General features: G+C 71.8%; 50 protein-coding genes. 25 read left to right on the top strand and 25 right to left on the bottom strand.

The window, feature by feature from the left end; translation table 11 throughout:
- Positions 1–128: 128 nt before the first annotated feature.
- From AB0B76_RS35200 to AB0B76_RS35180, 5 genes are all read right to left on the bottom strand, one after another.
- Positions 129–2,375: a transglutaminaseTgpA domain-containing protein gene (locus tag AB0B76_RS35200; protein WP_360383725.1), complete on the bottom strand. Its 2,247-nt coding sequence runs from the start codon at positions 2,373–2,375 to the stop codon at positions 129–131.
- A 280-nt stretch (positions 2,376–2,655) separates the two neighbouring features.
- A complete protein-coding gene (locus tag AB0B76_RS35195; RefSeq protein WP_360383532.1) occupies positions 2,656–3,765 on the bottom strand; it encodes a DUF58 domain-containing protein in 1,110 nt (369 codons plus the stop codon).
- A gap of 4 nt (positions 3,766–3,769) precedes the next feature.
- Positions 3,770–4,696, bottom strand: coding sequence for a MoxR family ATPase (locus AB0B76_RS35190; RefSeq protein ID WP_360383722.1), 927 nt, complete (start codon positions 4,694–4,696; stop codon positions 3,770–3,772).
- Positions 4,697–4,774: 78 nt separating this feature from the next.
- Positions 4,775–7,348 (bottom strand): fibronectin type III domain-containing protein, encoded by a 2,574-nt coding sequence (locus tag AB0B76_RS35185; RefSeq protein WP_360383529.1) that lies wholly within the window; start codon positions 7,346–7,348, stop codon positions 4,775–4,777.
- Between the two features lie 103 nt (positions 7,349–7,451).
- Positions 7,452–8,702 carry a tetratricopeptide repeat protein gene (locus tag AB0B76_RS35180; RefSeq protein WP_360383526.1) on the bottom strand — a complete coding sequence of 417 codons (1,251 nt, stop codon included), beginning with the start codon at positions 8,700–8,702 and terminating at the stop codon, positions 7,452–7,454.
- A 132-nt stretch (positions 8,703–8,834) separates the two neighbouring features.
- Here AB0B76_RS35180 and AB0B76_RS35175 point away from each other — a divergent pair, with 132 nt between their 5' ends.
- Positions 8,835–9,569: a TetR/AcrR family transcriptional regulator gene (locus AB0B76_RS35175; protein WP_360383523.1), complete on the top strand. Its 735-nt coding sequence runs from the start codon at positions 8,835–8,837 to the stop codon at positions 9,567–9,569.
- A 100-nt stretch (positions 9,570–9,669) separates the two neighbouring features.
- Here the strand turns inward: AB0B76_RS35175 and AB0B76_RS35170 are convergent, their stop codons facing one another.
- From AB0B76_RS35170 to AB0B76_RS35160, 3 genes are all read right to left on the bottom strand, one after another.
- Positions 9,670–10,236 (bottom strand): helix-turn-helix domain-containing protein, encoded by a 567-nt coding sequence (locus AB0B76_RS35170; protein ID WP_360383520.1) that lies wholly within the window; start codon positions 10,234–10,236, stop codon positions 9,670–9,672.
- Positions 10,237–10,468: 232 nt separating this feature from the next.
- On the bottom strand, positions 10,469–11,338 hold the full coding sequence (locus AB0B76_RS35165; protein ID WP_360383517.1) for an AraC family transcriptional regulator: 870 nt from the start codon (positions 11,336–11,338) through the stop codon (positions 10,469–10,471).
- Between the two features lie 55 nt (positions 11,339–11,393).
- Positions 11,394–11,855, bottom strand: coding sequence for a hemerythrin domain-containing protein (locus tag AB0B76_RS35160; protein ID WP_360383514.1), 462 nt, complete (start codon positions 11,853–11,855; stop codon positions 11,394–11,396).
- A gap of 75 nt (positions 11,856–11,930) precedes the next feature.
- On the opposite strand from AB0B76_RS35160, the gene AB0B76_RS35155 reads away from it, so the two are divergent.
- The 9 genes from AB0B76_RS35155 to AB0B76_RS35115 all read left to right on the top strand — a co-directional run bounded on the left by AB0B76_RS35155 (position 11,931) and on the right by AB0B76_RS35115 (position 21,361).
- Positions 11,931–12,530, top strand: coding sequence for an aldolase/citrate lyase family protein (locus AB0B76_RS35155; protein WP_360383511.1), 600 nt, complete (start codon positions 11,931–11,933; stop codon positions 12,528–12,530).
- Between the two features lie 468 nt (positions 12,531–12,998).
- On the top strand, positions 12,999–15,800 hold the full coding sequence (locus tag AB0B76_RS35150) for a nitrate- and nitrite sensing domain-containing protein (RefSeq protein WP_360383508.1): 2,802 nt from the start codon (positions 12,999–13,001) through the stop codon (positions 15,798–15,800).
- A 57-nt stretch (positions 15,801–15,857) separates the two neighbouring features.
- A complete protein-coding gene (locus AB0B76_RS35145; RefSeq protein WP_360383505.1) occupies positions 15,858–16,250 on the top strand; it encodes a roadblock/LC7 domain-containing protein in 393 nt (130 codons plus the stop codon).
- Complete coding sequence (locus AB0B76_RS35140; RefSeq protein ID WP_360383502.1) at positions 16,247–16,825, top strand: ATP/GTP-binding protein; 579 nt, start codon at positions 16,247–16,249, stop codon at positions 16,823–16,825. Before AB0B76_RS35145 ends, AB0B76_RS35140 begins: the two co-directional genes overlap by 4 nt.
- Before the next feature lie 20 nt (positions 16,826–16,845).
- A complete protein-coding gene (locus AB0B76_RS35135; protein ID WP_360383499.1) occupies positions 16,846–18,033 on the top strand; it encodes an ABC transporter substrate-binding protein in 1,188 nt (395 codons plus the stop codon).
- Positions 18,034–18,037: 4 nt separating this feature from the next.
- The gene (locus AB0B76_RS35130) at positions 18,038–18,904 is read left to right on the top strand and encodes a branched-chain amino acid ABC transporter permease (protein ID WP_360383496.1); all 867 of its coding nucleotides are present in this window, start codon (positions 18,038–18,040) and stop codon (positions 18,902–18,904) included.
- On the top strand, positions 18,901–19,965 hold the full coding sequence (locus AB0B76_RS35125) for a branched-chain amino acid ABC transporter permease (protein ID WP_360383493.1): 1,065 nt from the start codon (positions 18,901–18,903) through the stop codon (positions 19,963–19,965). The genes AB0B76_RS35130 and AB0B76_RS35125 overlap by 4 nt, the downstream gene beginning before the upstream one ends.
- Complete coding sequence (locus AB0B76_RS35120; RefSeq protein ID WP_360383490.1) at positions 19,962–20,663, top strand: ABC transporter ATP-binding protein; 702 nt, start codon at positions 19,962–19,964, stop codon at positions 20,661–20,663. Before AB0B76_RS35125 ends, AB0B76_RS35120 begins: the two co-directional genes overlap by 4 nt.
- Positions 20,660–21,361 (top strand): ABC transporter ATP-binding protein, encoded by a 702-nt coding sequence (locus AB0B76_RS35115; protein ID WP_360383487.1) that lies wholly within the window; start codon positions 20,660–20,662, stop codon positions 21,359–21,361. The genes AB0B76_RS35120 and AB0B76_RS35115 overlap by 4 nt, the downstream gene beginning before the upstream one ends.
- A gap of 103 nt (positions 21,362–21,464) precedes the next feature.
- Here the strand turns inward: AB0B76_RS35115 and AB0B76_RS35110 are convergent, their stop codons facing one another.
- Positions 21,465–22,394 carry an NADP-dependent oxidoreductase gene (locus AB0B76_RS35110; RefSeq protein WP_360383484.1) on the bottom strand — a complete coding sequence of 310 codons (930 nt, stop codon included), beginning with the start codon at positions 22,392–22,394 and terminating at the stop codon, positions 21,465–21,467.
- A gap of 131 nt (positions 22,395–22,525) precedes the next feature.
- On the opposite strand from AB0B76_RS35110, the gene AB0B76_RS35105 reads away from it, so the two are divergent.
- Together AB0B76_RS35105 and AB0B76_RS35100 are read left to right on the top strand one after the other, a co-directional pair.
- Positions 22,526–23,491, top strand: a complete 966-nt coding sequence (locus AB0B76_RS35105) for a helix-turn-helix domain-containing protein (protein ID WP_360383481.1) — start codon at positions 22,526–22,528, stop codon at positions 23,489–23,491.
- Positions 23,492–23,980: 489 nt separating this feature from the next.
- The gene (locus AB0B76_RS35100; protein ID WP_360383479.1) at positions 23,981–24,559 is read left to right on the top strand and encodes a PadR family transcriptional regulator; all 579 of its coding nucleotides are present in this window, start codon (positions 23,981–23,983) and stop codon (positions 24,557–24,559) included.
- Positions 24,560–24,713: 154 nt separating this feature from the next.
- Here AB0B76_RS35100 and AB0B76_RS35095 read toward each other — a convergent pair whose 3' ends face one another.
- Entirely contained in the window at positions 24,714–25,067 is a 354-nt protein-coding gene (locus AB0B76_RS35095) for a DUF2795 domain-containing protein (RefSeq protein WP_360383476.1), read from the bottom strand.
- 162 nt (positions 25,068–25,229) lie between these two features.
- On the opposite strand from AB0B76_RS35095, the gene AB0B76_RS35090 reads away from it, so the two are divergent.
- The 4 genes from AB0B76_RS35090 to AB0B76_RS35075 all read left to right on the top strand — a co-directional run bounded on the left by AB0B76_RS35090 (position 25,230) and on the right by AB0B76_RS35075 (position 28,324).
- Positions 25,230–25,958, top strand: coding sequence for a hypothetical protein (locus AB0B76_RS35090; protein WP_360383474.1), 729 nt, complete (start codon positions 25,230–25,232; stop codon positions 25,956–25,958).
- A 7-nt stretch (positions 25,959–25,965) separates the two neighbouring features.
- Positions 25,966–26,385, top strand: coding sequence for a ChaB family protein (locus AB0B76_RS35085; RefSeq protein ID WP_360383471.1), 420 nt, complete (start codon positions 25,966–25,968; stop codon positions 26,383–26,385).
- Positions 26,386–26,574: 189 nt separating this feature from the next.
- Complete coding sequence (locus AB0B76_RS35080) at positions 26,575–27,408, top strand: AraC family transcriptional regulator (RefSeq protein WP_360383468.1); 834 nt, start codon at positions 26,575–26,577, stop codon at positions 27,406–27,408.
- 10 nt (positions 27,409–27,418) lie between these two features.
- The gene (locus AB0B76_RS35075; protein ID WP_360383466.1) at positions 27,419–28,324 is read left to right on the top strand and encodes an EamA family transporter; all 906 of its coding nucleotides are present in this window, start codon (positions 27,419–27,421) and stop codon (positions 28,322–28,324) included.
- A gap of 398 nt (positions 28,325–28,722) precedes the next feature.
- On the opposite strand, the gene AB0B76_RS35070 is transcribed toward AB0B76_RS35075, so the two are convergent.
- The 3 genes from AB0B76_RS35070 to AB0B76_RS35060 all read right to left on the bottom strand — a co-directional run bounded on the left by AB0B76_RS35070 (position 28,723) and on the right by AB0B76_RS35060 (position 31,755).
- A complete protein-coding gene (locus tag AB0B76_RS35070; protein ID WP_360383463.1) occupies positions 28,723–29,283 on the bottom strand; it encodes a GtrA family protein in 561 nt (186 codons plus the stop codon).
- Between the two features lie 68 nt (positions 29,284–29,351).
- Positions 29,352–30,533 carry a tetratricopeptide repeat protein gene (locus AB0B76_RS35065; RefSeq protein ID WP_360383461.1) on the bottom strand — a complete coding sequence of 394 codons (1,182 nt, stop codon included), beginning with the start codon at positions 30,531–30,533 and terminating at the stop codon, positions 29,352–29,354.
- Positions 30,534–30,753: 220 nt separating this feature from the next.
- Entirely contained in the window at positions 30,754–31,755 is a 1,002-nt protein-coding gene (locus AB0B76_RS35060; protein ID WP_360383458.1) for a glycosyltransferase family 4 protein, read from the bottom strand.
- A gap of 126 nt (positions 31,756–31,881) precedes the next feature.
- On the opposite strand from AB0B76_RS35060, the gene AB0B76_RS35055 reads away from it, so the two are divergent.
- Positions 31,882–32,373 carry a hypothetical protein gene (locus AB0B76_RS35055; protein WP_360383456.1) on the top strand — a complete coding sequence of 164 codons (492 nt, stop codon included), beginning with the start codon at positions 31,882–31,884 and terminating at the stop codon, positions 32,371–32,373.
- Between the two features lie 131 nt (positions 32,374–32,504).
- On the opposite strand, the gene AB0B76_RS35050 is transcribed toward AB0B76_RS35055, so the two are convergent.
- Positions 32,505–34,136, bottom strand: a complete 1,632-nt coding sequence (locus tag AB0B76_RS35050) for an ATP-dependent DNA helicase RecQ (protein WP_360383454.1) — start codon at positions 34,134–34,136, stop codon at positions 32,505–32,507.
- Positions 34,137–34,160: 24 nt separating this feature from the next.
- Here AB0B76_RS35050 and AB0B76_RS35045 point away from each other — a divergent pair, with 24 nt between their 5' ends.
- Complete coding sequence (locus AB0B76_RS35045; protein WP_360383451.1) at positions 34,161–35,246, top strand: S-(hydroxymethyl)mycothiol dehydrogenase; 1,086 nt, start codon at positions 34,161–34,163, stop codon at positions 35,244–35,246.
- Between the two features lie 401 nt (positions 35,247–35,647).
- Here AB0B76_RS35045 and AB0B76_RS35040 read toward each other — a convergent pair whose 3' ends face one another.
- Positions 35,648–36,238, bottom strand: coding sequence for a TetR family transcriptional regulator (locus tag AB0B76_RS35040; RefSeq protein ID WP_360383448.1), 591 nt, complete (start codon positions 36,236–36,238; stop codon positions 35,648–35,650).
- 54 nt (positions 36,239–36,292) lie between these two features.
- Between AB0B76_RS35040 and AB0B76_RS35035 the strand changes: the two genes are divergently transcribed.
- Complete coding sequence (locus tag AB0B76_RS35035; protein ID WP_360383445.1) at positions 36,293–36,694, top strand: nuclear transport factor 2 family protein; 402 nt, start codon at positions 36,293–36,295, stop codon at positions 36,692–36,694.
- A gap of 584 nt (positions 36,695–37,278) precedes the next feature.
- On the opposite strand, the gene AB0B76_RS35030 is transcribed toward AB0B76_RS35035, so the two are convergent.
- The 4 genes from AB0B76_RS35030 to AB0B76_RS35015 form a co-directional block, all read right to left on the bottom strand.
- Complete coding sequence (locus tag AB0B76_RS35030) at positions 37,279–38,517, bottom strand: MFS transporter (protein WP_360383443.1); 1,239 nt, start codon at positions 38,515–38,517, stop codon at positions 37,279–37,281.
- A 43-nt stretch (positions 38,518–38,560) separates the two neighbouring features.
- Positions 38,561–39,388 (bottom strand): YhjD/YihY/BrkB family envelope integrity protein, encoded by an 828-nt coding sequence (locus AB0B76_RS35025; protein WP_360383440.1) that lies wholly within the window; start codon positions 39,386–39,388, stop codon positions 38,561–38,563.
- 542 nt (positions 39,389–39,930) lie between these two features.
- Positions 39,931–41,985 (bottom strand): anthranilate synthase family protein, encoded by a 2,055-nt coding sequence (locus AB0B76_RS35020; protein WP_360383720.1) that lies wholly within the window; start codon positions 41,983–41,985, stop codon positions 39,931–39,933.
- Between the two features lie 845 nt (positions 41,986–42,830).
- The gene (locus tag AB0B76_RS35015) at positions 42,831–43,799 is read right to left on the bottom strand and encodes an aldo/keto reductase (protein ID WP_360383437.1); all 969 of its coding nucleotides are present in this window, start codon (positions 43,797–43,799) and stop codon (positions 42,831–42,833) included.
- A 95-nt stretch (positions 43,800–43,894) separates the two neighbouring features.
- Here AB0B76_RS35015 and AB0B76_RS35010 point away from each other — a divergent pair, with 95 nt between their 5' ends.
- A complete protein-coding gene (locus tag AB0B76_RS35010) occupies positions 43,895–44,269 on the top strand; it encodes a MerR family transcriptional regulator (RefSeq protein ID WP_360383434.1) in 375 nt (124 codons plus the stop codon).
- Here the strand turns inward: AB0B76_RS35010 and AB0B76_RS35005 are convergent.
- Positions 44,230–45,072 (bottom strand): hypothetical protein, encoded by an 843-nt coding sequence (locus AB0B76_RS35005; protein ID WP_360383432.1) that lies wholly within the window; start codon positions 45,070–45,072, stop codon positions 44,230–44,232. The two genes, AB0B76_RS35010 and AB0B76_RS35005, sit on opposite strands and share 40 nt — an antisense overlap.
- A 43-nt stretch (positions 45,073–45,115) precedes the next feature.
- Between AB0B76_RS35005 and AB0B76_RS35000 the strand changes: the two genes are divergently transcribed.
- Positions 45,116–45,511, top strand: coding sequence for a response regulator (locus AB0B76_RS35000; RefSeq protein ID WP_360383429.1), 396 nt, complete (start codon positions 45,116–45,118; stop codon positions 45,509–45,511).
- A 44-nt stretch (positions 45,512–45,555) separates the two neighbouring features.
- A complete protein-coding gene (locus AB0B76_RS34995) occupies positions 45,556–46,566 on the top strand; it encodes a YihY/virulence factor BrkB family protein (protein ID WP_360383426.1) in 1,011 nt (336 codons plus the stop codon).
- A gap of 12 nt (positions 46,567–46,578) precedes the next feature.
- Here AB0B76_RS34995 and AB0B76_RS34990 read toward each other — a convergent pair whose 3' ends face one another.
- Complete coding sequence (locus tag AB0B76_RS34990; protein ID WP_360383423.1) at positions 46,579–46,923, bottom strand: STAS domain-containing protein; 345 nt, start codon at positions 46,921–46,923, stop codon at positions 46,579–46,581.
- A gap of 150 nt (positions 46,924–47,073) precedes the next feature.
- Positions 47,074–47,679 (bottom strand): MarR family winged helix-turn-helix transcriptional regulator, encoded by a 606-nt coding sequence (locus AB0B76_RS34985; RefSeq protein WP_360383420.1) that lies wholly within the window; start codon positions 47,677–47,679, stop codon positions 47,074–47,076.
- A gap of 152 nt (positions 47,680–47,831) precedes the next feature.
- Between AB0B76_RS34985 and AB0B76_RS34980 the strand changes: the two genes are divergently transcribed.
- Positions 47,832–48,182 (top strand): SSI family serine proteinase inhibitor, encoded by a 351-nt coding sequence (locus AB0B76_RS34980; RefSeq protein WP_360383417.1) that lies wholly within the window; start codon positions 47,832–47,834, stop codon positions 48,180–48,182.
- On the opposite strand, the gene AB0B76_RS34975 is transcribed toward AB0B76_RS34980, so the two are convergent.
- Complete coding sequence (locus AB0B76_RS34975) at positions 48,172–49,533, bottom strand: DUF1501 domain-containing protein (RefSeq protein ID WP_360383414.1); 1,362 nt, start codon at positions 49,531–49,533, stop codon at positions 48,172–48,174. The genes AB0B76_RS34980 and AB0B76_RS34975 overlap by 11 nt on opposite strands.
- 5 nt (positions 49,534–49,538) lie before the next feature.
- Positions 49,539–51,443 (bottom strand): DUF1800 domain-containing protein, encoded by a 1,905-nt coding sequence (locus tag AB0B76_RS34970; RefSeq protein WP_360383412.1) that lies wholly within the window; start codon positions 51,441–51,443, stop codon positions 49,539–49,541.
- Positions 51,444–51,642: 199 nt separating this feature from the next.
- Here AB0B76_RS34970 and AB0B76_RS34965 point away from each other — a divergent pair, with 199 nt between their 5' ends.
- The gene (locus AB0B76_RS34965) at positions 51,643–53,511 is read left to right on the top strand and encodes a sensor histidine kinase (protein ID WP_360383409.1); all 1,869 of its coding nucleotides are present in this window, start codon (positions 51,643–51,645) and stop codon (positions 53,509–53,511) included.
- A complete protein-coding gene (locus AB0B76_RS34960; RefSeq protein WP_360383407.1) occupies positions 53,508–53,900 on the top strand; it encodes a roadblock/LC7 domain-containing protein in 393 nt (130 codons plus the stop codon). The genes AB0B76_RS34965 and AB0B76_RS34960 overlap by 4 nt, the downstream gene beginning before the upstream one ends.
- A 528-nt stretch (positions 53,901–54,428) precedes the next feature.
- On the opposite strand, the gene AB0B76_RS34955 is transcribed toward AB0B76_RS34960, so the two are convergent.
- Positions 54,429–56,225: PfkB family carbohydrate kinase (locus AB0B76_RS34955; RefSeq protein WP_360383404.1), on the bottom strand; the 1,797-nt coding region annotated here is incomplete at its 5' end.

Genomic DNA, 56,225 nt, shown 5'->3' with positions numbered 1-56,225 from the left:
GCGCCGGGCGGGCTGTGGTTGCCGCGCCGGGCGGGCTGTGGTTGCCGCGCCGGGCGGGCTGTGGTTGCCGCGCCGGGCGGGCTGTGGTTGCCGCGCCGGGCGGGCTGTGGTTGCCGCGCCCGCCGGGCTCAGTCTTTGCGGCGGCGGTGCCAGCGCAGGGGGCGGGGGTCGAAGGTCCACAGCAGGCGGCGCCACCAGGGGCGGCGGGCCCGCAGATCCTCCACGTACGCGGTGGCCTGGGCCGTTGCCCGCGCGGCCTGCGGCTCGCCCGGGCCCGTCGCCGGCGTCGCGAAGGCCACGGCGTTGACCAGCGTCGCCAGCTCGTCCACCGGTGGCACGGCCGGGCGCAGGCCACGGCCCGGGGCGTGGGCGCGGGGCTCGGCGGCGTTGGCGGCGTACCGGGCGATCTCGCCCGCGGTCAGGTGCGTCGGCGCCGGCCGCCCCGCCTGGCGCAGGCCGATGAGCACCTCGTGCCAGGCGGCGTCGATGCGCACGCCCGGCGGCCCCTCGCTCAGGCGGCGCCGGCGGCGGCGGGCGAGCACCACCGGTACCGAAGCGAAATAAGCGACGACGAGGACCAGGGCGGCCGCGGCGGACGACACCGCGATGAGCGTTGTGTGGTCGCCGGCGACGGTCGCGGGCGCGGCCGATGCATGGGCGGACGCGGACGACTGCGCGCTCGGCGCGGCCGAGGGCGGCGGGACCGACGGGGGCGGCGGCTGCGACGGCGGCGCCTTGGGCTTGAAGTCGTCCTCGACCGGCCGCTGCACGGTGTCGGACTTCGGCAGCGGGTCGAACGCCACCCAGCCGAAGCCCTTGAACTCGACCTCCGGCCAGGCGATCGCGTCGGCGCCGTGGATCTCCTTCTGGCCCTCGTGGGTCTGGAAGCCCACGCCCACGCGCGTGGGCAGGCCGGCCAGCCGCGCCAGCACCGCGAACGCGGCGGTGAACTGCTCCGACGTGCCCTTCTGGCCGCCGAGCTGCTTGTTGCCGAACAGGAAGTGCTCGACGTTGGGGTACGAGTGCCCGCTGGGCGCGTCCGCGACGAGCTTGTAGTGCTCCTCCAGCCACTGCTGGATGGCGAAGGCGCGCTGGTACGGGTTGGAGACCCCCTCGCCGAGGTGGCTGGACAGCTGCGCGATCGAGTCCGGCACCTTACCCGGCAGCGCCACGAACCGGGCCGCCTCCTCCGGCGTCGGGACCTCGGCGACGAGGAGCGCCTGGTCGTCAGGCCGGGGCCGCTGGCGGGAGGTGACGGTGTACGTCAGGCCCTTGCGCAGGCTGTCGGCGAGCGCGACGGTGCCGGTCTCGGCGTCGTAGGCCACGCGCACGCCCTCGACCCGCTCCGGGGTGGCGATCCCGGGCAGCAGCCGGCCGTCGAGCTCGTCGATGGTGATGGCCTGGGTGACCTCGGGCCCGTCGCCGTCGGAGCGGCCCAGGACGCGGCCGGCGTTGCGGTACACCGAGCCGATCCGCCAGGTGACGCCGTCGTAGTCGTTGAGCACCGCGAGGCGGATGATCGGTTCCTGCTCCGCGCCCGGCCCGCGCGTGACGACCGCGTCGAAGAGGTGCTGGTCCTTGTTCAGGTTCCAGCCGGACAGGCGCACGAGCGGGTTCTCGTCGAGGGCGTCCAGCTGGGGCGGGGTCACGTAGTTGCGCGGGTCGACCGGGCTGTCGTTGCCCTGCTCGGCGACGGCCGGGCCGAGCAGCTGGGACAGCAGCACGATGACGGCGAGCCCGGCCGCCGCGCCCGCGCCCACCCGCAGCCCGAGCGTGCGGCGCTGGGCCCCGGTCAGCGTGTCGCCGCCCAGGTCCGGACGCGCGCTCGCGATCAGCCCGAGGATCGCCAGCGCCGCGTACGCCATCGGGATCCACGTCGTCGCCCGGGCGGCGGTCGTGTCCGGGCCGACCAGGTAGAGCGCGCCCCCGAACAGCGCGGTGGGCGCGCTGTAGGAGAGCAGGACGCGGCGGTACCGCACGCCGGCCTCGGCCGCCGCCAGCCCCGCCAGCCAGGTCGCGATCACCGGCAGCAGCACGGTGTCGGGCTGGGGCTCGATCGGGATCAGCGCGGTGAGCAGGCGCGGGATGCTGTTGCCGAGGGCCTCACGGGCCACGTCGGGCACCGCGCCCGGGATCTGCCCGGCCGTGGCCGTCACCCGCACCGTCACGTACACCATCACGGCCAGGCCGAGCACCGAGGCGGGCGCGGCCGTGAAGGCGGGCAGCCGGCGCACCGCGACGCTGATGAGCACCGAGCCGGCCGCGGCGACCGTGGTGAGCAGGGGCAGCAGCGTGCCGTTGTAGATCGGGGCCAGCGCGAGGCCGCTCAGGATCAGCATGCCGAGCAGCGCGAGCGGCACGAGGACGCGCCGCATCACGACGGCCGCCCGTCGGCCGCGCGCGGTCGCGCGAGCCGCATTGCGTCGGCCGCCCGTGGTCGCGCGAGCCGCATTACGACAGCCGCCCGTCGGCCGCGCGCCGTCGCAGGCGCCGTATCACGACGGCCGCGCGCCGTCGCACGCGCCGTATCACGATGGCCGCGCGCCGTATCACGATGGCCGCGCGCCGTATCACGACGGCCGCGCGCCGTATCACGACGGCCGCGCGCCGTCGCACGCGCCGATTCACCACGGCTGCGGCCGTTCCGCGCGCGGCTCACCACGTCTGCACCCCGTCCCAGGCCGCGGCGAACTCGGTGCCGTCGCGCACGGCCAGGACGACGACCCGCTCCAGGGCCGGGTGCTCGTCGCCGAAGACCCCCGCCACCAGCGTCGGGTAGGCGGTGCGCAGCGTGCTGACCCGGGACAGGTCGGGGTCGCCGGTGAGGTAGATGAGCGTGTCGCCGACCCGCTGGGTGCGGAGCTCCTCGATGGAATTTTCCGACATTTCCGAAATTTCCGTCTCGGCGAGCAGGTCCAGGTAGGCCCGGGTCGTCTTGCCGGACGCGGCCCGCCCCGACAGCAGTCGCAGCGCGATCGGCAGCTCTGCGTGGAAGGCGGCCATGACCAGCGAAGCCGCCGCCTCGCAGGCGGACTCGAAGAGCTCCGGGTCCGCGTACGACGAGCGGCGGTCGTCCAGCAGCACCGCCAGCCGGGGCAGCGACGTGTCCAGCTGCTCGCGCACCATGAGCTCGCCGACCTTGGCCGACGTGCGCCAGTGCACCCGCCGCAGCTCGTCGCCGACGACGTACTCCCGCAGCGTGTCGAAGGTGATCGTGCCGTGCGGGACCCGGTCGTCGCGCCCGTCGAGCGAGCGCGTGATGCCCGTCGGCACGGCGGTGAGACGGTGCACGCGCGGGTACACCCAGACCTGCGCCGTTCCCCCGTAGGCGCGGGCCAGCGCCATCAGCCCGAGGGGGTCGCGGCGCACCACGCGCAGCGGGCCGATCTCGACCACGCCGCGGCGGGCGGTGGGCACGGGATACTGCGCCGTCGTCTCGCCGCCGGCCTTGAGGCGGAGCAGCGGCACCGGCACCGAGATCGGCCCGCACCGGTCGTGCGCGACGAGCGTGGCGCCCCGCAGCCGGCTCGTGTTGCCGACCTTCAGCGTCACCGTGCTCGACTCGCCGCGCATCACCCGGTCCGGCTCCACGCCGCGTGCGACGGTCAGCCGCGGGCGCCACCAGACGTACCCGGCCGCGAAGACCAGCGACGCCACGCACGCGGTGCCCAGCACGACCAGGTGGCGGTACCCGAAGACCAGACCGACGGCGAGCAGCACCACGGCCGCCGCGCACAACCCGGCCCCGCGGGCGGTGAGGCGCATCGGCTCAGGCCGCGACGGGGGAGGGCACGGGCACCGCCTCGAGCACCTGCCGCACCACGTCGGCCGGGACCACGCCGCGCACCTGGGCGTCGGGCGCGAGCACCAGCCGGTGCGCGAACACCGGCTCGGCGAGAACCTTGAGGTCCTCCGGCACCACATACCCGCGGCCGTCGGTGAGCGCGTAGGCGCTCGCGGCCCGGGTCAGCGCGATGACGCCGCGCGGGCTCACCCCGATGCGGATCTGCGGGTGCGAGCGGGTCGCGTTGGCGAGCTTCACCGCGTAATGCAGCAGCGGATCGGCGATGTGCGCGCGCCGGGCCAGCCGCACGAGCTGGGCCACGACCGGGGTGTCGGTGACCGGGTCGAGGGCCTCGGGGGAGCGGTTCACGGAGCCGCGCAGCACCTCGATCTCGACGGCCTCGGCCGGGTACCCCACGGAGAGCTTCATGAGGAACCGGTCCAGCTGGGCCTCGGGGAGGCGGTAGGTGCCGTCCATCTCGATCGGGTTCTGGGTGGCCACGACGAGGAACGGGCGGGGCACGCCGTGGCGGACGCCGTCGACGGTGACGTACCGCTCCTCCATGACCTCCAGCAGCGCCGACTGGGTCTTCGGCGAGGCGCGGTTGATCTCGTCGGCGATGACGATGTTCGCGAAGATCGGGCCCGGGTGGAACTCGAAGCCGCGGGTCGCCTGGTTGAAGATCGTCACGCCGGTGACGTCGGAGGGCAGCAGGTCGGGCGTGAACTGGATGCGCCGCCATTGGCCCTGCACGCTGGCCGCGATCGCCCGCGCGAGGGTGGTCTTGCCGACGCCGGGCACGTCCTCGAGCAGGACGTGCCCCTCCGCCAGCAGCGCGGTCATGGTCAGCCGCACGACGTGCGGCTTGCCGAGCACGATCGACTCGATGTTGCGCGCGAGCCGGCCGACCAGCTCGGCCGCGGCGCCGACCTCCTCGCTGCTCGGTGGACCCTGATGCGTGGGCTGTTCAGGCGAGATCACGGTGCTCCATCAGCATTGCTTCAGCGGCCCCGTGCCGCTGGGCAGATTCAACCAGGCGTATGGGATGTAGTTCTCGCCCATGAAACTGATCTTGATCCACTGCGTGCTCTTCTTGCCGCCGTAGGGCTCGGCGTTGATGCTCACGCTGGTGTTGGTCCAGCAGATCGCGGTGTAGCTCTCGCCGTTGAAGACGTCCCCGATGCCCGAGCCGGACTGCGACGGCGCCTTGTACACCCAGATGCCGCCGCCGCTCGCGGTCTTCCCGCAGTAGCTCGGGTCGTTGCAGATGACGGTGCCCTTGTACACCGGCGTGCTGACCGACCCGGTGCCGCTCGCGGTCATGCCGGCGTCGTTGGTGATCGTGGCGGTGTACGAGTACGCCGTGTTGGGCCACAGCCCGTTCACCGTCAGCGAGCCCGAGCACGCGCCGCTCGCACTGCCGCCGCCGGCGACGTCGACCTGGCAGGTGGCGGGCGAGCCGCCGTCGGTCGCGGTGAAGCGCACCGTGATCGAGTTGAGCGCGGCGGAGTCGCCGCTCACGGTCATCTTCGGCGCGGCCAAGGTCGTGCCGGAGCCGCTGGCCGGGGCGCTCTGGCCGGCTTTGTTGATCGCCCGCAGCTGGACCGTGACCGCCTCGGCGTCCTTGAACCCGGTGAACTCGTGGGTCAGGGCGGTGCCGATCGTCGACTTGGTGCCGTTGACCGTGGCCTCGTACCCGGTGAGGGGCGAGCCGTTGTCGGCCGGCGCCTTCCACGTGGCGACCACCGTGCCGCGCTTGGTCGTCGAGGCCTTCACCGTCAGCCCGGTCGGCGTGCCCGGCTTGTTGAACGGCACGACCGACGGGCTCAGCGGCGACTGCGGCGAGCTGCCCCCGATGTCGTTGATCGCGGCGACCTTGAAGGCGACCTGGGTGCCGTACGCCAGCTCCCCGGCCGGCACCGTGAACTGCGGCTGCGCCGACTCGAACGTCTTGGACTCGCCGGTGCCGACGGTCGTGACGACGTACTTGGCGATCTTGTGTCCCTGCCCGTTCGCGGCCGGCCACGTCACCGCGACCGTCCCGTCCGGGTTGGCCGTCGCGGCCACGCTCACCGGGGCGTCGGGGACGTCGCGGGTCGGCACCACCGGGTTCGCGGCCTTCTTCGGCCCGTTGCCCTTGGCGTTCACCGCATAGACCGTGAACTTGTACGTCTGGCCGTTGGTCAGCCCCGTGATGTCCAGCGCCCGCTGGGTCGCGCCGACCTCGTGCGGCGGCTGCCCGTCGCCCTCGACCACGTACTTCGTGACCGCGGCGCCGTTGGGCGGGGCCGCCGTCCACGTGACGCGGGCGGTCGCGTTGCCGGCCACGGCGTTGACCCGGGCCGGCGCGCCGGGCGGCCCGACCGGCGGCTTGGTCTGCTGCGGGGGCGGCGGCGCGGGCGGGGCGTCGCCGCCGAGGACGTCGTTGGCGTACTTGTCGACAGTTGTCACGTGGTTCTTGGCGTCCACGACCCGCGCCGTCGAGCCGCCGGGCGCGTTGATGAACATGCGGTCCTCGCGGACCTCGATCTCCAGCGGCTTGCCGCCGGCCTGGATGCGGATCGGGTCGAGCGCCTTGCCCTGCCCGTCGAGGACGTAGACGGTGCCGGTCGCGTCGTCGGCGCAGTAGAAGCGGCCCGACCACGCCACGCACGGCTTGAGCTGGGGGCTGTCGCCCGGCACCTTGAAGTCGCTGACCTTGTCGTTGTTCACCACGTAGACGTGGCCGCCGTCGACCACGGTCACCGGCACGTCGCCGCCGACCGTCCGGTCGGGCATCCCGCCCTCGCCGTCGAGCTTCAGCGGGACCTTCTTCACCGCGTCGCCCTGCAGGGTGGTCAGCGTCGTGGCGGTCTTGTCCAGCACGGCCACGCCGGTGTCCAGGATGGACAGCGCCAGGTCGTGGCTCGGGTCGGCGACCCCGACCGTCTTGACCTTCACCGGGTCGCCGGCGAACCCGCCGCCCTGGCCGCCCCCGGGGGAGGCGGGCTTGCTCTTGGCCGCGTCGATCGCCACGACCGTGCCCTCGGACGGCACCAGCAGCCACAGCCGGCCGCTGTCGTCGAACGCGCCGCCGGAGATGCCCGGCGGGAAGCTCAGCGTCTCGCCGACCGGCAGCAGCGTCATCGGGTCGAGCTGGCGGACCTGGCCCTGGACGGTGTCGATGACGAAGGCGGTGTCGTCGTGGACGGCGACCGTCACGCCCAGGCCCGGCGTCGACTGCGTGGTCGCGCCCAGGGTCAGGCTCGACAGGTCGAGCACGCTGACCTTGCCCGTGTTGAGATCCCGGAGGATCACGAATCGGTCACTCTGGGTGACCTGCATCGTGTGCCCCTGGGCGTCGGTGATCTTCGTTCGGGTGTCCACCTTGCCGGTGACGCCGTTGACCCGGGCGACCTCGCCCTTGTCGGCGCTCCACAGCCAGGCGCTGACGTCGAAGCTCGCGACGGCATGGTTCGCCGAACCCGTGCCCCAAAGCGTAAGGCCCAGCACCGCGACCAGGGCGACGATCGTGCCACCCGTGACCAACGCACCGCTGCGGCCCGAACGCAGGTTCAGACGCATCTGCTCACCATCCCGGTCCCCTCCCCGAAACCGGCGCCCATCATATTCCCGTCGATGAGTGGCCGATACCCGGTCACGGACTGTAGTTGCTGCACTCTTTGCACTATTTGCGTTTCGTGCATGCCAGGTCCGACAACTGGACGTCCTGCGTTCCGTAGACGGCCGCAACGGTGAAGCAGTACTCCAGCTTCGGATTGAGACCGTTGATCGTGTACTTCGTCGTGCCCGCCGGCAGCCCCTGCAGCTCGCGCACGGCGCCCTCGGTGCCGCCCGCCACGATGAACGGCACGGTGCCCTTGGTCGGGTCCTTCCAGGTCAGCGTCACGCTCGTCTTGTCGTCGCGCAGCTGCAGCTCCCGCGGGGCGCGGCCGTCGCCGAGCGCGGCCGTGGACGGCGGCGCGCTGGCCGGCCCGGGCTCCGGCGCGGCGACGGTCTGCGTCGGCGCGGGGCCGGGGTCCTTCCCGCCGGCGCTGACGAACGCGACGGCGGCCGCGACCGCGCCGCCGAGCACCGCGATGACGGCGATGATGACGATCGCGATCATCGGCGAGCGGCGGCCGCGCTCCTCGTCCACGGGCGCCGGCTGAGGCACGGGCGGCGGCGGTGACGGCGACCAGACGGGTGCGGGCCGGGGCTGCGGCTGCGGCTGGGGTTGCGGCGGCCACGGAGGGCCGGACGCGGGCCGGAAGTCGGTGCGCTGCAGGACGCCGGGTGCGGCCTGCTGCCACGGCGCCGGCTGGTAGTCGTCCTCGTCCTCGTCTTCGGCCTCGAACAGCGTGTCTTCCACCGGCTCTTCCGCGCGCGGCTCTTCTGCGCGCGGTTCGGGCCGGAAGATCGGCCGGTCGTCGAGCGGTTGCCGGGTCGGGGGCGTGACGGGGTCGAAGACGACCGGCGGCGCGGCGGGCACGTGGATCTCGCCCTCCGGCTCGGGCAGCCCGAGGTACTCCCGCGCGGCCCGCACGCTCGGGTGCCCGGCGCCGAGCGCCTGGGGGCCCAGCTTGGCGACCTGGTTGTACCGCCGCTTCGCCTCGAACACGTTCCCGAGCTCATCGGCGACGCGGGCCACCTCGAACGAGAGCGCGAGCATGACCGCGTGCCCGTCGCCGAGGCGGTGGTACCCGGCGGTGAGCCCCTCCTCGAGCACCCGCCGCGCGTCGTTGAGCTCGCCGATCGCGACGTGGTACCGCGCGAGCTGGGCGGTGGCGGTCAGCACGTCGGGGTCGTCCGGCCCGAGCGTGCGGATCGCGGCGTCGACAGCCTGGTCGAGCAGGTTCAGCGCACCCCGGTTGTCCCCGTGTGCGGCGATCGCTTTCGCGCCTTGCACGGCGTTGGCCAACTGGGCGGACGAGGACACGCCGGATACTCTGCACTGCCGGGTGGGGTGCCCGCCACCCGGTGTCACCCAACTCCCATGATCGCGGCCGAACGGTGTCATACGCATGGTCGGCGCCGCGCCCCGTTTGGCTGATCGACGGATACTTGTTCCATGGCGACCGAATCGCTGGGCCAGCTGCCGGGTGCGCGCGCGGGCCGCGACCCCGCGCGGGCGATCAAGCGCGGCCCCAGCCGGGTCCCGCCCGAGGTCATCGCGGCCAACCAGCGCGAGCGGCTCTTCGACGCGCTGGTGCACACCGTCGCCGAGAAGGGCTACGCGAACGCCACGGTCAGCGACATCTGCCGCGCCGCGGGCGTGACCCGCCCCGCCTTCTACGCCCTGTTCGCCGGCAAGGACGACGCCCTGATCGCGACGTACCGCCACGGCACCGACCTCCTACTCAAGATCATGGAGGACGCGTACCGCAACGAGCCGGCCTGGCGCGAGGGCGCCCGCGCCGCATTGCGGGTCATGCTGCAGGTACTGGCCGAACTCCCTGCGTTCGCGACGATGGCGGTCGTGGAGATCGACGCGGCCGGCCCGCACGGGCGCGCCGAGCGCGCCCGCCTGCTGCGCCGCTTCGACCGCTTCTTCGCCGAGGCCCCGCGCGCCGTGGACGTGCCGATGCCGGAGGAGCTCGTGGAGACCATCGTGGGCGGCATCTACGCCACGGTGTACCGATACGTGGCCGCCGGTCGCGGCGAGCAACTCCCGGCCCTGCTGCCGACCCTGAGCTACTTCACGCTGGTGCCCTTCATGGGCCGCGAAGAGGCCGCGCTGGAGCTGGGCAGCGAATCCCCGGCAAAGACCTCGGCCAAGCCCGCGGAGTGCGCAATCAGCCCGTAATGCCGGAATTGCACCGCGTCGCATTCCTGTACCAATTACTTCACCTTGCGGATGCGATTACTCCATCGCCGAGAAATGGTACGCGCGCGTGACGGTTCGGTTACGAGAACCTGAGCGCGCTCACCAGCTGTACGGCTCCCTCGCACGCTTGGTCGAACGGCTCCTGCGCCCCGGCCGCCCGCGCGAGCACATAGCCCCCCTGCACCGTGGCAACCACGGCGGCCGCGACCGCCACCGGATCGGCCCCGGCCCGCAGCTCCCCGGACTCCTGCCCGGCCGCGACGATGCCGGCGATCCGATCGCGCAGCCAGGCGAACGTCTCCTCGACCGGCGCCCGCAGCGCCGGATCGGCCACGAGCTCGGGATCGGCCGCGTGCCGCCCGATGGGGCATCCGCGCAGCGCGTCGCGCTCCCGCCGCAGGTACGCGACGATCCGCTCCAGCGCCGGCCCATCGCCCCCGAGAATGCTCTCGGCGCGCTCCCGCTCGGCGGCAGCGGTGATCCCGAGCGCGGCGGCGGCGAGCTCGGCCTTACCGGCAAAGTGGTGGTACATGCTGCCCTGCCCGGCGCCGGCCCGGTCCTGGATGGCCTTGGGACTGGTACCGCCGTACCCACGCTCCCAAAGCAGCTCCTGGGCACTGGCAACGAGCCGGTCGCGCGCGTTCATGCCGTCCAGTGTACCGACTGGTACGTACGCGCGCCCCGGACACAACGCGACGACTGGTCAGCCGCTCGCGGCGAGCGGTCACGGACGTTCATGCAGCTCAGCCTGCCCGCCCGGCACATACCCGATATGTCGGGCGCTGCCGCGCCACGACATATCACATTTATGCTCCGTCAGGCGAAAAATCCGATATGTCGCGGCGCGAAACGCCCGACATATCGATAAACCTGAACGCTCAGGCCGTACGAGGCGTCAGACGGCCCGGCAACGCCGACCGCTGATGCGGCACCCGAGGCGCCGGCGACCGATGCAGCGCCGCGCGAAAGCTGCCCGGCGACTGCCCGGTCTCGCGCGCGAAGAAGCGGCCGAAGTTGGTCGGCTCCTCGAACCCGAGCTGCCGCCCGACATCGGACACCGGCAGGTTGCTGGTCGCCAGCACCCGCTTCGCCTCCAGCGCCACCCGCTCGTCGATGAGCTGCTTGGCGCTGCGGCCCGTCACGGCGAGGCTCGCCCGGGTGAGGGTCCGCACCGAGCACCGCAGCTGCTCGGCGTAGTCCTCGACGCGCCGGTGCCGTACCTCGCGCTCGAGCTCCCGCCGCAGCTGCCCGATGAGCAGGTCGGCGGGGCTTCGGCGCGGTACCGGGGCCAGGGCCGAGATCCGCATGAGCAGCACCGCGACCGAGTGCGCGAGCAGGTTCGCGCCGAACGCGGTGCCCCCGAAGCGGACCTGGTCGACGCCGATCTGCGCGATCTCGGCCACGATCGCGTCCTCGTCCTCGCCCGCGGGCTGCCAGCAGGCCGGCGCGAACGGGTCGGTGGCGAGCTCGGGCAGCGGCAGCTCGGGCAGGATCGCCGGCGAGAACATCAGCAGCGTGGCGTCGAACCCGATCTGGCCGCCGAACTGGTGGACCTGGCCCGGACGGCCCCACAGCAAAGTGCCGGGGCGGCAGGCGTACGTCACGAAGTCCACCGCGTGCGTGCCCTGCCCGGCGCTGACGAGGATGACCACGTGGTTCGCGGTCCGCAGGGGCGAACGCCCGACCGGCAGGTCGCTGAGGCGCGCCGCGCCGACAGGGTCCCCGGATAGGACGCCGAGACTGACCATGACCAGCCCGACTGTACCGAAGGCCCGCCAATCGGCAAGCGGGGTGGAGCCGGATTCACACCCGGATGCCGGCCACCGCGAGCTCGGCGATGCGGACTTCCTCGAACGCCGTTCCCGGCTCGTTCAGGCGTTCCGGCGTCAGTGCGTCGCGCAAACCGGGCAGCAGCACGGTTTCCTCGTGCTCGACGTGGTGATGTACCGCCGCGATGAACTCCTCGAGCTTGTCCTCGAAGTCCGGCCCCTCGGGCGAGATGCGCTGCAGGTCGTGCAGCAGCCGCTCGGCCTCGTGATGCTCGTCGGCGCCGTGGTGCGCATCGTCGGGCGAGGGCAGCTGCGGGTACACCTGCTGCTCCTCCGCATGGCTGTGCGCGGTCAGCCGCGCCGCGCACTCGTCCAGCAGCACCTGACGGTCCTCGTCGGCGGCCCGCAGGCGGTCGAAGAGCTGCTCCATCATCCGGTGGTCGTTCGTGATCAGCGTGACGGCGTCGGAAGCCGTGCCCCCTCCTTGGATCGTCAACTTCCACGGTCGCGCGTGACGGGCCGATGGCGCGGCCGAATGGCCGAAACTGCCGGCGGCCCCGAAGATCGGTGCATGGGTTCGTACCTCTTCGTCGCCGGCGCCCGCCCCGCCCGCCTACACGAGGCCGGGCCGCCTGACGACCGGCCCGACGGCCCCGGCGGCTGGGTACGGCTCCCGCCCGGCGAGGCCGGCCTCCGCGCCACCCGTGCGGTCGTGACCCCCGGGCTCGCCGGCGTGTGCGCGGCCGCCGCGTGCTCGGCGCCGGAGCTCGCCGCCCTCGCCGCCGCGCTCGCCGAGGCCGAGGAGGCGGTCGGCCTGCCGGTCGGGACGATCGCGGTGATGCCGGCGCTGGAGACGGCGGCCGGCGTGCTCGGCGCGGCCGAGCTGGCCCGGGCCCCGAGGGTGAGCCGGCTGCTGCTCGGCGAGGCGGCGCTGCGCGCGGCGCTGCGCATGGCGCCCGGGCCCGACGAGGGGGAGCTGCTGTGGCTGCGCTCGACGGTCGTGGTGGCCAGCGCGGCGGCCCGCATCGGCGCGCCGGTGGCGGACGAATGTCCAGATCAGGACCGGTTTGCGGAGTCCTGCGCGGTCCTGGCCCGGCTCGGCTTCGGCGGGCGGCTCTGCGCGGACGACGGGCAGCTGAGGTTGGCCGGCGAGATCTTTGCCAGCGCATGAACATTGTCGGTGAGACATATTTCTTCACGACAATTGGTAACACCGAGTATTGTCGACAATGCATTCTGTGATTATTGCGGCAACGTAAAGTTAACGTCACACAGGGGTTGCTCATATCGGAAGACATCAGTCGGAAATCCGTCCGGGGCAGCCGTTTGGGTCCGTACGGGTTGATGTCCTGACGGCGAACGGATGAGCTAGATACAGGCGTTCGTCGCTCGATCAGGTACGTCGGTATTGACACGGATCGGCCGCTCTGTGATTGTGCACAACGTCGATGCGACAGCCACAGATTGGGCCACTTGCCCGTTCCGGTTCGGCCCGCGTTCGACGCGCATTGTCAATCTCGGATGCCTGCGGGGACTTTTCGTGACCCAAAGCCAGAGCTCGTTGCCCGTGCCCGCCCAACGGCAGGGTCGCGACCCGCGGCAGAGCCCCGAGCGCCGGCCTACCCGCCATACCGCCGCCGTGGCCCGCCGCGAGGAGCCGCTGCCCCCGGGCCGTGGCCCGGACGACCGCCGCTCCGGTCAGCGCGCCGGCCGGCGCATCGTCGACCAGCTCCGCCTCATCGTCGCCCTGCCGCTGGTCGCGGTCGTCGTCTTCGCCGGCGTCGCGTTCATCTCCACCGTGCAGGAGGTGAACCGGGCGCGAACCCTGCAGGACCTCTCCGCCCTGGCCACCGACGCCGGTGGCCTCGCCCACGCGCTGCAGCGCGAGCGGGCCGCGGCCGTCAACGTTGTCCTGCACAACGAGGCGACTCAGCAGGACGCGTTCCAGCAACAGTCGATGCTTACCGACGACGCGGTGCACAAGTACAGCGACCAGCGCCACAACCTCGCCGGCGGCGGGGACTCCGACACGCTCAAGCGCATCGACGCCGACCTCGGGGCCCTGGCCAAGCTGCGCGACCAGGTGCGCAACGACAAGCGGGCCTCCGTCTCCGCCGTCGCGTTCAGCTACCGCATCGCCATCGCCGACCTGCTCGAGTACCGCGAGTCGGTGGCCCGCTCCGGCGCCCCGACCGACCTGGCCGACGAGATCCGCGCGGCCGCCGCGCTCTCCCGCGCCGCCGAGGCCATCGGCCAGCAACAGGCGGCCGTGCTCCGCGCGATCGCCGCGGGCGAGCTGACCCCGGCGCTGCAGCAGGAGATCACCGCGACCCGCACGAGCTTCACGGAGCAGTCGGTCGCCTTCAACCAGCTCGCCCCGGCCGAGTGGCGCACCTGGTACGAGCAGGCCGGTATGGGCGACCAGGTCATCGCCGCCCAGCGGCTGCAGGACCAGGTCGGCCGCACCGCGCCCGGCCAGCGCATCGGCTTCGAGTCGGCCGCCTGGATCAACGCGATGTCCGGCTACGAGGGCCTGCTGTACCAGGTCGAGCAGCAGGTCGACGAGAACATCGAGCAGGCCGTCACGGTCGTGCACGACGACCAGATGACCCAGGCCGCCCTGCAGACCGCGGGCGTTGTGGTCGTACTGCTCGTCGCCATCGTGCTCACCGGTTTCGTCGCCCGGCGCCTGACCCGGCGGCTGCGGTACCTGCAGGACGCCGCTCGTACGGTCGCGTACGACCAGCTGCCGTCCGTCGTGGCCGAGCTGCGCGCCGCCGCCCCCGGCACCGTCGACCCGGACGAGGTCGCCGAGCGGGCGTCCGCGACCCTCGTGGTGGCGGGCTCCGACGAGGTCGCCGACGTGGCCCGGGCCTTCCGGGCCGTCCACCGCGAGGCGGTGAAGATCGCCGGTGAGCAGGCCGTCATGCGGTCCAACGTCGCCGAGATCTTCGTCCACCTGTCCCGCCGCGAACAGCGACTGGTCGACGCGGTACTGGCCCAGGTCGACAAGGTCGAGCGCGACGAGACCGACCCGGACCGGCTGCAGGAGCTGTACCAGCTCGACCACCTGGCCACCCGCATGGCCCGGATCAACCTGAGCCTCCTGGTCCTCGGTGGCTCCGGCGCCGCCCGCGTCCGGCGCGAGGACGCCCCGCTGGGCAAGGTACTGCAGGCCGCCATCTCCCAGATCGAGCACTACGTGCGCGTCCGCTTCGGCAGCGTCGACGACGACGTCGCCGTCGTCGCCGAGGCCGTCGACGAGATCGTGCACCTGCTAGCCGAGCTGCTGGACAACGCGACCGGCTACTCGCCGCCGGAGTCCGAGGTCTGGGTCACCGCCCGCGGCCTGGGCGAGCGGGTCATCGTGCAGATCGTGGACGTCGGCGTCGGGCTCTCCCCGGCGCGGCGGGAGCAGCTCAACCAGCTCCTCGCCCAGCCGCCCGCGATCGACATCGCCGCCGTGCGCGCCATGGGGCTCACCGTGGTCGGGCACATTGCCGCGCGGTACAACATCAGCGTTGCTCTTCGCCAGGGTCAGCACACCGGGACGCTCGCCGAGATCATCATTCCCAAGGAGGTCTTCCGCCCGATCATGGCATCGGAGCGGGGACCGCAGCTCGCGCCGGTGACCGTCGGGGCCCCCGAGCGCAACGGCAACGGCGCCCGGCCCGGCAACGACCTCTTCACGCCGCAGCAGCGGCCGAGCGAGACGAGCCTGTTCGAGGTGCCGGCCGCCCAGCAGTGGGCGACCCAGGAGCTCAGCCCGATCGAGGCGTCGGCCGCGACGCAGGTCTTCACCAAGCCGGACTACGACGCGCCGTACCCGGAGACGCAGCCGTACCAGGATTCGCAGTCGCCCTACCGCGACACGTCGTACCCGGAGCCGTACCAGAGTCCGTCGTACCAGGATTCCCCGGCGTACCAGCCCTCCGCGTACGCGGCCCAGCCGTCGCACGCCCAGCCGGCCCCGCCCGGGCCCGGCATGTGGCCGCCGCTGCCGGAGCCCGAGGTGCCGTCGATCCTCGCCTCGGCCGAGGAAGACCCGATGGAGCTGCCGATCTTCAACTCGGTCAGCGGCTGGTTCCACGTCGAGACGCCGCCCGGGCTGGAGACGGAGCTCGCGCCGGTGGGCGTCGGCGCCAGTGCCGCCGCGAGCGCCGCGCCGGCCGCGCCGGAGCCCCGCAACTGGGAGAGCTCGGCCGACACCGGCTGGCGCGCCGCCGCCGAGGCCGCGACGCCGCAGGTCAGCGACACCACCTCGGCGGGCCTGCCGGTCCGCGCGGCCGGGCGGCACCTGGTGCCGGGGGCGGCCGAGCCGACCCAGCAGCGCCCGGGCGCGCCGATCCCGACCGGCACGCCCAAGCGGGACCCCTCGCGGGTCGCCGCGGCGATGTCGGCATACGCACGAGGCGTCGCGAACCGACGCCCGCAAGGCTGATCGGCTCCGGGGGGAACCGTTGGGATGTATATGCAACAGCTGGAGAGGACCACGTCTGTGACCGACCCGAGTAATCTCGGTTGGCTGCTGGATAGCTTCGCGAGCCGCACCCCCGACGTCAGCCACGCGCTGGCGATCTCTACCGACGGTCTCGTGCTGGCCCACACCCGGGCCTTGCCCCGGGACCGGGCCGACCAGCTCGCCGCCACCGGCAGCGGTCTCGTCGCCCTCCTCGCGGGCGCGGCGCGGTTCTTCGACGCCGGCCAGGTCATCTCCAACGTGACCCAGCTCGACGGCGGCTTCATGTTCTGCATGGCCTTCAGCGACGGCGCGTCGATGCTCGTGCTCGCCTCGCCCAACGCCGACGTCGGCAAGGTCTCGTACGAGATGACGGAGCTCGCCAACCGCATCGGCGACGCGCTCACGCCCGCGGTGCGGGGCCCGTTGTGACCGATCCGCACAGGCGTGGACGTCCGACCGCAGTCAAGATCATCATCGCGGGCGGCTTCGGCGCGGGCAAGACAACGCTCGTCGGCGCGATCTCCGAGATCCCGCCGGTCACCACCGAGGCTGTGATGACCGCGGCCAGCCTCGCGCACGACGACGCCTCCCTGGTGCCCGACAAGGGCAGCACCACGGTGGCGATGGACTTCGGTCGCATCACGCTCTACTCGGACCTGGTCCTGTATCTGTTCGGGACCCCGGGGCAGAAGCGGTTCTGGTTCATGTGGGACGAGCTGTGCCGCGGCGCCATCGGGGCGGTCGTCATCGCCGACACCCGGCGGCTGGCCGACTGCTTCGGCGCCATCGACTACTTCGAGAACCGGCATCTGCCCTATGTCGTGGCCGTCAACAACTTCGACGGCTCGGCGCGTTACCACCTCGAGGACATCCGCGACGCGCTGGCCGTGCACCGCAGCGTCCCGATGCTCAACGCCGACGTGCGGTCGCGGGCATCGGCCAAGGAGATCCTCGTCGCCGTGACCGAGCACGCCCTCGCGCAGCGCGCCGGCGCTCGCCGCTAGAAACCCCCTCAAGGAGAATAATGTTCCTGCAACGACGACTGCTCAGCATCGCGCTGGCCACCGGCCTGGTGCTCGCGGGCGCCGGGTGCGCCAAGGACGACGCGAAGTCCGACAGCGCCGGCGCGGCGTCCACGCTGAAGATCGGCTTCCTCGGCTCGCTGAGCGGCACGTACCAGGCCGTCGGCACCGACCTCAAGAACGGCTTCGAGCTCTACCTCAAGACGCACGACGGCAAGCTGGGCGGCCACCCGATCGACCTCAAGGTCGGCGACGAGGGCGACGGCGCGCAGACCGCCGTCCCGGCCGCGACCAAGCTGGTCAAGGAGGACGGCGTCATCGCCATGACCGGCATCGTCGGCGGTGGCTCGGTGGCCGCCGTGGCGCCGCTGCTGGCCCAGGCGAAGATCCCGCTGATCGGCTCCAACGGCCGCCCCGAGCTCAAGGACCTCAACGGGGTGTGGACGACGAGCTTCATGTCCTCGGACCCGGGCCAGTCGATCGCGCAGTACATCAAGGACAAGGTCAACGGCCCGGTCTTCGCGATCGGCCCGGACTACCAGGGTGGCTACGACGAGGTCGGCGGCTTCACCAACGAGTTCGCCAAGATCGGCGGCCAGTCGGCCAACACCGGCGGCAAGACGCTGTGGACGCCGTTCCCGGCCACGACGAACTTCCTGCCGTACTTCAGCCAGATCAAGTCCAGCGGTGCGAAGGCCGTCTACACCTTCTACGCCGGCAAGGCCGCGATCGACTTCGTCAAGCAGTACAAGCAGTCGGACATCAAGGACCTGCCGCTGTACGGCGCGTTCCTGACCGAGGGCTCGGTGCTGCAGGCCGAGGGCGACGCCGCCAAGGACGTCTTCACCACCTGCAACTACTCGCCCGACCTCGACAACGAGGAGAACCGCAAGTTCGTCGCCGCGTGGCGCGCGCAGTTCCCGGACGCGACCCCGACCACGTACGCCGTCGCCTCCTACGACGCGGCCGCCGTGCTCGACCGGGCGATCGCCGCGGCCGGCAGCAACGTGACCGCCGAGACGATCAACGAGCAGGTCGGCAAGCTGGGCCAGATCTCCAGCCCGCGCGGCCAGTGGCAGTTCGGCAAGAACCACGCGCCGGTGCAGAAGTGGTACCTGCGTCAGGTCCGCGCCGACGGCCGTGCCCTCGCGAACACGCTGGTGCAGGACCTCGCGACGGTAGGCCAGTAGTTCCTTGGACGCGTATCTGATCCCGGCGGTCGACGGCGTGGCCTACGGCCTGCTGCTCTTCGTCGTCGCCGCCGGGCTCACCCTCGCCTTCGGCGTGGGTGACGTGCTCAACCTCGCGCACGGCACGCTCTTCGCGTTCGGTGCGTACGCCGCCGCCGAGATCAGCGACGGCAGCTGGGGCTCACTCGCGCTCGCGGTGCTGGTCGGCACCGCGGCCGCGGGCCTCGGCGGCGCCCTGCTCTCGGTGCTGCTCGTCCCGCTGGCCGGCCGCGGCCACCTCGCCCAGGCGCTGCTCACGTTCGGCGTCGCGCTGGTGATCGGCGATCGGCTGACCGCGCTGTTCGGCAAGGACGACCTGCCCGTGACCGTGCCCCAGACGCTGGACCGGCCGGTCGACCTGGCCGGGCACAGCTACCCGGGGTACCGGCTGGCGCTCATCGTCGTCGCCGCGCTCATCGCGGCCGCGCTCGGCCTGGTGGTGACCCGCACCCGGGCCGGGCACTTCGTGCGCGCGACGGTCGACGACCGCGACATGGTCGCCATGCTCGGCGTCTCCCCGTTCACCGTGCGCACCAGCGTGCTCGCGGGCGCGGGCGCCCTCGCCGGCCTGGCGGGCGCGCTCGGCGCTCCGGTCATCGGCCCCGGCCCGCGCACCGCCGACCTCGTGCTGATGCTCTCCCTCGTCGTGGTCGTCCTGGGCGGCATGGGCTCCATCGCCGGCGCCCTGGTCGCGGCCCTCGCGGTCGGCGAGATCCAGACCGTCGGCGTCGCGAACTTCCCCACCATCGCCCCCTTCGCGCTGTTCGGCGCGATGGCGCTCGCGCTGGCGGCCCGGGCCCGCGGCCTGCTCCCGTCGGGACGGGCGGCATGAGATTTCTGCGGTACCTCCTGACGCTGGGCGTCCTCGCCCTGCTGGTCTCGTTCGCCTGGACCCTCGACCGCTACGCCACCGGGATGCTCACGCGCATCCTCATCATCGGCCTGCTCGCGGTGAGCGTCGCCCTGCTCACGGGCGTCGCCGGCCTGCCCACGCTGGGCCAGACGGCGCCGTTCCTCGTGGGCGCGTACACCACCGCGCTCCTGCTGGAACACGGCCACACCATCGGCATCGTGCACCTGCTCGCCTCGGCCGGCACCGGGGCGCTGTTCGCCCTGCTGACCGCCCCGCTGGTGGTCTACGCCCGCGGCGTCGTGGTCCTCATGATCACGCTGGCCCTCGGCGAGCTGACCTCGACCGTCGCCGGGCGCTGGAAGTCGATCACCCACGGCACCGACGGGATCACGGTGTTCACCGGCGTGACCCCGGTGCCGGGCCTGGTCGACCTGGACACCGACGCGTCGAAGTACCTCTACACCCTCGTCGTCGTCGCGGTCCTCGTCGGCCTCGTGCTGCTGGTGCTGCGCTCCCCGGCCGGCGCCCTGCTGCGCGCCACGCGCGACGACGCCCGCCGCATGCGCGCGAGCGGGCACCCCGTCGCCGGGTACCTCACGGTCGCCTACGTCGCCGCGGGCGCCCTGGCCGGCGTGGCCGGCGCGCTGCTGTTCACGGTGCAGTCGTACGTCTCCCCGGGCGACGGCGGCTTCGACGTGGCCGCGCTCATCCTGCTCGCCGTGGTCATCGGCGGCGCGACGTCGATGGTCGGCGCGCTCATCGGCGCGGGCCTGGTCGTCGCGACGCGCGACTGGGTGGCCGACGCCGGGCACGCCCCGCTGCTGCTCGGGCTGCTGTTCATCGTGTGCGTCTACCTGCTGCCCAACGGCCTGCTGGGCGACCACGCGGCGCTGTCCTTCCTCAACCGCCTCCGGACCCGCCCGCGCCCGGCGCCGTCCGACCCGCCGCCGTCCGACCCGCCGCCGGCGGCCCGCACCCCCGGCCCCCGCGGCCCGGTCGCGGCCGGCGAGACGGTCTCCGAGCCGGGAGCGGCCCGATGATCCTGCGAGTGGAGAACCTGGGCCGGCGCTACGGCGACCTGGCCGCCCTCGACGGCATCGCGCTGCAGCTGGCCCCGGGGGAGCGCCGGGCCCTCATCGGCCCCAACGGCGCCGGCAAGTCGACGCTGCTCAACCTCGTGGCCGGCGCCCAGCGCCCGACGACGGGCCGCATCCACTTCAACGACCGCGACGTGACCCGCGTCGGCCCGGCCCGCCGGGCCCGCCTGGGCATCGGCCGCACGCACCAGCACCCCGCCGTGTGGCCGACACTCACCGCGCGGGACAACGTGCTCGTGGCCGCCCGGCGCCCGTGGGGCCGCCTGCGCAAGGGCGCGGAGCAGTACCTGACGGCCGTGGGCCTGGCCGACGTGTCAGGCCTGCGCGCGGGCAGCCTGTCGCACGGCCAGCGCCGCCAGCTCGAGCTCGCGATGGCCCTGGCCGGCGAGCCGACGCTGCTCCTGCTCGACGAGCCGGCCGCGGGCCTGGCCCCGCCGGAGGTCGAGCTGCTGGCCGGCCTGCTCGCCGAGCTGCCCAAGAGCGTCGCGGTGCTGCTGGTCGAGCACCACCTGGACCTGGTGTACGGCTTCGCGGACCACGTCACGGTCCTGCACTCCGGCCGCCACGTCCACACCGGCACCGTCGCCGAGACCAGGCGCTCGCCGGACGTGAAGGCCGCCTACGCGGGGGTGACACCGTGACGCTGACGGTTCAGGGACTCCACTCCGGGTACGGCGGCGGCACCGTCCTGCACGGCGTCGACCTCACCGTGCCGACCGGCACCGCCCTGGCCGTGCTCGGCCGCAACGGCGCCGGCAAGACCACGCTCGTGCACACCATCTGCGGGCTGATCAAGCCCAGGGCCGGCCGGGTCGCCCTGGACGCCACCGAGCTCGCGGGCCGCCCGGCGCACCGCGTGGCCCGGGCGGGCATCGCCTTGGTACCGCAGGGCCGCCGCGTCTTCCCGAGCCTCACGGTCGCCGAACACCTGAGCCTGTCCCGCCGCCGCGGCGAGTGGAACCAGGCCCGCGTCCTGCAGCTGCTGCCACGCCTGCAGGAGCGCATGCGCAACCGCGGCGACCAGCTCTCGGGCGGCGAGGCCCAGATGCTCGCGATCGCGCGGGCACTGCTGACCCAGCCGACGGTGCTCCTGCTGGACGAGCCGTGCGAGGGCCTGGCCGTGGACCTGGCCGACCGGGTCCGCGCCGTGGTGGCCGAGCTGGCGCGCGGAGGCCTGACGGTGCTGCTGGTCGAGCAGCAGCCGGAGCACGCCCTGGCGGTCGCGGACCGGGTGGCCCTGCTCGCGGACGGCGTGGTGGCGGGGACGCACACGGCGGCCGAACTGCGGGCGGACCCGTCGTTGACCGACCACGTGCTGAGCGTCGCCACCCATGCGTGACCGTCGCCTTTGACCTGCGCTTATGTCGGGCGCTGGCGCGCCACGACATAAACGATTTTTCGCCTGACGGGGCTTAAGTCGGAGTTTCGGCGGCTATCGCCGATCACGTCACCGTGAGCACGATCTTGCCGGTGGTCGAGCCGCGTTCGCCCAGCTGGTGGGCCTCGGCCACCTCCGCCAGCGGGAACACCGTGTCCAGCCGCGGGCGCAGGAGGCCACGCTCGACCAGGTCGGCGATCGCGACCATGCCCGCGCGGTCGGCCTCGACGACCATGAACACGGCTCGGCGGCCCTGCTCGGCCGCGATCGGGGTCAGCGCGGCCTCGGCCGGGGAGGCCAGCGAGACCAGCAGGCCGCCGGGGCGCAGGGTCCGCAGGGAGCGCGGGCCGTACTCGCCGCCGATCGCGTCGAGCACCACGTCGACGTCGTCGAGGACCTCGGCGAAGTCCTCCTCCGCGTAGTCGATGACCCGGTCGGCGCCCAGGTCACGGACGAAGTCCCGCTTGGCCGCGCTCGCGGTGCCGATCACCTCCGCCCCAAGAGCCTTCGCAATTTGTACCGCGACGTGCCCGACCCCGCCGCCGGCGGCGTGGACGAGGACGCGCTGACCGGGCTCGACCCGGGCGACGTCGACGAGGGCCTGCCAGGCGGTCAGCGACACCAGCGGGAGCGCCGCCGCCTCCTCGTGGGAGATCGCGGCGGGCTTGTGCGCGAGGTGGCGGGCGGGCGAGACGACGAACTCGGCGTACGTGCCGGCGGGCTCCGGCTGGCGCGGCATTCCGAACACCTCGTCGCCGGGCGCGAACAGGGTGACGCCGGGCCCGACGGCCTCGACGACGCCGGAGACGTCCCAGCCGAGCGGCACGATCCGCCCGTGGAGGCCGCCGGACGACCGGTGCCAGAAGTCGGTCGGGTTGACGCTGGTTGCACGAACGCGCACGACCACCTGCGCGAATCCGGCCACGGGCCGCGGCCGCTCAACGACCCGCAACACCTCAGGCCCGCCGAACACGTCCTGAGCGATCGCTCGCATGAACAAACCTGCACGATCGTGCGCGCGGTCGGACGCTGTTGTCTCCAATGACGCTGTCATGCAGACGATCCTGCGGGTCCGCGCGCCGGGCCTCGAGTGGCCGGATTGCCAACATATGGAAAGATCCGGCCATGCGTCCGCATCGTGTCGTCGTGCTTGCCGTCGATGGTGTGTATCCGTTCGAACTGAGCATTCCCGTGCGCATCTTCGGCACCGCCGCGCCGCACTACGAGGTGCTCACGTGCGGGCTGCACGACGGCGACGGCGGCGGTCTCGTGCGTACGGATGCCGACTTCACGGTCGCGGTGTCGCACGGGCGTGCGCTCCTGGCTACCGCCGAGACCGTGGTGATTCCGCCGTTCGTCGGCTGCTCGGACGACTCCGGCGAACAGTGGCTTCCGCCGTTGCTGTCCACCGCGCTCACGGAGCTGCCCCGTGGTGTGCGAATCGTGTCGTTCTGTACAGCGGCGTTCGCGCTGGCGGCGGCCGGGCTGCTCGACGGGCGGCCGGCGACCACGCACTGGAACCGTGCGGCGCGGTTCCGGGCCGCGTTCCCGGGCGTGGATCTGCGGCCCGACGTGCTGTTCGTCGACGACGGCGATCTGCTCACCGCCGCCGGGGTGGCCGCCGGTGTCGATCTGTGCCTGCATCTGGTCCGGCGCGACCACGGCAGCGAGGTCGCGAACCGCGTGGCGCGGCTGTGCATCGTGCCGCCGTGGCGGGACGGCGGGCAGGCCCAGTACGTCGAGCGGCCCGTGCCCAGCACCGGCTCGACCGGCACCGCCGAGATTCGTGCATGGGCGCTTGAGCGATTGCACGAGCCGTTGTCGCTGACGGCCATGGCCGCGCACGGGCGCATGAGCGTTCGCACATTCAGCCGGCGCTTCCGCGAGGAGGTCGGGACTTCGCCGCTGCAGTGGCTGACGGGGCAGCGTGTCTCCTACGCGCGGCGGCTCCTCGAGACCACCGACTGGTCGGTGGATCGGGTGGCGGCGGCGGCCGGGTTCGGGACCGGGGCGTCGCTGCGGCTGCACATGGGTGCGGCGCTGGGTGTGTCGCCGATCGCCTACCGAACCACCTTCCGGCGCACCGACTGACCGCGGCCGGGCGCTCCAACTTGGTCGAAGCGACAAACTTCGCGTGCGCGTTTCGAGCGGTAGGGCGTGTGCCGGGCTCGCGACTGCCTCCTCGTGGCGGAACGCGTGCCATTGCTGCGGCGCGACCGCGCCGCCGCCCGGCACGACCGCACCGCGCCGCCGGCGCGGCTGTCCTGAACGCGGCTGTCCTGACGCGGCGGCCCTGAACGCGGCTGTCCTGACGCGGCCGCCCTGAACGTGGCTGTCCTGACGCGGCCGCCCTGAACGTGGCTGCCCGCGCGGCTGTCCCGGCGCGTCCGCTGGACCCCGTCGGCGGCGGGAACCGGGCTCGCCGCGGTCGAGACGGCGACCGGCGACCCGACATATCCGGCAAAGGCCACCGTGCCGGGCGTCACAGCGAAGACGACTATCGGAAGGGGTTGTCGGCGATAGTCTTCCGATATATCGTCGACGTATCAGAGAAGAGATACGACGAATGGGGGAAGCGACATGAGGTCGCGACACGGACTTTTCGACACGGGGGCCTGGCAGCGCGGTTTTGGCAGCTTCATCCCGCCGTTCCCGCCCGAGGGCGGGCGTGGCGGTGGCTGGGGCGGTGGCCGCGGGCATGGGCAAGGCGGACGGGGGCGCTCCCGCGGGGGGCGGCCGAACGTGCGCAACGCGGTGCTCGCGCTGCTGCACGAGCGTCCGATGCACGGGTACGAGATGATTCAGGAGCTCGAGCAGCGCACCGGCGGCATCTGGCGGCCGAGTCCGGGGTCGGTGTACCCCACGCTGCAGCTGCTCGAGGACGAAGGGCTGATCGTCGCCGAGGAGAGTGGCGGGCGCAAGCGCTTCGTGCTCACCGACACGGGGCGGCCCGAGGCGGAGCAGGCGGCGCAGAACGCGCCTTGGCAGGAGTACGGCGACGAGAACGTCTCGCAGGCGCAGGAGTTCCGCGACGCGGCGTTCGGGATCATGGACGCGCTGCGGCAGGTGGGCTTCAACGGCACCCCCGAGCAGCGCGCGCAGGCGCTGGAAGTGCTCACCGAGACGCGTCGCAAGCTGTACGCCATCCTCGCCGACTGACCCGCACCACACAGACGCGATCCCCGGGGCGTGCGGGCCCCGGGGATCGACTGGCATCGCGCAGAAGGAACTCGGCCAATGCGCTGGTGGACCGTTCGTCCGACCCCGCCGCCGCCCGCTGGGCCGCCGCGGGAGTCCCAACCGCCCGGGCCGGCTACGGCCGGTGGGCCGGATCCTCGTTCCGGCCGCCCAGGGCCGCCCACACCTGATTGACCGTCTCGAACTGCGTGCGCGGTGGCAATGCCCGTAGCGCGTCGAGTACCTCGTCGGGCGCGCTCAGCTCCGTTGCCCCGGCGATGAGCGTGTCGCGGTCGCCGGGAAGGCTGACCATCGGGATGTACCGACCCAGATTGCTTCTGCCCTCGACCTCCTCGGGCGTCATGCCGACGGGTGCGCCGAAGGTGCGGTCGCCCTCGCCCTCCGGATCCACCTGGCGGGCCTCGATCTCGTCCTCGCGCCGGAGGAGCTCGTCCAGGGCCACTCCGTGCTTCGTGTTGCCTCGGTGCATGGCGTCCATGCTGCGGAGGTACCCGGGCGAAATCCCCCCAAACGGGCTCACCCCCGATTGGAAATCGGCATGTCTGGGTAGCCGTTGGACATCCGCCCGATTCACCGCACTCCGAAACCCCCCGGTGTGCCGGCCCGGGCGCTTCGCAGGAGGTGAGCACCAGTGGCACGCATCGGGCAGCTGTTCGGCGGGCGCGGCAGCGCGACCGACCGTGACGGCGACGGCCTCGACGACCGCACCGGGCGGCCGGTCGTGGACCGGGACGGCGACGGCGTGGACGACCGCGCCGAGCGACCCACCGTCGACCGCAACCGCGACGGCGTCGACGACCGGGCCGAGCCGGCGAGCGAGACGCGCACCTGGCGCCTCGGGCGCCGCCACGACAAGGACGGCGACGGCGTCGACGACCGTACCGAGACCACGACCACCGGCGCCATCCCGCCGGTCGGCGTCATGGACCGCGAGAGCGACACGGCGGCCATGCACCGCACGATCGACCGCGAGCCGGTCACGGCGCCGGAGCCGGAGCCGGTGACCGAGCCGGTACCCGTCCGCCAGGCCCCCGCGCGGGTGAGCCTGCTCGCCACGTTCGGCGTCATCCTGGGTGTCGCGGGCGTCGCGGCCGCGCTGACCGGGCTGCTCGCGCCGTGGGCGATTCCCGTGGGCGCGCTCGGGCTGCTGTTCTCGTTCGGCGGCATCATCGCCGGCGTGCGGCCCAACGTGGCCGGCCGTGGGCTCGGCACGCTTGGCGTGCTGATCAGCGGTACCGCCGTGGTGTTCGGCATTCTCGCGATGACCGGCCAGGTCAGCTGGCTCGACAGCGACGTCGACCAGGTGGCGCGGCTCAACGACTGGCTGGACGCGCGGATGCCCTGGATGAAGGACTGGTGATCTCCTGATGGCTCCCCGTAGACCGCGCGAGTCGGATCTGCCGGCGACCCTGCAGCGCTCGGACAAGCACGCGCAGGCGACCTGGCAGAAGACCCACGACTCGGCCGCCGACCAGTACGGCGACGGCGAGCGCGCGCATCGCACGGCGTTCTCGTCGCTCAAGCACGCGTACGAGAAGGTCGGCGACCACTGGGAGCACAAGGACGAGAAGGGCCCGAGCGACGCTCAGGCCGCCCAGCACGGGCCCGCGGCGCGCAACCGGCCGCGGGCCACCGCTGAGGGCGTGGACGCCAACGCCTCGAAGCAGCATCTGATGGAGCTCGCGCGGCGCCTGGAGATTCGGGGGCGCTCGCGGATGACGAAGGCGGAGCTCGTTGAGGCGCTCATGAAGGCCAACCGTCGGGAGACGGCTCGGGCTCGCGGATAGGTTTTTGGTTTGTCGATATGTCGGGCGCTGCGCGCCCGACATAAGACGGGATCTTGCGGAGCGGCAGCGGTCTCGGCCTCACCGTAGGACGCGATCTCGCGGGCACGGCGGCGGCCCGTAGGACGCGTTGGCAGTGAGGCCGCCTTTCGGTCGCAGTAGCGGCAACCGCCGTCGGGGTATCGTGCGGGCATGGCTGAGTCGGCGGAGTGGACGCGGGTCGACGCCGGTCGGCACGCGCTCGATCTGCTCACCGCCAGCTACCGGCGGCACCAGTTCGCGCGGCACACGCACGCGACGTACGCGATCGGTGTCGTCACCTGCGGCGAGGAGCAGTTCCACTACCGGGGCGCGCTGCGCCGGGCCGGCGTCGGCAGCCTCGCCATCCTCGAGCCGGGCGAGCCCCACGACGGGATGGCCGCGCGGCCTGAGGGATGGGCCTACCGCGTGTTGTACCCGAGCGAGGCCCTCCTCTTCGACGGCCGCACCGAGCGCGCCGGCTTCCGCGAGCCCATCGTCACCGACCCGCGCAGCGTGCACCTCATCCGCTCCGCGCACGAGGAGCTCACGGCCGGGCTCGATCCGCTCGCCGCGCACTCGCGGCTGGTGTGGGCGTTCGAGGCGGTGATCCAGCGGCACGGGGCATTGGCGGAGGCGCCGGGCGGCATCCGCGCGGGGGACGCGGCCGCGGGCCGCAAGGTCGCCGAGATCCGCGATCGGCTGCTGGCCGACCTGCGATGCGCGCCGAGCCTGCGGGAGCTGGCGGCGGGGGTGGAGCTCTCGCCGTACCACATGTTGCGGGTCTTTCGCGAAGCGACGGGATTCCCGCCGCACGCGTGGCTCGTGCTGGAGCGGGTGTGCCACGCGCGCCTTCTGCTCGCCGCGGGCCGCACGCCGGCCGAGGTGGCCGGGGCCGTGGGCTTCGCCGACCAGGCCCATCTCACGCGCTGGTTCAAGCGGGTGACGGGGGTCACGCCGGCCGCATTCCGCAACAGCGTTCAAGACGCGGCCCGCGCGCCGGCGTGAAATCGGGGGCATGAGTCGTCGTGGCTGGTTCCTCTTCAGCGCCATGTGCGTGGTGTGGGGAATCCCGTACCTGTTGATCAAAGTCGCCGTGCGCGAGATCGGGCCGGCCGAGCTCGTGTTCGTGCGCACCGCCCTCGGCGCCGTCCTGCTGCTGCCGATCGCCCTCGCCCGCCGGGAGATCCGCGCGTCGCTGCGCCCGTGGCTGCCGCTGCTCGTGTACACCGTCATCGAGATCGGCCTGCCCTGGCTGCTGCTCTCCGACGCCGAGCGGCACGTCGACAGCTCGTTCACCGGCCTCGTCATCGCCGGCGTCCCGCTCGTCGCCGCGATCGTGGCCCGCCTGACCAACCGCGACGAACGCCTCACCGCGAGCCGGGTCGGCGGCCTGCTGGTCGGCTTCGCGGGCGTGGCGCTGCTGCTCGGCTTCCACGCGGGCGGCGGGGGCGCAATGCCGTTGCTCGAGCTCGCAGGGGTCGTCGTCTGCTACGCGACCGGCCCGCTCATCATCGAGCGTTGGCTTTCGGCGGTACCGCGCTATGGCGTCGCCGCCGCCTCCCTCGTCCTGGGCGCCCTCATGTTCGCGCCGGTCTCGGTGCCGAAGCTGCCGGACCTCGCCCGCGACATCACCGCGGGCCCGGCCCTGGCCGCGGCCGGCCTCGCGGTGATCTGCACGGCCCTGGCGTTCGTGCTGTTCTTCGCGCTGATCGCGGAGGTCGGCGGCGTACGCGCAACCGTCATCACGTTCGTCAACCCCGCGGTGGCGGTGGTGCTGGGCGCGCTGGTCCTGGGCGAGTCGGTTTCCTGGCTGACGGGGGCGGCGTTCGCGCTGATCCTGGCGGGCTCGATCCTGTCGACGCGGCGCAAGGCCCCGGCCCCGGCGCAGCCGGTCGAGGCGGAACCCGTCCCGGCGCCGTGATGGATGCCGGGTGCGCTGGTCCGCATCGGCGTGGTGGCGGGGCCGGGTGCGCTGGTCCGCGGCGGCGTGGTGGCGGGGCCGGGTGCGCTGGTCCGCGGCGGCGTGGTGGCGGGGCCGGGGCCGGGACGCTGCCGACGCCGTCATGGAGAGCCGAGGCCGATCCGGTCTCGGCGCCGTGATGTAAGGCCGGGGCGGACCCGGCCCGGCGCCGCCATGACCGGCGTCAGAGCCGGGTGGAAGGTCCGGATATCAGACTTACGCCCCGTCAGGCGAAAAATCCGATATGTCGGGCGCGCCAGCGCCCGACATATCGTGCGACCACGAGCGAGATGAACTCCCAGGTGACCTGCGGCGGGAAGCGCCTGGGAGAAACCGTGACGGTACGAAAATTACGTGCGTCAGGCGTCCGGGGCCGACGGCGCCGGAACGGTCGCGGCCTCGGCCGGGACCTCGTAGCGGTTCGGCGCCGGGCGCACGTCGTCGTGCGGGAAGACCCAGACGCGGTACGCCCACAGCCGGAAGACCATGGCCAGGGCGACACCGATGACCATGCCGAAGATGAAGTCCGAGATCTCCTCGGCCGCGGAGCTGATGTTCGGGGTGTGCAGGCCGAACATGTACTGCGCCACCCACAGCGGGGCCGAGTTCAGCGCCACGCCGATGCCGTTGACCACGGTGTACAGGAGCATCTCGTGGTGCCGGCGGCGGCCGCCGCGCGTGCGGAAGGACCACTCGCGGTTCATGAAGTACGACACCACTGTCGCGATGACATTGGCGATCGTCAGCGCGGTGACCGGCTTGTGCTCGAGCACCGTCAACCGCAGGCCGTAGTTGAGGACCAGGCTGACGACGTAGCAGAAGCCGCCGACGATGATGAACTTCACCGTCTCGCGCCGCTTGCGCAGCAGCGCCGCTACTTGCTCCGGCAGCAGATTGAGGGTCCGGTCTGTGAGCCGCATCGGCGCGACTATACCCGGCCAACCTTGCGTTACGCCCACCGCGGTGACGGAAACTGTGCCGGAAACTGTCAGCGACCGGCCGTGCACGCTGACGTTGCGGGCGTGATCGAGACCGCCTCGTCGACCGGGCCCAGGACCACGCAGTAGGCGGCCGCGGGGTCCACGTCGCGCACCACGTACTCGGTGGTGCCGGGCGGCACGGTGGCCAGGACGGTGGCGGGGTCCCCGCCGCGGGAGAGCGCCACGACCACGCTCACCGGCAGCGCCGTCCACGTCACCGTCAGCTCCCGGCCGCCGTCGCGCAGCTGGAGATCCTGAACGACGAACGGGGACGGCGGCGCGGACCGGCCCGCGAAGGGGTCGGGCGGACCCTCGTGATGCCACGCCAGCAGCCCCACGAATACCCCCGCCAGCACCACTATCAGGCATAACAGCGGCCAAACGCGCGCAGAGGCGGGCGGAGCAGGGGCGGGAGTGGGCCGAGTAGGGGCGGGTGTGGGTCGAGCGGGGGCGGGAGGCGGCGGAGGGGGAGCGGGAAAGGGAGGGGCCAGCGAGATCGGGGCCGAGGGCATGGGCGGCTCGACCGCCGCCAGCTCCCACTCCACGGCCTTCGTGAACGGATGCCGCGTGCCGAGCCGCGCCCGCGCCGCCGCATGGGCCAGAGTGAACAGCCGGCGCGACTGCAGCACGTCACCGGTGGCGTACAGCAGCGCCGCCAGCTCCGCCGCGATGCGGATCGTGTCGAGGTCCTCCGCGCCGTACTCCCGCCGGTGGATCACGTACGCGGCGTTGAGCATCGCCAGGGCCAGCGTGGTCTCGCCACGGTCGCGCTGCAGGAGAGCCAGGTTGACCCGGGCGAGGCGCACGGCGCGGGCGACCGGCTCGGGCCCGTCCTCGTCGGCGCCGCTGTCGAGCACCCGGTGGTACAGCCGCTCGGCCTCGTCCCACTCGTCGTGGTCGTGGCGCACCGCGGCCAGCACGGCGACGGCGTGGACGGTGGCGGGGTGTGCGGGACCGTGGCGCCGCTCGGCCTGGGCCGCGACCGCCTCCGCGAGGTCGTAGGCGGTGTCGAGCTCGCCCAGCTCGCGCAGGACCTCGGCGAGCAGCCGGCGCGCGGTGAGCCGGTCGTCGTCGGCCAGGACGGGCTCGTCGAGCACACGCTGGACCTCGGCCCGGGCCGCCGGGAAGTCCCAGGCCAGGATGAGCCGCTCGACCTCGTCCAGCCGTTCCGTGACATCGACAGTACCCACAGTATCCCTCCGCCCCGCAGAGCTTAAGGATGCCGGTGACGCAACGCCAGCCTTCGATCACAGAAAGGCAGAAAGACGGCAAAGGCCGGCGAGGGAAAGGCATCGGCCCCGGCAGCCTGCCACGTCGCTGCCGGAGCCGAGCGGTCCGCGTCACCGCGTCAGAAGCCGCGGGCGCCGCACACTGTGAACGTTCGGCCGCCCGCCGGGACCCTTGCGGACTTCAGCCCACGATTCGCTGGTACAGGGCCAGATAGTCGTCCACCATGCGGTCGGCCGAGAAGCGCTCGAGCGCGCGGGCGCGCACCCGGGCCCGGTCCAGCTTCAGCGCGTCGTCGAGCACGCCGGCGGCCTCCTCCGCGCCGGTCGCGAGGTAGCCGGTGACTCCCTCATCGACGATCTCGGGCATCGAGCCGAGTGGATAGGCGACCACCGGGGTACCGCAGGCCATCGCCTCGACCACCGAGAGCCCGAACGGCTCGGCGAACCCGATCGGGTGCAGCAGGGCGGCGGCGGAGCCCAGGATCTCGGCGCGTTCGGCGGGGCCGACGTTGCCGCCGTAGACGATCTGCTCGCCGTCGACGTGCGGCAGCACCTCCTGCCGGTGGTACACCTCATCATGGATCGGGCCGCAGATCAGCAGCCGGCGCCCCGTCGCGCGGGCGATCTTCACGGCCTCGGCCGTGCCCTTGTCGGGGTGGATGCGCCCGAAGGCCACCAGCGTCGCGCCCGGCTCCGCGCGGAAGGGGAACTGGCCCACGTCGATGCCGTGGTAGATCGTGGCGGCGTAGTCCAGCCCCGGCCCGCGGTCGGCGTCGGAGATGGAGACGAACGCCGAGCGCGACCGCTGGTACGCGGGCAGGATCGCCGTCGAGCAGAAGCCGTGCACGGTGGTCAGCAGCCGGGTGCGGCAGAACGCGCTCATCGCCAGCGGCAGCCAGTCGAGGTTGTTGTGCACCAGGTCGAACTCGCCGCTGCGCTCGTAGCAGTGGGCGACGTGGATCGCCTCCCAGACGCGGCCGTCGTAGGAGCCGTCCTCGTTGTACGGGTGCGCGACGACCCCGTCGAGGCGGGCCGCGGTCTGCGAGTCGAGGCTCGCGAAGAGCGTGACGTCGACGCCGCGGGCGACCAGCCCCTCGGCGAGCAGCGAGACGATCTGTTCCCACGGCCCGTAGGCCCGTGGCGGCGTGCGCCAGGCGATCGGTCCGAGCAATGCCACCTTCATCGCGGCCTCCTACCCCCGCGCCCTCGCGCGAATCCTCACGTCGGTGGACCGGACTGCCGATAGGAACACAGCCGATCCCACCCGATAAACATAACGGACAAATCGCGGCCGACCGCCGGGAGAACGATGGCCGCTTGGCGCTGGTACGCGGGCCTCGGGCTCGGCGCCGTCGCCGTGGGCGGGTTCCTGCCGGTCATGGCGCGCCAGGGGCTGTACACGCTGATCGGCGTCGCGGCCGCGGCCGCCGTCACCGCCGGGATGCGCCGGTACCGCCCGTCCGGCGGGCGGAGCTGGACGCTGTTCGGGGCCGCGGTGCAGTACGGGCTGACCGGGCGCCTCACCTTCCCTGACCGGCGACGTGGTCTACTACGCCGCCGTCGCCTGGACGGGCCGGACGGGCGGGGACCGCTTCTCGACCGTGTTGCACCTCTGCGCGTACACCCTCATCGGCACGGCCGCGTTGCACCCCTCGATGGCCGGGGCGGCCGGGCGGCCCGAGCGGTCGCAGCAGGTCATTCCGCGGCATCGGGTTATCTGTACTCCGTGCTGGCCCTCGTCGGCCCCGTGGTCGCGACTTCTCGCGCCCGCTCCCGGCCGACGACCTCGACGCGGTGCTGACGGCCTCGGGCGGGGTCCTGACCGGGGCTGCGCCTTCCGCAACGGCCGGTGCTCCCTGACCACCGTTCCCGCCACCGCGCTACGCCTTGCGCAACAGCCGGTGCTCCCTGACCGCCGTTCCCGCCACCGCGCTACGCCTTGCGCAACAGCCGGTGCTCCCTGACCACCGGAACGGACAGGGTTTTGTACCCGACCTGCTCGAACAGCACCGTCATCTGCTCGCCCGCGTAGGAGAGCACCACGCCCTTGCCCCACTCGCCGTGGCGGACCTCGGCGTGCACCGGGAAGGGCGCGTCCGCGGCCGCCGCCAGCCCGGCGGCGGCGCTGCCGTCGGTGCAGTTGTCGCAGTGCCCGCAGGTGCCCTCGAGGTGCTCGCCGAAGTACGCCAGCAACGTCCGGCCCCGGCACTGCTCGGTCTCGGCGAAGTTGCGCATCATGTCCAGCCGCGAGCGGCTCACCGTCTGCTGCCGCTCGGCCTGGGCCTCCACCAGCTCGGCGGCCTTGGCCGCGGTCGGCGCCCAGCGCGGGGCCTTCACCTTGCCCCCGTGCAGCATCCGCGCGGCGCCGACCTCCTCGAGCAGGCCCAGCAGCTGCCCGAGCTTGCGCTCGCCGAGCCCCGTGCGCTCCTCCAGCTCGTCGCGGGTCACGGCGTCCTTCGCGGCCCGCAGCAGGGCCGCGAGCGAGGCGACCTCGTCACGGTCGACGGAGACGCTGGTGAAGAACTTCCGAAGACCGGTGTCCTCGGTACGGTGCAGCAGCAGCACATGCGCCGGCTGTCCGTCGCGCCCGGCGCGGCCGATCTCCTGCAGGTAGGAGTCGGGCGAGTCCGGGAGCGACACGTGGTTGACCCAGCGGATGTTGGGCTTGTCGATGCCCATGCCGAACGCGGTGGTGGCGACCATGATCGGTACCTCGTCGGCCAGGAAGGCCTCGTGGGCGCGCTCGCGGTCGCCGGCGCTCATGCCCCCGTGGTATGCGACGGCCTTTATCTGGTGGGCGCCGAGGCGCTCGGCCACCTCCTCGGTGGCCCGGCGGGTCGGCGCGTAGATGATGCCGGGCGGCTCCGACTCCTGCAGCCGCGCGACCAGGCGGCGCCAGCGCGTCTCCTCGTCGGGGCAGTGGACCGACTCCAGGTACAGATTCGGGCGGTCCAGGCCGGTCACCACGACCTCGGGGTCGCGCATGCCCAGGCGGTCGATGATGTCCTCGCGCACCGGCGGCGAGGCGGTCGCGGTAAGCGCCACGACCGGCGGCCGCCCGAGCTCGCGGATGAACTGGCCGAGCTGCAGGTAGTCCGGGCGGAAGTCGTGGCCCCACGCGGAGACGCAGTGCGCCTCGTCGACGGCGATCAGGCTCGGCTTGAGCGCCTTGATCTGCGCGATCCGGGCCGGGTCGGCGAACTGCTCGGGGGTCAGGAACACGAACTCGGCGTCGCCCTTGCGCAGTGCCTCCAGCGCCTCCGCGCGCTCGGTCTTGCCCTCGGCCGACGACAGCCGCACCGCCACCAGCGCTTCCTCGTTGCGCGCGGTCAGCGAGGCGATCTGGTCCTGCTGCAGCGCGAGCAGCGGCGAGACGACGATCGTGGGCCCGGGCAGCAGCGGCGCCGGTACCTGGTAGATGGCGGACTTGCCGGCGCCGGTCGGGAGCACGGCGAGGGCGTCGCGGCCCGCCATGAGCGCTTCCATGGCCCGCAGCTGCTCATCGCGGAGGCGTTCCCAGCCGAAACTGTCTTTCGCAACGCGCCGCAGTTCGTCCGCACTCATGCAAGGCATGGTAGGACGACAAGTATGCCAATCGAGACGCAAGGTGTCGTCGCCCTCGGCAAGGGGCGCCCCGTGAGCCTGGAAACCATCATCGTTCCCGAGCCCGGGCCGGGTGAAGCGCGCGTCGAGGTGCAGGCGTGCGGGGTCTGCCACACCGACCTGCACTACCGCGAGGGCGGGATCAGCGACGACTTCCCGTTCCTGCTCGGGCACGAGGCGGCCGGCGTCGTCGAGTCCGTCGGCCCCGGCGTGACCGACGTGGCGCCCGGCGACTTCGTGATCCTGAACTGGCGAGCGGTGTGCGGCCAGTGCCGCGCGTGCCTGCGGGGCCGGCCGTGGTACTGCTTCAACACCCACAACGCCAAACAGAAGATGACCCTGGCCGACGGTACGCCGCTCTCGCCCGCCCTGGGCATCGGAGCGTTCCTCAAGCACACGCTGGTCGCCGCCGGCCAGTGCACGAAGGTCGACCCGCAGGCCCCCGCCACCGTCGCCGGCCTGCTCGGCTGCGGCGTCATGGCCGGCATCGGCGCGGCCGTCAACACCGGCAACGTCACCCGAGGCGACTCCGTGGCCGTCTTCGGCTGCGGCGGTGTGGGCAACGCGGCCATCGCCGGCGCCCGCCTGGCCGGCGCGTCGACGATCATCGGCGTGGACGTGGACGCGCGCAAACTCGACTGGGCCACCGAGTTCGGCGCCACGCACGTGGTGAACTCCCGCGACACCGACCCGGTCGAGGCGATCCGTTCCCTGACCGGCGGCTTCGGCGCGGACGTCGTGATCGAGGCGGTAGGGCTCCCGCAGGTGTACGAGCAGGCCTTCTACGCCCGCGACCTGGCCGGCACCGTGGTACTCGTGGGCGTGCCGCGCCCCGACATGCAGCTCACGCTGCCGTTCCTGGAGGTGTTCGGGCGGGGAGGGGCGCTCAAGTCCAGCTGGTACGGCGACTGCCTGCCCACGCGCGACTTCCCCACGCTCGTGGACCTGCACTTGCAGGGCCGCCTGCCGCTGGACAAGTTCGTGACGGAGACGGCCGGCCTGGGCGACGTCGAGGAGGCCTTCCACAAAATGGAACGCGGCGAGGTGCTGCGGTCGGTGATCGTGCTCTGATCCTGGCGTCCTGGCGTCCTGGCGTCCCGGCGTCCTGGCGTCCCGGCGTCCCGGCGTCCCGGCGTCCTGGCGTCCCGACTTTCCGGCGTCGCGGCGTCGCGGCGTCCCGGCGTCCCGGCGTCCTGGCGTCCCGACTTTCCGGCGTCGCGGCGTCCCGGTTCGCTGTGTCGCGGCGTCGCTGTGTCGCTGTGTCGCTGTGTCGCTGTGTCGCTGTGTAGCGGCTTCGCGGCGTCCCGAATTTCCGGCGTCCCGGCGTCCTTTCCAGCGTCCCGGCGTCCCGGTTCCCTGGCTTGCCGGCTCTCCGTTCTCCGGGCTTTCCGGTTTCCCGGCTTCCATCTCAAGGCCCGTGGAGCGATCCACGGGCCTTTGCCATGTTCGGCGTTTCGCGCAACGCCAGTCGTCTAACTCTGCACGTTTCGCCGCACCGGGCCGGCCCCGGCGAGCAACTGGAAGCACGGACGCAGCAGCTCAATCACCGCTTGCGGATCGGCGGCTTCGAGACCGGCAATCTGCAGGAGGTACCGCTCAATCAAAATCCCGTGAGTGATCGCACTGATCAACCCGGCGCGCAGACGAGCGTCATCACCGTCCAGAGCGCCATCGGCCTGCAGGGCGTCGGCCAGTCGATCAAGGCGAGGCAGGGCAATGGCGCGAAAGTCCTCGGCAGCGTCATCGTGCGTCAACATCGAGCGCAGAATCGCCAGCGACGCGACAGGCTCGTCCTCCAGCCGGCGCCCCAACCCGTCGAGCAGCTGCTCAGCCACCTCCTCGGCCGACCCCGACGGCACCTCCTCGGCCGAAAACCTCGCCACCCGACCGAACAGCGCCTCTTTGGACCCGAAGTAGTGCATGACCAACCCACCGTCGACCCCGGCGGCCGCAGCAACTGCGCGAATGGTCGTCCGTTCGTAGCCGAGATCAGCAAACATCCGCCCAGCAGCTTCAAGAATGCGCGCCTCGGTGTTACGCCGCTGCTCAGCCCGGCTACTCATCCGTTCATTCTACGACCGTTGACCGGTCCACCTAATTCGTTCTACGCTCGTTGAATGAGGCTGACGACACGACAGGTAGTGGATCGAGTGCTAGAAGTAGGCGTGCGCCAGGACGTGGAGGGGTTCATCGGCCTGCTGGCCGCGGACGCAACGCTCGAATGGCCATTCCGACCGGAAGGAGCACCGCCCCGCCTGCACGGTCGCGCAGAAATCCGTGCATTCATGACCCGAGCCGCGCGGCCCCCGATCACATTCGAGCAGTACCGCAACGTCGTAGTGCACGAAACGACAAACCCAGAGGTCACCATCGTCGAGTACGAGGTTCTAGGCCGAGTCACAACCACGGGCGCCCCGTTCCACCAGACGATCATCGCGGTGATCCGAGTCCACAACGGCGAAATCGCGTCGTACCGCGACTACCTCAACCCCCTGGCACTGGCAGCCGCGCGTTCTTAGGCCTCGTTCTTCGGGGGCTGGCGACCACGCGTTCCCAGGACCGGCCTCAGGGGGGTGATGTGCACGCGTAGTTCTTTGGACGCGCCTCCGGGGCTGATGTGCACGTGCACGCATAGTTCTTTGGACGTGCCTCCGGGGGCGATGTGCACGCGTCGTTCCTTGGACGCACCTCCGGGGGGCCTCGGGCGCGCGTCGTTCTTTGGACGCGCCTCCGGGGGGCCTCGGGCGCGCGTCGTTCTTTGGACGCGCCTCCGGGGGGCCTCGGGCGCGCGTCGTTCTTTGGACGCGCCTCCGGAGGGCCTCGGGCGGTGGCGGCCACGCGTTCGTTGGACGCGGCCTCCGGGCGGGAGCTGCGCCTTCGTTCTACGGGGCGCGGTCTCAGGGTGGCGGGCAAGCGTGCTTACGTCGCGGCGGCCACGCGTGCGTAGGGCGCTACGTCGGAGTGTGGTGCCGCGTGTTCTTAGGGCACGGCGACGGGGGCGTTCTCTGGATGCGGCTTCGGGGGAGTCCGCGCGTTGTTAGGACGCGGCCTTGGGGGAGTCCGCGCGTTCTTAGGACGCGGCCTCGGGGGAGTCCGTGCGTTCTTAGGACGCGGCCTCGGGGGCGGCGTCCGCGATCGCCGGCGCCGGCGCTGGGGCGTGCGTCCGGAAGGCCGGGGCCAGGATCACGATGCCCGCGACCAGGAGGGCCGGCACGACGAAGGCCCAGCGCAGGTTCAGGCTTTCCGCCACCGCACCGATCAGACCGGCGCCGACCACGAAACCGACATAATTGAACAGGTTGACGCGCGCGATTGCGATCCCGGTGCCGGCCGGGTCCAGCCGGCCCGCGGCCGAGAACGACTGGGGCACGACCAGGGACAGGCCGAGACCCACCACCGCGAAGGCCGCGATGCTCAGGGCCGGGGTCGTGGACGCGGCGACCAGAATCAGCCCGAGGCCGCCGACCACGCCGCCGACCGAGACGACCGCGGTGGGGCTGAAGCGGCTCACGAGACGGTCGCCGGCGGTGCGGCCGAGGAGCATCGTCGTCTGGTACGCGGCCAAACCGAGCGCGGCCACCGCCGTACTCGCGTGCAGAGCCTTCTCGATGAAGACCGAACTCCAGTTGGAGACGGCCGAGTCAGCGATGAACATGAGCATCATCGCGACGCCGATCAGGACGATCGGGCGCCACGGGATGGCCGCCTCCACCGCGGCCGCCGTCGCCGCCGGGATCTCCTGGGCTTCCTCGGCCTTGCGCAGCTGTCCGGGCCCGGCCACCAGGGCCAGGATCGCGCCCACCACGGCGACCGAGGCCAGCGACGCCCCGATCGACCAGTCCAAACGGGCGGTACCCGATGTGACGAGCGCGCCGAGGATGGCGCCCGCGCTCCAGACGGCGTGGAACGAGTTGAGGACGGGCCGGCCGTAACGGCGCTCGACGCCCACGCCCTGCATGTTCATGGTTGCATCGACCAGTCCGAGCATGAGGCCGACGAGCGCAAGTGCGCAGTACAACTGCCAACGTTGCGCGGCGAAGCCCGTCACGGTGATGGCCAGCGCGACGCCCGGGCCGCCGGCACGCAGGACCGGTGAGCTGCCGAAACGCGTGGTGAGCAGGCCCGCGACGACGCTGCCGACGCCGGCGACGACGGGGACGGCGAGGAGTACCAGCGACAGCTGGGTGTCGTCGAAGTCGAAGCGTTTCTGCAGGCTTGCAACCTGAGTGAGCAGACCGGCGAAGCAGAAACCTTGCACGAAGTACGCACCGGCGACGGCGATCCGCGCACGGCGGTCGCGCGGGCCGGCCTCGTGGCTCGCGGTGGCCGAGAGCTGATCCACTGGCCGGCTCCTCAACGACGACGAAACGAAGACAGAAGTGAAATTAATTCGGAAGCATTGTCGACTGCGCGGCTGAGCGCAAGAGCACCATACGGTGCGCTTGAACGGTCGCGGCGTACCCGACGAGCGTGAGCAGATGAAAGAGGTACAACCACAAACCGACAGCAACCGTCGCGCCGACGGCGTCGAGGCCCCCGAACGGCGCGCCCAGGTCGAGGGGCAGCGTCCAGAACAGCACAAATCCGTGCGCGAATCCGGAGATGTTCGCAGCCGTGAACGAGGCGACGACCACGGTGACCGGCCAGCCGGGGCGGAGGGGCGCGATCAGGCGGTACACCAGGATGAGCACCGGGCTGAGGACCAGCCAGACGATCAGGAAGCTGAGCACCACCGCCCACAACGTCGCCCAGCCCCCGTCGTGCAGGCGGCGGGCGGGGGCGCCGAGCGCAACGAGCAGCATGAGCACGAGCGCGGGCCCGCAGGCGAGCAGCGGCAGCACGAGGAGCCGCCCACGCCAGCCGACGGCGGCGCCGCCGGGTTCACCGGAGAGCGAGGCGAGCGCGCGGCGCAGACCTTCGCCGTAGAGCGTGGCCGGAATGAGCGCAACGAACGTAAACCACCAACTCATGCCAGCCCCGGCATCGACCAACACGCCGGCGCCGGCCGCCATGCGCTCGGGCATGGCGGCGAGCACGGGTTCGGCCAGGTGCTTGACCCGCCCGACCCCCACGAGCGCGGCGGCCAGGCGCAGCACGAGCAGAGCCACCGGCACCACGGCGATCCCCGAGTAGAAGGTGACCGCAGCGGCGTGCAGATTGAGGTCGCGCCCGCGAAAAAAGCGCGCAATGAGACGGACGAAGCGGACGATCACCAAGTTGAGGTACCCACCGGCGCGCCGACCAGAACCGGCAACAATTTCCCGCCCAATGGCCAAGCGCACGACCACACAGCACGCAGTACCCAACCGGCCCCGCGCATGACATGCCCAATACGCCGCAAATACACGCACCACTGTGCACATCGCGGTTGGTCGTCGTGCAGCATCGGCCATGCCCGGCCGTGCAGCAGCAGTGCTCAACTGCGCACGACGTGCTCCACCCGTCGTGTTTCCACCGCGCCGCGCATTCGAGCACGACCGCGCAGTCTCGGTCGTACTCGAATGTGCAGCATCTGCAGAGCACGACCGCGCAGATCCGTCGTGCGTGACGGTGCAACGTCGGTGGTGCGTGACGGTGCAACGTCGGTGGTGCGTGACGGTGCAACGTCGGTGGTGCGTGACGGTGCAACGTCGGTCGTGCGTGACCGTGCAACGTCGGTCGTGCATGACCGTGCAACGTCCGTCGTGCACGAACGTCCCGCGTGCGCGATCGTGCTCAACTCGTGTGCGTTCGCTCGTCGTTGCGCGCGGTCAGTTCACTCCGGTGAGGTGGCCACCGGCGTGGCGAGCAGAACCGTCAGCAGCTCGCGCAGCAGGTCGATTCCGTTCTGGCTCAGTACGGACTCGGGGTGGAACTGCAGACTCGCGAAGCTGCGGCCGCGCAATGCGTGCACGTCGCCGTTGGATGGGTCGCGGGCGACGTTGACCGGGCCGTACGCGGTGTCGAGCACCGGGCCGTCGTGCGTGGCCGCGAACGTCGAGTAGAAGCCGACCCGCGCGTGGCGGCCGAAGAGGTCGATGTCGCGCTGCATGCCTTGGTAGGGCGAGGCCTTCCGGCGCAACGGCAGGCCCAGCAACCCGGCGGTGAGCTGGTGGCTCAGGCAGATCGCGAGCATCGGACGGCCGGTTTCGAGCAGTCCGGCCACGATGCCGCGCATGCGCGCGATCTTCTGGTCGTCCAGCTGCCGCGGGTCGCCCGGGCCAGGTCCGGGGATCACGAGGTCGAACTCGTCGACCGTGATTTCGGAGTCGTACCGCACGAGCGTTGTCGACAGCCCCAGTACGCGCAGTTGATGCACGAGCATGCCGGTGAACGTGTCCTCGGCGTCAACAACGAGCGCTCGCCGACCCGCGAGTGCCGGGTCCGCGCTGAGTCCGTCGCGCGCATGCAACCAGAACGGCGCGAGCGTGGCGTTGCGCGCTACGAGTGCGGCCTGCACCTCGGGATCGGCCGCGAGCCGCGCTTCGGACACATCCGAACGCTCGTTGTCGCCTGCCGTGCGGACGTCCGTTGCGCCTTCGGACACATCTGCATGTTCGTTGTCGCCTGGCGTGCGGACGTCCGTTGCACCTTCGGCCGCATCGGAATGCTCGTCCTTGCTCGGTACGGGGACATCCGCTGCGCCTTCGGACGCATTCGCGCGCTCGTCTTTGGGCTCTGTTTGCACGTTCGTGGTCGTTGGGGGCGCGACCTTGCTCTTGTGGGCGTCCAGGCCCAGCGCTCGTAGTACCGCTGCTGCCTTGGTGTGGGTTTCCAGGACCTCGCCGGCCGGGGTTGAGTGGCGTACCAGGGTTGCGCCGACCGGGACTCGCAGGCGGCCGGTGTTGTCGATGTCGGCGGTGCGGATCAGGATCGGGGCGTCAAGCGTCTGACGGCCCTGCGCGTCGCGGCCGAGCAGGGCCAGGACCGCGCCGTAGTAGCCGCGGCCGCGGTGTTCGTGCCTTGCCACCACTCGACAGGCGTTCTCGATCGGGCTGCCCACGACCGTCGGGGCGAACATCGTCTCGCGCAGGACCTCGCGCACGTCTCGGCTGGTGCGGCCGGCCAGCAGGTACTCGGTGTGGACGAGGTGGGTCATCTCCTTCAGGTACGGGCCGATGACCTGGCCGCCCAGGTCGGCCACCGTGGCCATCATCTTGAGCTCCTCGTCCAGCACCATCGACAGCTCGTCGATCTCCTTGCGGTCGGCCAGGAACTCCAGCACCGCGGGCTTGGACGGGGTACCGCGCAAGGTGCCGCTGATCGGGTTCATCATCACCAGGCCGTCGTCGACGCTGACGTGTCGCTCGGGGGTGGCGCCGACGAGCGTTCGCTCACCGGTGTGCACTACGAACGTCCAATAGGCGCCGCGTTCGTGCGTCAGCAGGCGACGGAACACGGTCAGCGCGGCCGCGACCGGGCTGCCTTTCACGTCGGCCTCGAACACGCGGTGGATGACGAAGTTCGAGCCCTCGCCGCGGCCGATCTCCTCGCGCAGGACGGTTTCCACGATGGACGCGTACTCGTCGTCGCCGACGTCGAAGCCGGCATTCGCGAATTGGATCGGGGACTCGGGCAGCAGGTTCAGCAGATCGGCGACCGGAATCTCTTGGCGGTCGGCGATGCGCAACACGGACAGCGGCGTGCCGTCGTCCACGCAGTCGAAGCCGCGTTCGCGCACTTGGCGGAACGGAACGAGCGCCAAGCAATCGTCGGGGATGTCGGCCAGCGCGTCCACGGTCGAGATGGGACCGGTCAGCACCTCGACGTTGGCGCGGCCCTCTCTGCGCAGGAGGGCGAACGGGGCATTCACATCGAAGCGGCCAGGCAGCGTGAATGGAGGTGCCGTATCCGGATGGTCGGATTGCGTGAACGACGTGTGCACGTTCGAGCGTTCCGGTGTGACGGAATGAGCGCTTGCGGGCGAGGGGGGCGATGAGGCGGTGGCTGGGTTCGCGGCGGGGCGGGCGAACAGCGGGTCGTGTGGCATGGCGTTCCCTTCGGGCTCGGGTGGCCGTCTCTGTGGAGGCGGCACCCGGGGCTTCCGGGAAAGCAAAACGGCCGCCTCATCGGGCGGCCGCGAAAGTGTCACGCGGAAGTGGGCCGCCTCGTCAGGCGGGCCACCAGCTGTTCATTCGCGCGGTCACGTGCAAGAGCGTAAGGGAGCATGTCCGTCCGCGCCAGCACTTCGGGTTGGTGTATCCGAGGATTTGGTGCTCGCTTGTTGAGCGAAGCCCAGCATTGCGACACATTCGCGCAGGCCTGTGTGTGTAAGCAGTGTGCTCGCTCAGCGCATGACGGGCGGGCACAGAGTAGGGCGTATGGCGGGCGGGCGGGCGCAGCGGGGCGTAGGTGTCGGGTGTGTGCAGCGCTGCGCCACATTCGTGCAGTTCCGCGCGAAGCAGCGTGCTCGACCGGTGTAAAGGTGGGCAGGACCGGTGCACAGGTGGGCAGGACCGGTGCACAGGTAGGCGAGGACCGGTGCACAGGTGGGCAGGACCGGTGCACAGGTAGGCGAGGACCGGTGCCAGATCGGTCGGCGCTTGTCGACGCGAGCCACGCCTGTGGCGGGGCGTAGATGTCGGGTGTGTGCAGCGGGGTGGCATGTTCGCGCAGTTCTGTGTGCGAAGCAGCGTGCCCGCCCGGCCGGAGTGACTCAGGCGGGCACGCTCGGTCTTACTTGTTCACCGAGCCCATCTCGGCGTACCGGGCGCCCGCCACGTCGCGGCCGATGGAAAGTTTCTCGATTGCGGCCAGGTCGTCGGCGGTCAGGGTTACGGCCAGGGCCGCCGCGTTCTGCTCCAGGTACTTGCGGCGCTTGGTTCCCGGGATCGGCACGATGTCCGGGCCCTGGGCCAGTACCCACGCCAAGGCCAGCTGGGCCGCCGTCGCGCCCTTCGCGTCGGCGAGGTGCTTGACCTCCGTCACCAGGTCCAGGTTCTTCTGGAAGTTCTCGCCCTGGAAGCGTGGGTTCGTCGCGCGGAAGTCGTCCGCGGCGAACTGGGACGGGCTGGTGATCTCGCCGCTGAGGAAGCCGCGGCCCAGGGGGCTGTACGCGACCAGGCCGATTCCGAGCTCGCGGAACAGCGGGATGATGGTGTCCTCCGGGTCGCGGGTCCAGAGGGAGTACTCGTACTGGCCCGCGGCGATCGGGTGCACCGCGTGGGCGCGGCGCACGCTGTCCGCGGACGCCTCCGAGATGCCCAGGTGGCGTACCTTGCCCGCGGCCACCGCCTCCGCCAGCGCGCCCCACGTCTCCTCGACGGGCACGGTCGGGTCCACGCGGTGCTGGTAGTACAGGTCGATGTGGTCCACGCCCAGGCGCTGCAGCGACGCGTCCACGGCTCGCCGGACGTACTCCGGGTTGCCGTTGACCCGCCTCGTGCCGCCCTCGCGCTGGATGCCGAACTTCGTGGCCAGGACCACCTCGTCGCGGCGGCCGGCGATGGCGCGGCCGACGAGTTGTTCGTTTGTGTACGGGCCGTACATGTCGGCGGTGTCGAGCAGGGTCACGCCCAGGTCGAGCGCGCGGTGGATGGTGGCGACCGACTCGGCGTCGTCGCCGGTGCCGTAGAACTCGCTCATCCCCATGCAGCCGAGGCCGAGTGCGGACGTGGTCAGTGCACCGAGGTTTCGCGTTTGCATGCCACAAGCGTTCCCCTTAGAGCGCGCTCGAAGTCAAATAGACCCGCGAAGAAGTCCGACGGACCCGGGGGAGAAGTCCAATAGACTCGGGAGACATGTTCACCATCGCCGAGGCGTCCGACCTGACCGGGTTGAGTGCGCACACCCTGCGGTACTACGAGCGCGCCGGCCTCGTCGCGCCGCCGGACCGGGGCACGAACGGGCACCGCCGGTACTCCGAGGCCGACCTCGGCATGCTCCGCATCCTCACGCGGCTCAAGGCCACCGGCATGTCGATCGCCGAGATGCGTCGCTACGCGGACCTGTGCCGGGTCGGGCCGGGCACCTTCGACGCGCGGCGCGTCCTGCTCGAGGAGCACCGCCAGCAGGTACTGGAGCGAATCGCCGCGCTGCAGGGCGACCTGGAGCACATCGAAGCCAAGATCAAGCACTATGCCGAGGGCGACACGCGCGATCTGGCCAGCCCGTAGAGGCAGACGAGCGCCGCGATCACCATCGGCGTGCCGTCGCGGATGAGGCCGTCCCAGCCCAGGAGCAGGTAGCACAGCGTGGGCTGCACCAGCAGTACAAACGCGGAAATCAGGGCCAGAAGGAGCCTGGCCCAGCCGTGCCCGAACAGGGTCACGAAACTGATGATGCCCGCCACGAGGCCGATGACCAGGCCCAGGACGAACCAGGACACCACCAGCGGCACCGCGATCTCCGGCCGCAGGCGCGGGGTGTCGAACAGCGAGCCGAGCGCGACCAGGCACGGCACGAACATGAGCGCGGAGTACGACAGGGCGGCCACCCGCGCGGTCAGCACCCACGGGGGTACCACGCGCCGCGGCTTGCGCCGGGTCAGGTGCTCGTCGATGCCGGGGGAGCGGAACAGCTGCCACACCACCGCCGAGCACAGCACCGCCACGACCACGAGCCCGAGCACGACGGGCAGGCGCGGCAGGAGGGCGCCCTCCTTCGGCTGGACCAGGCGCGCCGAGGCGAACACCGTGGTCACGGCGAGGATCAGCCCGAGCGGGCGGGCGGTCAGGCGGCCGAAGCGCACCTCGCGCATGAGGAACAGGAAGCCGATCGCGCGCAGCGTCGCCCAGAACGTGCGGACGCCCAGGGCGAAGCCGGCCTCCGCGGAGTACCGCAGGTTGATCACGTCGATCGCGATCGTCGCCACGGCGGTCAGCAGGAGCAGGCGGCGCAGGCGCCGGCTCGCCGGGGTCGGCGTCGGCGGCCGCTCGAAGCGCACGAGGTCGGCGAGCGAGCGTTCTCCGCCGTTCATGGATCCGCACGCTAGCATCCGGTGCGCGGCATATCGTGATTGCATGATCGAGCAGCTGCGCGTCCTGGTCGTCGACGACGAGCCGGATCTGTGCGAGATCGTGCGCCGGGTGCTCACCCGCGCCGGCGCCGAGGTGCTGACCGCCTCGGGGCTCGCCGGGGCCGAGCGGTGCCTGGCCGAGCACCCCAAGGGCATCGACCTGGCGATCACCGACCTGAAGCTCAACGACGGCACCGGCGTGCAGGTGGCCGCGGCCGTGCGGGCGAGCAGCCCCGATGCGCTGATCATGTACATGTCCGGGCTGCCGTACTTCGACGCCGCCGTCATCGACCTGGGCGAGGACGCGTCAGTGATCGCCAAGCCGTTCCGCGCCACCGAACTGGTCGACACCGTGCAGAGCGCACTGATCAGGGCCGGAAGGGTCCACCCGGAGCGTTAACGGGCAGCGCGGCGGGGGCATAGAGACCCTGGAGGTGGCGCCCGATGGCTGACGACGACGACACGAGCACCGATGATGCGACCGGTGCCGAGGACCCGATCTCGGGTGGCCCGAAAAGCCCCACCGACCTCAGCCGCCGCTCCTGGCTCGAGGTGCTCAAGCGCACCGTCAAGGAGTTCAACAACGACAACCTCAGCGACTGGGCGGCGGCCCTGACGTACTACGGCGTCCTCTCCATCTTCCCAGGCATTCTGGTGCTGCTGTCGGTCTCCGGGCTCCTGTTGACGGACACCACCGAGTCGGCGGTACTCGACAATGCCCAGCAGCTTTTCCCGGGCGCCATCGCCGGGCCGATGACCGGCGCGATCTCGGAGCTCAAGAAGGGCTCGCACATCGCCGGCCTCTTCGCGGTCGTCGGTCTGCTCGGCGCGGTGTGGACGGCCTCGGGGTACGTCGGGGCGTTCATGCGCGCGGCCAACGCGATCTACGACGTGCCGGAGGGCCGGCCCATCTGGAAGGTGCTGCCCATCCGCCTCGGCATCACCATCGCGGTCGGCACGCTCATCGCGTTCGCCGCGCTGAGCATCGTGTTCAGCGGCCGCTTCGCCGAGCGGGTGGGCGGCCTGGTGGGCCTGTCGAAGGAGACGGTGCAGGTCTTCAACATCGCCAAGTGGCCCGCGCTGCTGGTGGTGGTCCTGTCGATCCTGGCCATCCTGTACTGGGCCTCGCCCAACGCCCGCCACCACGGCTTCCGCTGGATCACGCCGGGCGGCGCGCTGGCCGTCGTCATCTGGCTGATCGCGTCGGCCGGGTTCGCGATCTACGTGTCGAACTTCGGGTCGTACAACAAGACCTACGGCACCCTGGGCGGGATCATCGCGTTCCTGGTGTGGCTGTGGATCTCGAACATCGCCATCCTGCTCGGCGCCGAGTTCGACGCCGAGCTGGAGCGGGAGCGCGCGATCGAGGGCGGCCTGGAGCCGCAGGAGGAGCCGTACGTCCCGCTGCGCGACGACCGGCACATCAACAAGGACCACGACATCGGCCTGAGCTGAGCGCCCGCCGGGTCAGAAGGCGATGTGGTCGCCGTCGGGCTCGGCCGGGGCGCCGAGCAGCTCGTGGACGCCGGCGATGCGCAGCTGGCGGTACACGAACGGGCTCGAGCGCCACACCACGACGCGCACGCCCTCGGCGCCCGCCTCGCGCTGGGCAGCGACCAGGGCGCCCACCGCCGCGGAGTCCAGGAACGTCACCAGGCCAAGATCCACGCGCAGCGAGCTCGGCCGCCGGTCGGTCGCGGCGGACACGATCTCCTGACGCAGCGTGGCCGCGTTGCTGTGGTCGATCTCGCCCCGGACGGAGAGTACGGTCGATCCGTCCATCATCACGGTGGCGGTCACCGACATGCTCATGGCCCACCCCAGGTTGTCACGCGAACAGCATAAGAGCACTTCCCGCGGTACGCAGCGGGCGGCGTGCCAGAGTTCACCGCTGGGGGCGTCGCCAGGTGGCGGCCGGCGGCATCGCAGTGCGTAACCGTGCACAGAGCGTGCGCGCGAGGGTCAGTACTTCGGCTTCGGGGGCTCGCCGGGGATGTGGTCGGGGCAGTGCAGGCGAAGCTCGCGGTACCCGAACGGGGCATCGACGAACCAGCAGTGGTGCGGGGTCGGGGTGCCGGGATGGCGGTACCCGTCGAAGAACCGGCACGACAGGCACATCCGCGTGACCGGGATGGTGCCCTGCTGCTGCATCAGGCCGATCCGCGCGGTGACCATGCGCAGGAGGCGGGCCTGCTGGTTGTCGGTCAGCCCGTCGACCTCCGACAGCAGTTGGTCGGCCCAGTTCGCGGGGGCGGGCGTGGTGGCCAGGCCGCGGTCGGTCGCGGCCACGCGCATGTCGCGGGCCGCGTAGGACGGGGCGGGGCGCATCTCGACCAGGTCGTCGGCGATCAGGGGCGAGAGCAGGGCCATGGTCGTGGCGACCGTCGAGCCGAGGTCGCCGGCGAGGTCGGACAGCCGGTATTCGCGGTCGCGGCGGCCCAGCAGCAGCATGATCTGGCGGTGGGCGGGGGGCAGGCCGTGGGTCGGCTCCGGGCCGTCGACGGGGGCCATCACGGCCACCCGGACCAAGCCGGCGACGAGCTTCTGGGCCTGTGCTTCCATCGGCACGGGGCAAACCTCCAACACCCAGCACCATAGTCCCGCACGTCGATCATTTGGGTGCAGTGCGCGAAAATGGCGTACCGACGAATCCCCGTTTTTCGGTAACTTCGGACGAAACGGCGCAGGCTCTGGGCACTCAGGTGCAATGGGGGTCACGAATGGGTGTAGCACGGGCGGTCGCGGCCGGGTCGACGGGCGCGCGGACGATCCGGCTCGTGCTCACGGTGGCCAAGGGCGAGTCGTCGCCGCCCGCGCAGCGCCGCGCGTCGCTGACCGGCCAGCCCGCCGGGGGCAGCCACCGGCAGGCGCGCACCGCGTGCGGGCAGCGGGCCAAGGTCGGCGGGCGGGTCGACAAGCTGCAGGTCGACGGCGGGGCGTGCACCATGCAGTGGGACCCGGTGACCGCGACCGCGAACGGCACCTGGAAGGGGCGCAAGGTCGCCTACCGCCACACCTTCGGCAACGCGTGCACGCTCGGCGCGGCGGCGGGCGCGGTCTTCAGCCTTTGAACACGCCCAGCTGCTTGAAGTCGTGGTTGGGGAAGATCGCTGCGGAGTCGCCGACCCCGAAGCGCTTCTTGAGCATCTCGGCCAGGATGTCGCGGTAGTCGTTGGCGCCGGCCACGTCGCCCTGGTCGAGGGCGGCCGGGGCCAGCCCGGGCCAGTTGCCGTGCACCTTGCCGCCGTTGAGCCCGCCGCCGAAGAGCAGCATCGCGTTGCCGTGGCCGTGGTCCACGCCCGAGTTGCCGTTCTCCTGCACGCGCCGGCCGAACTCGCTCATCGTGACGATCGTCGTGTTCTCCAGCTGCGGCCCGATGTCCGTGCAGAACGCGCCGATCGCGTCGGACATGTTGGTCAGCGAGTTCTTCATGTCGCCGCCGTCGACCCGGCCGAGGTTGGTGTGCATGTCCCAGCCGCCCACGTCGAGCGCGGCGATGCGCAGCCCCACGCCGGCCTTGAGCAGCTGGGCGATGTCGCGCAGCCGGTCGGCCAGTCCGCCGCCGGGGTACTGCACGCCCTCGGCCGGCCGGTACTGCGTGGTCGCGAGCTTCTGCGCGGTCGTGATGGCCTGCAGCGTCGAGCCGGCGGTGCCCGCGAGCGGGTGGTCCAGCCCGGTGTACAGCGTCTTGAGCGCGTCCATCGTCTGGGTGCGCATGTTGTCGTTGTCGATGCGGAAGTCGCGCATGCCGTTGAGCACGATCGCCTGCTCGCCGCCGACGAGCGAGCGGGGCAGCGCCGAGCCCTGCGCGATCGCGCGGAACGTGGTGCCCGGCCCCATCTGGGCGAGCACCCGGTCGAGCCAGCCGGTGCGTACCGCGACCGAGGCCGCGCCGCGCTCGAGCGCGTCCTGGGCCTGGAAGTGGCTGCGGCTGGCGTCGGGGGAGGCCACGGCGTGCACGGCGGCCATCTTGCCGGCGTCCCATAGCGGGTACAGGCCGGTCATCGCCGGGTTGAGGCCGAAGCCGCGCCCGGCCGCCTTCATCGCCGCCATGGGCACCGCGATGTTCGGCCGCATCTGCTTGTAGTTGGCGTCGTCGCCGGGCGCCACGACCGACAGCCCGTCCATCCCGCCGCGCAGGAAGATGACGATGAGCGTGTTCTTGTTGTCCTCGGGCGCGGCGAACGAGACCCGGCTGGTCACCAGCTGGGTGCCGAGCGCGGCCACGCCGACGAAGCCGGCGCCCTGCACGAGCCGGCGGCGGGTGAAGCCGCGGCTCCACTGCTCGCGCTCGGCGGCGAGCTCGTCGGTGACCTTCTCCGCGTGCACGCGGATGGCCGCCTCGCACAGGTTGGGGCCGTGGCGATGCAGCTCCTCGAGGCTCTGGGGGCGCCGCTCGCCCTCGGGAAAGTCGTTGCTCATGGGCCTCACCGCAGCGCGTGGTAGACGGAGTCGAGGATCAGCGGCGCGAGCAGGGGCAGCTTGCCGCCGAGGTTGTTGTCGGTGATGCGGGTGTCGGCCTTGGACGCGAGGAACTTGATGAGCGCGTCCTTCTCGGCCGGCTGCATCGGCTGGAAGACCAGGCGGTTGGCCAGTACGTCGAGGTAGGTGCCGAGCGTCGCCGCGGGCTGCGAGACCAGGCTGTCGGCCTTCGGGTTGTTCAGGCCCTTCCACTGCTGCTGCAGGAACGCCCGGTGCGCGTTCCACGTCTCCAGCATGCCCGCGGCCGAGCTCCACGCCGTGGCCACGTCGGGGTAGCCGTCCGGCGGCCCCCAGCCCAGCGGCGGCTGCCCGAGCTTGTTGGTGAAGTTGTAGAGATCGTCGAGCGCCTTGGCGGTGTCGGCGCCCGGAGTGGTACCGACGACACGTCCGGTGGCGATGAAGTTCTCGAGCGGGCGGCGAGTCTTCAGGCCGGTCGCGATCCAGAACTCCAGCGACCGGAACAGCACCTTCAGTACCGGCACGATGGCCGAGCCGCTCTCCTGGTACGTCTTCGCGAGCCGGTCCACCAGCCCCTGCGGCGGGGTGTCGCACACGAAGCGCACACAGAGCTTGCGCGCGACGTAGCGGGCGGTCGAGGGGTGGGTGGCCAGGTACAGCAGGTAGGCGTCGCCGACCGCCAGACCGTCCTTGGCGGACTTGTTGGCGTGCTGGAACCCCAGCACCTTCACCGCGCCGGTCCAGTGCTTGTTCTGCTCGTACTTGAACAGGCCGTCGCGCGTCGCGGTGCGCCCGGTCATGAGGTACGCCGAGTTGCGCACGTCCTTCTCGTTGTACCCGCCGTCGATGCCGACGGTGTGCAGCTCCAGCAGCTCGCGGCCGTAGTTCTCGTTGACGTTGCGCCGGTCCGAGGAGGTGTTGTCGAGGTACCGCATCATCGCCGGGTCGCGGGCCGAGGCGATGAGCATGTCGGAGAACTTGCCCAGCGCGTACTTGCGGATCACCCCGGTGTCGTAGGGAGCGCGCACGTCGTAGCCGCCGTCGAACGGGCTTGTCACGTTGAGGTGGTTGTTCCAGAAGTCGACCATCACCTCGAACAGCTGCCGGCTGCTCCACATCTGCCGGGCGATGACGGCCTTGGTGAGGTCCATCTGCGACTTGTTGTCGCCGTCCTTGACCGTCGTGCGGATCTCCGCCGTGGTCATGGTGGCGGTCGGCACGGCCTTGAGCGCGGCGTCGGCGACCGGGTCGGCGATCTTGTCCGGCTCCAGCTGCTGGTCGATCCAGGCGTCGATGCCGACCTGCTTGACCAGCGCCACGTCGGCCGGCGTCGGGCCGAACGTGGCGCGGCGCAGCAGGTGCAGCACCGGGTCGCGGTTCAGCGGCGTCGGGAAGCGCGGGGTGGCCCGCATCGCGGCGACGGCGGCGGCCGACGGCGTGTCCGCGGTGCCCGCCGCGCCGAGGTCGTTGAGGTCGCCCTGGCCGCTGGTGTAGCTCGCATCGCGATTGGAGAACGAGCCGGCGTCGCGGGGCGAGACGTTGCCGCCGCCGCTGCCGGTCTTGACGAAGTCGTCGGGGCCGGCGGAGGGCGGGCCGAACACGGCCGCGGCGCCGGTGCCGAGGGCGCCCAGGGCGACGGCGCCGCCGCCGAGGGCCATCAGGGCCTGGCGGCGGTTGCGGGTCAGCTCGTGCAGGGCGGGGCGGCCGGTGCGCATCCACGCGGGCGCGGGCCCGCCGGCCCGCTTTTTCGGCGCGTCGGCCGCCGGCTCGCCCGGGCGCCGCTGCAAGATTCGCGGCACCGGGAACTCGCCGGTGAAGTCGGAGAAGAACGCGCCCTTGACCTTCTTGGGCGCGTCGCCCGGCTCGTCGTCCGGGAAGAGCCGTTCTGGCACGCTAGCGAATCTAGTGAGCCGTCGATCAGCCCTCAAGCGGCAGGGCGCGAGGCCGCCTCAACTTTGCCTTTCTTCTTGCTTAAGTGCCCCGCCTTCCTCGTGAATGAGGGCAAACCCGGCGTTCACTCAAAGTCATCTCTTCCGTACCGAACGCTAAGAGTGGTACGCATAAGTAACCGGACTATGGCAGGGGGTAGCGGTGCTGGTCGATGCTGCACCCGCCCGGCGCCCTTCGGGGCCGCGCCTGGCGACGGTACTGCTCCTGCCCCTGCTGGGCCTGCTCGCGCTCGCGGGCGTGGCCGCGTACCTCTACACGGGCCCGAGCGGGCGCATGGACGACCCGCGCGCCGCCGTCACCGCCGGGACGGCCGCCGACCGGGCCGCGACCGAGCTGTCCCGGGAGCGCCTCGCCGCGCTGAACCTGCTGGTCACCGGCTCCGACCAGGCGCGCGCCGCGTACACCGCCCAGACCGGCGCCACCGACGCGGTCCTGCCGCGACCGCCGGAGGGGCTGGCCGACCTGCGCGGCCGGGTGTCCGCGGCAACCCAGGAGGTCGCGGCAGGCGGTTTTCTCATGCAGTACACCCAAATGATCAGCGAATTCGTCGAGCGGCGGCAGGATCTGCCGCGCAGCGCCGCCCTTTCGCCCGTGAACGCCGTCCTGCGCGCGTCGGGCTGGCTCGCCGTCGCCCGCGAGCAGCTCGCCCAGATCCAGCTGCTCGAGCGGCGCAGCGCCGACACGCCGGCCTGGCACGAGAACCTCGCCGCGCACGAGGCCGCCCACCTCGACGCCCTGCGCCGCTTCGGCGAGACCGCGCCCGCGGCCTGGCGCGACCGGCTCGCCCAGGTGCCCAACGGCCTGGCCGGCGACCCGCAGCCGGCCCTGGAGGCCCTTACCGGCCTGGTCGGCTTCGCGGGCACCGACGAGGCCCGCGTCGCCGCCGCCGCCCGCGACGAGCAGCGCAGCACCCTCATCGCCGGGCTGGCCGCGGTGCTGGCGGTCGCGGCCACCTCGATCGCACTGGCGCTGCGTTTCGCATACGTCACCCGGCGTGGTCACGTCGCCCGGCGCCCCCGCACGGCGCCGCCGATCGATCCCGAAGAGTTCCAGGTGGTACGCCAGGAAGCCGCCCGCGCCGTGGCCGAACAGGCCGCCTTGCGCGCCGGCACCTCCGCCGCGGTCATCGGCCTGGCCCGGCGCAGTCAGCACCTGGCCGACGAGCTCGTGCACCACCTCGACGCGGCCGAGCGCGACGAGGCCGACCCGGACCGCCTGGCCCAGCTCTTCGCCCTCGACCACCTGGCCACGCGCATCCGCCACGACAACCAGAGCCTGCTCGTGCTGGCCGGCGGCGACACGGGCGTGGGCCGCCGCGACCCCGTGACCCTGCTGGACCTCCTCCGTGCCGCCCAGTCGCGGATCGAGGACTACCCGCGCATCGAGTACTCGATGATCGCCCCCGACGCGCACGTGGCCCCCGACGCCGTGGACGACGTGGTACACCTGCTCACGGAGCTCTTCGACAACGCGACCCGCTACGGCCCGCCCGACCGCCCGGTGCTCGTCGAGGCCCGCCGCGAGGACGGTGGCGCCGTCGTGGAGGTCGCCGACCGCGGCCCCGGCCTCGACCCGCAGCGCCTCGCCGACCTCAACGCGCGCCTGGCCGACCCGCCCCCGCTCGACGCCGCCGATGCCCACCACACCGGCCTGGCCGTCGTCGCCCGCCTGGCCGCCCGGCACGGCCTGACCGTCACGCTGCGCCCGCCCCCGTCGGGCCGCGGCCTGCGCGCCGTCGTGCACCTCCCGGCCGGCCTCGTCCTGGACGCGCCCGCGCCGGCGCTCGACCCGCCCGTGGCGCGCCGCCTGCCGCCCCGCCCGTTCGAGCGCGGCCAGGCCCTGCCCGGCGGCGAGCCGGTCGACGTACCGCACCCGCGCTCGACCCTCGTCCCCGTCGTGCCGGGTCTCGTACAGACGCCGGACGGTCCTACGGTGGACCTCGAACCCGACGCCGCCCGCGACCTCATGTCCGGCTACCAGCACGCGACGGAAGGACGATCCTCGGCATGACACCGACCACGGGGCTGGACTGGCTGCTGAGCGGCTTCACACAGCGTGTCATCGGGGTGCGCCACACCGTCGCCGTGTCGGGCGACGGCCTTCTCGTGGCGTCGTCGAGCGAGCTGCCGCCGGAGCGTGCTGACCAGTTGGCGGCGATGGTCGCGGGGATCGTTTCGCTGGCCCAGGGTCTCTCCGCTACGACCGAAGCCGGGCCGGTGGTGCGCACGATCGTCGAGATGGGGCGCAGCCTGTTGTTCGTGATGGCCCTCGGGGAGGGCGACACGCTGGCGAGCCTGGCGGCGATGGTGCAGCCGGGGTGTGATGTGGGGCAGGTTGCGTTTGAGATGTCTGGGCTGGTCGAGCAGGTTGGGGCGGCGCTGACGCCTTCGTCGCGCTGAGTTTGCCCGGCGCTGCCGCGCGGGTCGCCGGCGTTCTCTTCTTTGTTGAGCGGTGTTGGGCGCGATATGTCGGGCGCTGGCGCGCCACGACATATCGGATTTTTCGCCCGACGGGGAGCACCACGAGCACGGGAGCGTGCAGCCAAAGCACCACGGTCAGCGCCCGGTGCCGGGACCGGAACGCCGCGTCGCTGAGCCTGACCTTCGGCATGAGCCAGGAGAGCGCTCCGGGCATGGTGTGGGCTCCCTACGTACTGGTGGGTCTGTCCCTTTCATCGGCACGTCGGTGTCCATCTGTAGGCGGGCGGTCGCGAGCAATGCCGTTGTTTGGCTGGCGTCGGGAAGTACGCCGGCGGGTGTGCGTGGGTGGGTGACCCTTGGGCAGGGCCGATGTCTGGTTGGCATCGGGAGGCCCGCCGGCGGGCGTGCGTGGGTAGGGCGGCGCCGGGTAGTGCCTTTGTCTGGTCGGAATTGGGAGACCCGCAGGCGGGCATCGGTTTGGTGGGCCGCCTCGAGCAGAAGCGCCGCCTAATCGGAGCCCGGATGCGCATCGGCGGCCGTCTGGAGGTGGGCGGCTTCAAGCAGAACAGCCGCCTCATCGGCATCGGGAAGCCCATCGGTATCGCCAGGAGCCGCGACCACACCCGCGGCGAAGCGCGTTCCCAGCCAGGCGGCCCCGCGCGGCCCGATCCCGCGCAGCCGCGCCGCCAGGTACGCGCCCGCGAAAGCATCCCCCGCCCCGACGGGATCGACCACTTGGACAGCGGCGCTCGGCAGGTGCTCAGGCCCGTCGGTACCGGCGTACCAGCATCCATCCGCCCCGGCCTTGAGCACCACCTCGCCGACTCCCAGCGCTGCCGCCCGCCGGAACACCTCGCCCGGCTCTTCGGTTCCGAGTAGCGGCCCGGCCTCGTCGATTCCGAGCAACAGAAACGATGTCACTGGCAGCAGCTCTCGCAACAGGTCCGTCACCGGCGCCAGTCCGGGCCGCAGATTCGGATCCAACGCCAGCAGTACCCCTTGCGCCTGCCCCGCCTTCGTCGACAGGCGCCGCTCCGCATCGTCCGGAGTGTGCGTCACGTGCACTGCCGGGTGCTCGGATTCGTCGCCCTGAGTGTCCGCCGCGTGCAGTGCTGTGTGCTTAGACGTGGTGTCTTGGGTGCGCGTCGCGTGCGGTGCTCGTTGTTCGGGCGCGTCGCAGTGGGTGTCCGTCGTGCGCATGGTCGGGTGGTCGGGTCTGTCGCCGGGAGTGTGCGTCGCGTGCCGGGCCGTGTGCTCGGATGCGTCGGTCCGATTGTGCGTCACGCGCAGTCGTGGGTGTTCGGACGTGTAGTCGTGGGTGTTCGTGGCGTGCAGTTGGGTGTGTCGGTTTGCGTCGGGGTTTGTGCGCAACTCCGCCACCAGGCGCCCAAGCTCTGCCACTGCGCGTCGCGGGCCGTCGCCCAGGGCGGCGGTCAGACCCGATACCGCCACCACTGTTGGGCCGGACGCCACGGCTCGGAAGACGTCGGACTCGTCCAGGGCTGAGGCGGCCGAGCCGGCGCGGTAGTAGTACACGCGGCGGGCTCCGTCTTCGCGCACTTCCTTCGCGAACACGCCGGTCGGGCGCGTCGGATCTACGGCTACGAGATCCGTTTCCACCCCCAGGCCGGCGGCCGCCGCTAGCACCCGCTCGCCGAATGGATCGGACCCGACCCGGCTGCAGAATGCGGCGCGCACGCCTGCCCGGCGTACCGCGGCGAGGAGGTTCAGCTCCGCCCCGGCGACGTGCACGGATGTGGTCGCACAAGCCGATAGTGACTCCCCGGAGGCGGGCTGGAAGAGGACCATCGCCTCGCCTAGCCCTACCACCAGCGGACCGGTCGTTGAAGAACCGGCCGCGGGCGAACCGGCCACATGAACATCAGCCGTGGAGGAACTGACGGCATCGGAACCGGTCGCCTCGGGCCCAGCCGCGTCGGAACCGGCCGTGTCGGGACCGGTCGCGTCAGGATCAGTCGCATCGGAGTCAGCCGCGTTGGAATCAGCCGCGTCGAGTCCGCTCGCGTCAGGGGCGGCCGCGTCAGCACCAGTCGCATCCGAATCGGCCACGTTGGAACCGGCCGCGTCGAGTCCGCTCGCGTCGAGTCCGCTCGCGTCGAGACCGGCCGCGTCGAGACCGGCCGCGTCGAGACCGGCCGCGTCGAGACCGGCCGCATGAGGATCGGCTGCATGAGGATCGGTTGCACGAGGATCGGTTGCACGAGGATCGGTTGCACGAGGATCGGTTGCACGAGGATCGGTTGCACGAGGATCGGTTGCACGAGGATCGGTTGCACGAGGATC

This window comes from Dactylosporangium sp. NPDC049140, from assembly GCF_040648435.1.
Note: the sequence above shows the minus strand (reverse complement) of the source record. Positions and strands in the feature narration are given on the sequence as shown.

Excerpts from the sequence above, each read along its gene's own strand:
- AB0B76_RS35035 (WP_360383445.1), top strand. The coding sequence starts at position 36,293 with ATGAGGCTGACGACACGACAGGTAGTGGATCGAGTGCTAGAAGTAGGC.
- AB0B76_RS35120 (WP_360383490.1), top strand. The coding sequence starts at position 19,962 with ATGATCCTGCGAGTGGAGAACCTGGGCCGGCGCTACGGCGACCTGGCC.
- AB0B76_RS35170 (WP_360383520.1), bottom strand. The coding sequence starts at position 10,236 with ATGAACGCGCGCGACCGGCTCGTTGCCAGTGCCCAGGAGCTGCTTTGG.
- AB0B76_RS34960 (WP_360383407.1), top strand. The coding sequence starts at position 53,508 with ATGACACCGACCACGGGGCTGGACTGGCTGCTGAGCGGCTTCACACAG.
- AB0B76_RS35050 (WP_360383454.1), bottom strand. The coding sequence starts at position 34,136 with ATGAGTGCGGACGAACTGCGGCGCGTTGCGAAAGACAGTTTCGGCTGG.
- AB0B76_RS35105 (WP_360383481.1), top strand. The coding sequence starts at position 22,526 with ATGCGTCCGCATCGTGTCGTCGTGCTTGCCGTCGATGGTGTGTATCCG.
- AB0B76_RS35200 (WP_360383725.1), bottom strand. The coding sequence starts at position 2,375 with ATGCGGCGCGTCCTCGTGCCGCTCGCGCTGCTCGGCATGCTGATCCTG.
- AB0B76_RS35135 (WP_360383499.1), top strand. The coding sequence starts at position 16,846 with ATGTTCCTGCAACGACGACTGCTCAGCATCGCGCTGGCCACCGGCCTG.
- AB0B76_RS35195 (WP_360383532.1), bottom strand. The coding sequence starts at position 3,765 with ATGCGCCTCACCGCCCGCGGGGCCGGGTTGTGCGCGGCGGCCGTGGTG.
- AB0B76_RS35045 (WP_360383451.1), top strand. The coding sequence starts at position 34,161 with ATGCCAATCGAGACGCAAGGTGTCGTCGCCCTCGGCAAGGGGCGCCCC.
- AB0B76_RS35175 (WP_360383523.1), top strand. The coding sequence starts at position 8,835 with ATGGCGACCGAATCGCTGGGCCAGCTGCCGGGTGCGCGCGCGGGCCGC.
- AB0B76_RS35000 (WP_360383429.1), top strand. The coding sequence starts at position 45,116 with ATGATCGAGCAGCTGCGCGTCCTGGTCGTCGACGACGAGCCGGATCTG.
- AB0B76_RS34975 (WP_360383414.1), bottom strand. The coding sequence starts at position 49,533 with ATGAGCAACGACTTTCCCGAGGGCGAGCGGCGCCCCCAGAGCCTCGAG.
- AB0B76_RS35155 (WP_360383511.1), top strand. The coding sequence starts at position 11,931 with ATGGGTTCGTACCTCTTCGTCGCCGGCGCCCGCCCCGCCCGCCTACAC.
- AB0B76_RS34990 (WP_360383423.1), bottom strand. The coding sequence starts at position 46,923 with ATGAGCATGTCGGTGACCGCCACCGTGATGATGGACGGATCGACCGTA.
- AB0B76_RS35060 (WP_360383458.1), bottom strand. The coding sequence starts at position 31,755 with ATGAAGGTGGCATTGCTCGGACCGATCGCCTGGCGCACGCCGCCACGG.
- AB0B76_RS35015 (WP_360383437.1), bottom strand. The coding sequence starts at position 43,799 with ATGCAAACGCGAAACCTCGGTGCACTGACCACGTCCGCACTCGGCCTC.
- AB0B76_RS35100 (WP_360383479.1), top strand. The coding sequence starts at position 23,981 with ATGAGGTCGCGACACGGACTTTTCGACACGGGGGCCTGGCAGCGCGGT.
- AB0B76_RS35085 (WP_360383471.1), top strand. The coding sequence starts at position 25,966 with ATGGCTCCCCGTAGACCGCGCGAGTCGGATCTGCCGGCGACCCTGCAG.
- AB0B76_RS34980 (WP_360383417.1), top strand. The coding sequence starts at position 47,832 with ATGGGTGTAGCACGGGCGGTCGCGGCCGGGTCGACGGGCGCGCGGACG.
- AB0B76_RS35070 (WP_360383463.1), bottom strand. The coding sequence starts at position 29,283 with ATGCGGCTCACAGACCGGACCCTCAATCTGCTGCCGGAGCAAGTAGCG.
- AB0B76_RS35095 (WP_360383476.1), bottom strand. The coding sequence starts at position 25,067 with ATGCACCGAGGCAACACGAAGCACGGAGTGGCCCTGGACGAGCTCCTC.
- AB0B76_RS34995 (WP_360383426.1), top strand. The coding sequence starts at position 45,556 with ATGGCTGACGACGACGACACGAGCACCGATGATGCGACCGGTGCCGAG.
- AB0B76_RS35010 (WP_360383434.1), top strand. The coding sequence starts at position 43,895 with ATGTTCACCATCGCCGAGGCGTCCGACCTGACCGGGTTGAGTGCGCAC.
- AB0B76_RS35005 (WP_360383432.1), bottom strand. The coding sequence starts at position 45,072 with ATGAACGGCGGAGAACGCTCGCTCGCCGACCTCGTGCGCTTCGAGCGG.
- AB0B76_RS35165 (WP_360383517.1), bottom strand. The coding sequence starts at position 11,338 with ATGGTCAGTCTCGGCGTCCTATCCGGGGACCCTGTCGGCGCGGCGCGC.
- AB0B76_RS35040 (WP_360383448.1), bottom strand. The coding sequence starts at position 36,238 with ATGAGTAGCCGGGCTGAGCAGCGGCGTAACACCGAGGCGCGCATTCTT.
- AB0B76_RS35110 (WP_360383484.1), bottom strand. The coding sequence starts at position 22,394 with ATGCGAGCGATCGCTCAGGACGTGTTCGGCGGGCCTGAGGTGTTGCGG.
- AB0B76_RS35080 (WP_360383468.1), top strand. The coding sequence starts at position 26,575 with ATGGCTGAGTCGGCGGAGTGGACGCGGGTCGACGCCGGTCGGCACGCG.
- AB0B76_RS35185 (WP_360383529.1), bottom strand. The coding sequence starts at position 7,348 with ATGCGTCTGAACCTGCGTTCGGGCCGCAGCGGTGCGTTGGTCACGGGT.
- AB0B76_RS35055 (WP_360383456.1), top strand. The coding sequence starts at position 31,882 with ATGGCCGCTTGGCGCTGGTACGCGGGCCTCGGGCTCGGCGCCGTCGCC.
- AB0B76_RS35125 (WP_360383493.1), top strand. The coding sequence starts at position 18,901 with ATGAGATTTCTGCGGTACCTCCTGACGCTGGGCGTCCTCGCCCTGCTG.
- AB0B76_RS35075 (WP_360383466.1), top strand. The coding sequence starts at position 27,419 with ATGAGTCGTCGTGGCTGGTTCCTCTTCAGCGCCATGTGCGTGGTGTGG.